Origin of the sequence: Fibrobacter sp. UWB15 (assembly GCF_900177705.1) — a bacterium.
Lineage (GTDB): Bacteria > Fibrobacterota > Fibrobacteria > Fibrobacterales > Fibrobacteraceae > Fibrobacter.
This window is the reverse complement of the sequence record NZ_FXBA01000005.1, coordinates 1-57671: the sequence shown is the minus strand read 5'-3', so window position 1 is coordinate 57671 and position 57671 is coordinate 1. Positions and strand designations below refer to the sequence as shown.

The window sequence follows — 57671 nt, the reverse complement described above, 5'->3', positions numbered from 1 at the left end:
GGTATCCTTAAACTTGTCGACCGCACCAAAGAAGAGCGAACCGGCAAGCTCGTACACGGCAACACCCTTCGGCACCTGGCGGCTAAGCTCGTTATGAGCAGCTTCTTCGTCGTCTTCTTTAAGGGCTTCGGTCACCGTTTCCACTTCGGCAACGTCACTCATGCGCTTAATGAAGAGCACTGCGGCCAAAAGCACACCCACTTCGATTGCGACCGTCAGGTCGATAATCACAGTCAAGAAGAAGGCCACAAGCATCACAGCAACATCGCTCTTCGGGGCCTTGAACATCTTGATAAAGCTGCGGTAACCGCACATGTTGAATGCGACCTGGAAAAGCACGGCGGCAAGCGCTGCCATCGGGATCATTTCGGCGTACTTTCCGAGCACAAGCATAATGAGGAGCAAAACAACCGCGTGTACCAAGCCAGAAATCGGGCTCACGGCACCGTTACGGATGTTGGTTGCCGTACGGGCAATGGCACCCGTAGCCGGGATACCGCCAAACATCGGGGAAAGCACATTGGCAACGCCCTGACCGAAAAGTTCGGTATTGGAGCGGTGTTTGGTCGAGGTCATACCGTCGGCCACCACGGCAGACAAAAGGGATTCAATGGCGCCCAAAATGGCAATGGTCAAAGCCGGCTGGAACACCTTCTGCATCATTTCAAGGCTAATGTTTGGCAAATGCGGAACCGGGAAACCGCTCGGAATGTGGTTTTTCATGCCAATGGTCACCACGCCGTGGCCCGTAATCGGATCATCCCAGCCCAAGACCTTCACCATAACAGTCGCCACGATAATGGCAATCAGGGAACCCGGAACTTTCGTCGTAATCTTCGGCCACAGAATGCAAACGGCCAAAGCCACAAGGCCAACAATCACGGCATAAATATTAACAGTATCAAGCGAAGAGGCGTAAAGCTTGATTTTGCCCACGGCATCGGCCGGATCCTTCGAAAGGAAACGGAGTCCAAAGAAGTTCGGCACCTGGCCAAGAGCAATAATAATAGCGATACCGGCGGTAAAGCCCACAGTAACCGGATACGGGATAAACTTGATAATCGCGCCAAATTTGGCCAAGCCAAAGATAATCAGCAAGATACCGGCCAAAAGGGTGGCCGAAGCAAGGCCGTCATAACCGTACTGGCTCACGATGCCATAAACAATCACAATAAAGGCACCCGTCGGGCCGCCAATCTGGAAACGGGAACCGCCCAACAGCGAAATGGTAAAGCCAGCGATAATGGCCGTATAAAGACCCTGTTCCGGACCCACACCCGAAGCGATAGCAAACGCAATGGCAAGCGGAAGCGCCAGAATGCCCACAATCAGGCCCGACATGAGGTCGCTTACGAAGTTCTTCTTGTCGTAGCCCCTGCGAATCGTGCGGAACAATTCAGGAGTAACGGTCGTCTTGACTCCAGCAAGGAAATTCTTGACGGAATCTTTGGCGTTTATATTGGACATGGGGGTTCTCCAATCTTAGGAACGCGGCCAAATTTAGGAAAATTTACACCCTTTGTTAAGGGTAAAAAAAAGCAACCAAATAATTTTCTATCTTTACGCGCGAAAATTCAACCTAAAACCCGAAGAGACTATGCTTTTCAATTTCGACATGATCCAGGGCGTCTATGCCCGCATTCCCGCCCGCGTTAAAGCAGCACGCAAGCAACTGGGCCGTCCGCTCACCCTCGCCGAAAAGATTATCTACAGCCATCTGATTGATGGCGCCGAGAACAGGACCTACGAACGCGGCAAGGATTTTGCCGAATTCCACCCTGACCGCGTGGCCATGCAGGACGCAACCGCCCAGATGGCACTCCTCCAGTTCACCACCGCCGGTAAGGCCCGCGTGGCAGTGCCCAGTTCCGTGCACTGCGACCACCTGATTATCGCCCGCGAAGGTGTCGAAAAGGACCTCCCCCGCGCAAAGGAAGAAAGCAAGGAAGTGTATGACTTTTTGCAGTCCGTATCTGCCAAGTACGGCATTGACTGCTGGCTCCCGGGTGCAGGCATCATCCACCAGGTGGTGCTCGAAAACTACGCCTTCCCGGGCGGAATGATGATTGGTACCGACTCCCACACCGTGAACGCTGGCGGTCTCGGCATGCTCGCGATTGGCGTGGGCGGTGCAGACGCCGTGGACGCCATGGTCGGCCTCCCGTGGGAACTCAAGTACCCGAAGATGATCGGCGTGAAGCTCACTGGCAAGCTCCAGGGCTTCGCTACCGCCAAGGATATCATCCTCAAGCTCGCAGGTATCCTCACCGTGAAGGGCGGCACCAACGCCATTATCGAATACTTCGGCGAAGGCGCACGCAGCCTCTCCGCTACCGGCAAGGCAACGATTGCGAACATGGGTGCCGAAGTGGGCGCAACCTGCTCCACCTTCAGCTATGACGATTCCATGAGCCGCTACCTCAAGGTGACTGGCCGTGCCGACGTGGCCGCCGCTGCCGACAAGATTGCAGAACACCTCAAGGCCGACCCCGAAGTTGAAGCCGAACCGGAAAAGTATTTTGACCGCGTTGTCGAAATCGACTTGAACACGCTCGTGCCGCACTTCAACGGCCCGTTCAGCCCGGACCGCGCCTACGCCGTGACCGACATGGCAGAATCCCTCAAGGCCACCGAAACCAAGCCGGAATCTACGCCGGTCGTAAGTGCCGCCCTCATCGGTTCTTGCACGAACTCCAGCTACGAAGACCTCTTCATGGCCGCGAACATGATCAAGCAGGCCCTCGCCAAGGGTCTTTCTCCGAAGTGCCCGCTCCTCATTAACCCGGGTTCCGAACAGGTGCGCTACACCGCTGAACGCGACGGCCTCATCGACTTGTTCAAGCAGTTCGGTGCAACGATTATGACGAACGCCTGCGGTCCTTGCATTGGCCGCTGGGACCGTGCAGGAAGCGACAAGAAGGAACTCAACACCATCGTCCACAGCTTCAACCGCAACTTCGCAAAGCGCGCTGACGGCAACCCGAACACGCATGCATTCGTCGCCTCCCCGCTCATGGCCGTGATTGCCGCCCTCTCTGGCGACATCCGCTTCAACCCGATGACCGACACCCTCGTGAACAATGAGGGCAAGGCCGTGAAGCTCGACCCGCCGGAGCAGTGCGAACTCCCGCCGAAAGGCTTCGAAGTCAAGGACGCCGGCTATCAGGCCCCGGCAGAAGACGGTTCCAAGATTACCGTTTCCATCAACCCCGAAAGCAAGCGTCTCCAGGCTCTCGCTCCGTTCGCCGCCTGGGACGGCAAGGATATCGCCGGGGCCCCGCTCCTCATCAAGGCGAAGGGCAAGTGCACCACCGACCATATCTCCATGGCCGGCCCGTGGCTCAACTACCGCGGTCACCTCGAAAACATTTCGAACAATATGCTTATCGGCGCCGTGAACGCCTTCAACGGCGAAACCAACAAGGTTCTCTGCCAGTGCGGTGAATACAAGGAAGTCCCCGAACTTGCGAAGATTTACAAGGCCAAGGGCACGGGCTCCATCGTCATCGGTGACGAAAACTACGGCGAAGGCTCCAGCCGCGAACACGCCGCTATGGAACCGCGCTTCCTCGGCGTGAAGGCCGTAATCGTGAAGAGTTTCGCCCGCATTCACGAAACGAACCTCAAGAAGCAGGGCATGCTCGCCCTCACCTTCAAGAACGCTGCCGACTACGACAAGATCCAAGAACAGGATGTGTTCGATATCGTTGGTCTCACCAAGTTCGCTCCGGGTTCCGAGTTCACGCTCGTCGCCCACCACAAGGATGGCTCCGTCGATAACATCGCCTTAAGCCACACTTACAACGAACAGCAGTGGGCATGGTTCAAGGCGGGTTCGGCCCTCAACCTCATCCGCGCGAACAACAAATAGGAGCTTTATTCCGGCACCTAGCTCAAAAAACAACAAAAAAAGCTCACTTTTTGGATATTTGACAAAAACGTGACACTTTTACAGGATTTGTTTATATATATTGAGACTATGGTGCCGGTGTAGCACCCCAAAGTTTTTAAAAAGGATAATTATGCTTTCTTACGCTGAAGCCTACAAAATTGCAGCCGACGTTCACAAGAACCAGATGGACAAGGCTGGCGGTCCCTACATTGATTTTCTGCAGAATGTCGCAGATTACCTCAAGAACAAGGGTGAATCCGAAGAGGTTCAGACACTCGCCATTTTGCAGGACTTGATTACCGATACTACCAAGAAAACCCCTGAAGAAGTGATCGCCATGGGCGTTCCGGCCGATATGGTCGAAAAGATCCAGAAGATGACTTACCACAAGAACCAGAGCTGGATCGACGAATACAGCTGCAAGCTGATGGCCGAAGGCGTCCCCGCCGAAGAAGCGAACTACGAAGCCCGCGAAAAGGAATTCGTGAAGTTCATGGGCACCCTCAAGGACGATCCGCTGATGGCCAAGGCCAAGAGCGCCATTCTGAACGTGCTTTTGGAAGACAAGTACATCAAGCGTCAGGAACGCCGCGAACTCAAGACCAAGTTCCGCCTCAAGAAGTACCAGGCCGCCATCGAAGCCCTCGGCGTGTAATCTACAGTGTCATCCAGGCCCTTCGACACGCTCAGGGTAAACTCCGTCGAAGGATCTCAATCCATTAAGTCAAGCCCCGTCCAAACGGGGCTTTTTTATGCACACACATCAAAATTTTTTATTGGTACGGATATAGCCGAACAGGGCGTATTTTGCTATTTTTACGCGCGTAATTATAAAGCCCCTAAAAGGGCAAAACAAAAAGGAACACAACCATGGCAAATAAAGTCTATAACTTTAGCGCAGGACCGTCTGTCCTGCCCGAACAGGCACTCAAGGAAGCATCTGCTGCATGCATCGACTTCGAAAACAGCGGCATCAGCATTCTCTCCATGAGTCACCGTTCAAAGCCGATTGAAAACATGTTCGCCCAGACGGAACAGTACCTCCGTGAATTGATGGGCATCCCTGAAGACTATGACATCGTTTTCCTCGGTGGTGGCTGCTCCCTTTTGTTCTGCATGCTCCCGATGAACTTCCTCAACCAGGACGCTACGGCCGACTACGCTCTGACCGGTGTCTGGGCAAACAAGGCTTACAAGGAAGCTAAGCAGTTCGGTAACGCTCTCGCCGCTTGCGACACCAAGTCTGAAACTTACAGCCGCATCGACAAGAACCTGAAGCTTTCCGACAACGCGACTTACCTCCACGTGACTGCCAACAACACCATCTACGGTACCGAATGGCACAATTTCCCGAAGCCGAAGTCTGGCTTCCTCATGGCTGACGTGAGCTCCGACTTCCTCGCCCGCAAGATCAACGTGTCCGACTTCGGCGTTGTGTACGGCGGCGCCCAGAAGAACATCAGCTGCGCAGGCGTGACTGTTACCATCATCAAGAAGGGCCTCCTCGGCAAGGTGAACCGCACCATCCCGACGATGCTCAACTTCCAGACTCACATTGACGCTGCCAACATGTTCAACACACCTCCGGTATTCGCCGTGTACGTGATGAACCGCACCCTCAAGTGGCTCAAGGAATTCGGTGGTGTCGAAGCTATCGAAAAGGTGAACCGTTCCAAGGCCGCTCTCCTTTACAGCGCCCTCGACGCTTCCAAGGTGTTCGTCGGTACCGCTGCCAAGGAAGACCGTTCCATCATGAACGTTCCGTTCGTGTTCAACAAGGATGTGGTTGCCGCTGACAAGGCTGACGATCTCGCTAAGGAATTCCTCGAATTCGCAAAGGCTCGCGGTCTGCAGCAGCTCAAGGGTCACCGCTCTGTGGGAGGCTTCCGTGCTTCCATTTACAACGCTATGCCGGTCGAAGGCGTGCAGGCTCTCGTTGACTGCCTCGGCGACTTTGAAAAGAAGGTTCTCGGCTAATCCGAGTTCTCTCGAAACCATTCAAAAAGCCTCGGTGAAAACCGAGGCTTTTTCGTTTATAAAAAAGAGATGCCCGGTCAAACCGGGCATGACATTTCAAAAATTAGTCTTCGCTCTTCTTGAACTTGTTCACCACGTCGGGCACGATGTCCATGACCTTACTGACAAGCGAACTGTCTTTGCTAATGGGCATCACGCGCACGTCGTCGCCCTTGATCACGAGGAAGGCGACCGGTTCCACCGAGGCGCCACCGCCAGAGGCAGAAGTGTCCCCCTTGGACTGGTGACCGCCAAAACCGAAGCCCACCGACACGCGGCTCACGGGCACAACGGTAGATTCACCGGCCTGAATGGGATTACCGATAACCGTTTCAGCCTTAGTGATGAAACGGAGCTTTTCCAAAAGAGTTTCTGCAAGTTTTTCAATAGCCATGACTTTAATATAATAAAGTAGGAAGTAGGAAGTTGGAAGTAAGAAGTGGTTAGTGGTTAGTAAACAGTTTTTTTACCTGCCTACTGCGCCGAAGGCGCTAGTATCGCGCCTCGAAAATGCGGTCGCTGGCGGTAAAGAACGTGAGTTCCAAGTCCGGCCAAGACATATAGCCCCAGACAACGGCCACCCGCCCGCCAGACAAGCGGCTCGCGATTCCATAAGAACCCTCGCCCGCTTCAAAGTAAACGCAGTCATTTGCGGGAACAATTTCGTTCGGAGTCACCTGCTTAAGGCCCGACACCCACTTTTCAAACGCATCCGATTCTACCTGGTCCCAGCTGCGGGCCACATTCCAGCGCAAGTTACCGTCGCGGTAGCTTTGCACCAGCACCGGGAAGCTCGCCTTGACGCCCAAGAAGAATCGGGTTTCGATCGAGGCGCGCCCCTGTTCGCGGTGTTCAAAAGGCAAGCTCAAGAATGCCTGTGGGAATCCGCCATGGTAGCCCGGGAACTTGCGCACGTAATCTTCGAGGTCGGCGCGCTCATAACGGCGGTAACTGTCATGCCTAAAGATAAAGATGCGCTTGTCGGCGCGGAAACTCTGTTCCAAGAAATTGCCCCTCAGAATCGGGATGCTGCCTTGGAAGTGTCCGCTGTTCATGTAATAATCCAGCGCGTACACATCGCTTTTGAATTCAAGCACCGTCACACCGAGCGTATCGCCGAGCATAATAGCGTAGCGGTATTCGTAGCGGCGTTCCAGCGAAGGAATTTCGGCATTCTTCGAAGAATCAGCCTTGAACGAAGCCGGGCTCAAACGCTTGTAAGTAATCGAGGAATAATCAATCGGTTTTTCCACTTTCTTTTGGCAGCCCGCCACAAATGCAGCCACGCTTGCGACTAGAGCCATCTTAAAGAATCGAGAAGAAAAACGCATAGGCGAAATATAGTTAATAGTCGGCAAAACTTAGTTGGCAGGGCTTAGATGAATCGTCTAAGTTCTACTCCGCGTAGCTGCAATATTCTCGCAGCGGGCATTTGCGGCAATGGTCAGTCACTGTACGGCAAATAAAGCCGTCGGTTCCGTCTTCTAAATAAAACTGCAAACTGTGTGCGGCCACGTAGGCGGTCAAGGCGTCGACCTTCGACTTTTTCACCTCGGCATTTTCGGACTGTTCCATCAAATGCTGCACCAGCGCCACATACATGTCGGTTGCAAGTTTCTGCTTTTGCGCGGGCTCCAAGTCCGCAAAGCCGTCGCTTGCAGGCCCAAGAATCGAGAGGTAACGGCGAGCGCCCATCGTAAGCGGCAGGGGCGGCCATTTCACAGGAGCGCACGCAGTCCCTTCGGCGCAGTCCAGCGAAAGCCCCACTGGCGCGGGCGCGAGCAAGCGATAGATTGCCGCGCAAACTTTCGGGCGAGGGTTTCCCTTGCCCATAAAGTAAATTTCGCCGAGGTCTCGCCAAAGTTCTTCGGGCGTGCGCGACTTGAGCCATTCCGCCAAATTTTCATGACGGCGAACAAAAAGCCCGACACTCCAGAAAATTCCCGCCACATTTTCGAACATGGACCAGGTGCGGCAACCGAATGCAGATTCTACGCAAGCTTCAATATCTTGCGCCTTCGGCACCGGCAACGTCCAGAGTTTTTCACCGGGGAATTTTTCGTTCAGCACCTGCAAAAGCGTCTTAAATTCCGGGTAGCTTACATCTTGAAAAAGCGCCGTGCCTAAAAGTGTCCACGCGATGCGTTCGTTTGCGCCCTTTTCTTGCCTTGCGACCGCAAGCACCGGGTCATCGACTCGGGCAAACAACCGCACGAATTCCGCCGTCACTTTAAAGAGTGCGGGTTCATCATGGATAAATCGCTTGACCGAAACCATCGGCAAAACCTAAAATGTTAGAGGGCCTCGCCCACCTTCACGGCAGTTCCTACGCGGCTTTGGAAAAGTCCCGGATTCCTTTCGCGGATTTTCTTGTCGACCACGAGAATCACGGTACTGCCCATTTCAAAGCGACCCAGTTCGCCGCCCTTTTCCACAGTGATTTTCTGGGCGGGTTTCCAGTCGTAACGCTTGCAGTTGCGCGGGAGTTTGCCCGCATTCACCAAAAGTTCGTCCGTGTAGGCAACACCAATGCGGCCCACGTTCGTGGCACCGACCTTCACCACCAACATTTCAGAACCATCGTCCAAGCGCAAGTGGCTCGTAAGGCGTTCGTTAATGCAGAACAAGCCTTCTACGCGTTCCACGCTACCCACGTTCACCGGCCAGAGCGTGCCGGGGCAGTAGCTTGCATCCACCACTTCGGCCTTTGCCGGACTATGAATGCGATGGTAATTGAACGGAGCCAAGTAAATCGTCGCGAAGGCTCCCCCTTCAAAACGCTTCGCCATTTCTTCGTCGCGGAGCAAATCCTTGAGCGTGTACGTCTTGCCCTTCGCCTGAATCAGTTCCTGCTTGCCGTCGAAAACGGCCGTCTGCGAAAGCACTCCGTCTACCGGCGAGACGATTTCAGAATCAGCAATCGGGCGCATTCCCGGCTTGAGTCTGCGGATAAAAAGTTCGCCGATGTTCGCATAATGTTCAAGCGGATATTCCGACTCTTCCATATTCAGCTTGTAATAAGCGGCAAAAGCGTTGCGTGCCTTCTTGGAAATCACAGGCAACTTGAGGCGGGTCAACGCACCGAAGGCGCGGCTAGCGGCATTCTTCGGCAAAAGCTTCATAAAGACGTAAAAGGCGGTATTCATACGGGCAAAGATAGAAATTTAAATCATACAAGAATAGCCGCGATTTCTCGCGGCCATTCTTTTTTCTAACCACCAAACTTTTTACTTACCGCACTGGTCGTAAGATCCGAACTTGTCGATGATATTTTCGCCATCCGTGAGGAACTGGAGCTGAACCCTAGCCACTTTTCCAAGGACATCTTCGATCTTTTCGTTAGATTCCTCATCGATATTCTTGAACGCATCCCAAGAGACCTTGCCCCACACCTTGTCGTCGGAATAATCGACATCGGCATACCAGTACTTGTTGGCGTCATAGTCGATGACGATAACAATTCTGATATAGTTGTAAGTGCTGTAATGTATGCAGAAGCCACCCCATGCACTGATGTCGGCCGGTTCCATGTTCGTACTGACCGTATTGAATCCAATGGAAGCGATGCTGTCCAAATCAATAGTCCCTTCGTCCGTTTTCACATACATCGTAAATTCATGATATTTGCTCACCAAGGACGGAATAGCGTTCCCGTCAGCGTCATACTTCACATCGTCGGGGAAGTTGTAATTGAAGACATCTTCTAACTCAAAAGTATTCGTCCAAACGCCGCCAGCCGTTGCACCGGAAATACCAAGATCCACTTGGTCTCCATCAGTAGAGCCATCCCACAGGAAACTCTTTCCGGACTTGTAATCGGACGACTCCGTCGCCTTTACATCCTTGTATTCACCGACATCCTTTACCGCAAGATTTTCCGGTACCAGATAGCTAATTCGTTTAATGGTAAATTCCGTACCAGAATTATTTTCCTTTACAAATTTCAGGCGGACGGTCGTCAACTTCTTCAGGACATCATCAGAATTTGACATATCCGCGAATTGATAACATCTGGTTTCCATATGAGAGACTCTCTTCGAATCGTCATCAGCGCTGAGAGTCATGTCGTTTTCATCGTCATTCTTGGCAAAAGTCAGCTTGAGAATGTTATTTTCGTTTGCATTCTCAGGAACAAGCTGCATTTCGATATCCATCATGGATTCATACTCGATACATATACCCTTCCATTTTTCCGACACATCTGCCGAATGAATAACTTCCTTACCATTTTTTGTAGATTTTCCCGCAACAAGGAACTGAAGGCCCACATCCGGATTCGAACTGGATTCATCGAAAAAGACGTTTCCTTCATAGCCACCATCCGTAGGTTCGAATTCACCGTAACTGAATTCAATGTAGGCTTTGGTAGAATCTCCAAAAAGACTCCATTTGCCAGATGTTCCCTCGTCGCCTTCGTCAAAGCCCGTGTTTACGTGGTCACCATCTTTCTTGCTCCACCACATTTCCCAGCGGGCGTAACGCGTCAACCGCTGAATGGTGAATTCGCCCGACGCGCCCGATTCGCCTACAAAGACCAGCTGCACAGAACGCACCTTCTTGACAACGTCAGATCCATCCGTTTTAGTCGTTTTTTTCATCTTGAAATCTTCCCAAGATGCGCAACGGCTTTCGTTTCCGGAATCCTTCATATTCAAGCTCACAAAAGGCACATCCTTGTCTACAGAAGAACTTGCGTAGTCCGCCGTATCGAGGCGGATTTCCACATCAAAATCAGACTTGTACGCAATGCATATGCCGTCACCGTCCTGAGAAAGGTCGGCGGGAGAACCGTCCGGATTGGAAACATCATAGACGATACCGGCACGGGCAAGGCCTTTTGCACTCGCCTTTTTAAGCGATACACGGCCTACCAAAGCCTTCTTATTATTTTCCAGTTTAATTTCAGACCCATCCATGACATTCCAGGCCGTAAGATTATAAGACTCGTTCCAAAAACCGTTTCTTTCTTCCGTGGTGCCATCACTCACCGAAGTTGCCGATTCATTTGAACAAGCGACTAACGCAAGACTACTCAGAAGCCCCCAGCATAGAGCTCTTGCTTTTGTAAATTTATTCATATTAACCCTCATTTTTTTTGTGTGTATTTTTTGACAATGGAAACATCTGCAAGTTCAAACGATAAACTTGATTTGGTTCCTTACAAGTGTTAGCTATCGCTACAATCTTTCTGCGACAGGATTCCAGTTCCCGCACAATTTGTTCATAAGTATCGCGATCTATTCCCATCGTTATGCCCGAAACATCGCGATCATTGACATCAAACTCATCAATAGCCTTCTGTGCAAAGCCAGCCATTTCACGATGCATAGAACGTAGCACCAAAGGCATCACATCGGAATTTCCGACCAAAGCTTTTTCTGTCTGCACATAGACATTCTTGGACTTGCGCTGCAAAATTCCGACACTCACCATAAAGTTCAAAGATTTGCGAACTTCATCAGCCGTAATCGGCTGCCAGCACATTTCGGCAACAGCTTTAGGTGTGGCACCTGGCATCATGGCCACCAATTCACGCAAAACTGGATTTTTCCAAGATTCAAAATACGTGAAGGCGTCTCCATCAACCACTCGAATCTTGTTCGCTTTCGCGATATCCTTCATGCTTGCGAAAGCATTCTTTTTCGTTTCGTCGTCCTTCGCTTGGTTATAATGCACAAGGCTGCGAAAATATGCATATTCAAAGCCACCCAGATTCATGGCCGAGGCAACCCTTTCAATTCCCAATTCACTGAGACTGCTTTTTCCTTCGCACACCAATTTCAAGTATGTCGGTGAAGTGAAGCCCGCCAAGCGGGCAAATTCACGCCATGTAAACGAGCAAGTCCTCTTACGTTCATCGTAAAAGTCCTGCATACAGCTGCGATAATCGCGATATTCCGTTACTGGTTTCACAAAAAAAACTCCTAACCTTTTTCTTTGCATCCTTAATATACCATTTTTTTGTATCATCTGTCAACATTTTTATGATACAAATCAAAAAAAAATTTTTTTTCGCACAACTTTTTTGTATCTTTGGGGCACCGTAAACCTATTACACAAATTAATATCAGTTAGGAGATAAATTAAATGCTCAAAAAAATTATTCTTGCAAGTGCTCTTGCAGCGGTTTCATCCTTTGCCGCGTGGGATTTGTTCCCTGTTCTTGAAAATCATAAGGGACAGACTATGGTCAGCTCTTCTTACAGGACCACCTCTATCGAGGATAAGCAATACCACAGCCTTAATCTCTATTTCGGTTCCCGTTACACGGTATTTCCGAACCTTGAACTTGCGCTCATCGTTCCGTACCATGTATTTTCGTACTATGGCGGAAACAAAATAGGGACGGACGGAACTGGTTCAATCAGTCTTTTTACACGTTACCAATTTATTCCCACCATGAACGTGTTTGCGGATATTTATTTTCCCAATGAAGGCTACTACGAAGATCCATGGTATTTCAATTTCGGTTTGCAATTTTCAAGGAAAGTGAACCAATTGTTCAACTTCGGGTCCCAACTTGCAGTCAGTACCCGCACAAAAGGAGATTATGACGACATTCCTCTAACCACATTCGCTGCGTTGGAACTTGATTTTACCATTACGGAAAACTTTGCCCCATACATAAGAACGAACGGGACACTGGATCTCGGAGCGTTCTCCGATCACGGATACCAATTCTCTCATGGAGGCGGATATCTATATCTTTCCTCAAAAATCGGTGTGAAATACGACTTTAACGAAACCATTTCTATCGATGTCTCAGGTTCAATTGGCAAAGTGGTTAACGAAGATGACAGTTCCCTTGATATTGGTGCAGCATTGGCCTTTTTGCTGAATTTCTAAAAAGATTTATTAGGTTCAGGCTGTTTTTACTGCACACTTGCACACTAGCCATATTTTTTGCTATATTGTGTCAGGAATAATTTTAACACTCGGCAGTCAAAAAAAATTTGACACCTAGCTGTCAAAAAAAATGTTTATCTTTGTACCGACAAAAATTTTAACGAGAGTTTCTAATTACTATGGCAGCAGCAAAGTATACCGAAGACAGCATTAGAACACTGGAATGGAACGAACATATCCGCGAACGTCCGGGTATGTACATCGGCAAACTCGGCGACGGCAACAGCCCCGACGACGGCATTTACGTGCTGGTGAAAGAAATTATCGACAACTCCATCGACGAATTCGTGATGGGTGCCGGCAAGCAGATTATCATTGACATCGAAGACCACAGCGCCCGCGTGCGCGACTACGGCCGCGGCATTCCGCTGGGCAAGGTCATCGACTGCGTATCGAAGATTAACACCGGCGGCAAGTACGACTCCGAAGCCTTCCAGAAGTCGGTAGGTTTGAACGGTGTGGGTACCAAGGCGGTGAACGCGCTTTCGACCAAGTTTATCGTCAGGAGTTTCCGCGACGGCCGCGTCAAAGAAGCCGAATTCAGCAAGGGCAAGCTCGTCCGCGAAGAACGCGAAAAGAATACGACCGAAAAAAACGGTACCGAAATCTACTTTGAACCGGATGCCAGCATTTTCAAGAATTTCCGCTTCTTGCCGGGCTACATGGAAGAAAAGGTCTGGAACTACGCCTACCTGAACAACGGCCTTTCGCTCGTGATGAACGGTAAGACCTACAACAGCCCAAACGGACTCTTGGACCTGTTGCAGAACCATGTGGACGACTCGATCCGCTACCCGGTGGCCCACTTCAAGGCAAGCGATATCGAAGTCGCCTTTACCCACGGCAACCAGTACGGCGAGCACTACTACAGCTTCGTGAACGGCCAGCACACTACGCAGGGCGGTACACACCAGCAGGCCTTCCGCGAAGGCATTGTGAAAGGCGCCCGCGACCACTTCAAGAAGGACCTGGACCCGGCCGACGTGCGCAACTGCATTATCGGCGCCATTTCCGTGCGCATTCAGGAACCGGTTTTCGAATCGCAGACCAAGACCAAGCTCGGCTCGACGACGGTCGCTCCGGGTGGCGCCCAGCTGCGTACCTGGATTGTAGACTACGTCGCCTCGCAGCTCGACAACTACCTCCATAAGAATCCTGAAACCGAAAAGGCGCTTTTAAACCGCATTACGCAGAACGAACGCGAACGCAAGGAAATCGCAGGTATCAAGAAGCTTGCGAACGACCGCGCCAAGAAGGCAAACTTGCACAACCGCAAACTGCGCGACTGCAAAATTCACCTGACCGACACGAAGAACGCGCTAAACCGCGAAACCATGATCTTCATTACCGAAGGTGACTCTGCATCGGGTTCTATTACCAAGGCCCGCAATGTGCAGACGCAGGCCGTGTTCAGCTTGCGCGGTAAGCCGCTGAACAGCTTCGGCATGACCAAGAAAGTGGTGTACGAAAACGAGGAATTCAACCTGTTGCAGCACGCACTCGATATCGAAAACGGTCTTGAAAACCTCCGCTACGACAAGGTGATTATCGCGACCGATGCCGATGTGGACGGTATGCACATTCGTCTTTTGCTGATGACCTTCTTCTTGCAGTTCTTCCCCGAACTCGTGGAACAGAAGCACCTGTTCATTCTGCAGACACCGCTTTTCCGCGTGCGCAACAAGCAAGTGACCAAGTACTGCTACGACGAAGTGGAACGCGACAAGGCCGCCAAGGAAATCGGCAAGACCGGCCTCGAGATTACCCGATTCAAAGGTCTCGGCGAAATTTCTCCGGAAGAATTCGGCCAGTTCATCGGCGAAGACATGCGCCTCGAAACGGTGGTGCTTCCGCCCGATGCCTCGTTCGGCAAGATGCTCGCCTACTACATGGGGAACAACACTCCCCAGCGTCAGGATCACATCGTGCAGAACCTCCGCGCCGAAGCAGTCGAAGAACTGTAATCCGACTTGTCATCCTGAGCTATACAACACTTGGGACGGAGTCCCTTAGTGGCTGTTATCCACTTTGTGGAGAAGACCGTTAGGCGAAGTCGAAGGATCTCTACTTAAGCAAAAAAAAGCAGCATTAAAATGCTGCTTTTTTCTCTAAGGGGCTTTGCCCCGAGCCCATGACTCAGTACTAAACCACCTTGAAAGCCTGCGTACGCGGCACGGCCTTGACATTCTTGGTCTTGCCCTTGCCAGGCTGGATCATGAGCACCTTTTCCATACGGGTGCCGTCCATCTTGAGCACGCGGAAGGTGTAACCCTTGATAGTGACTTCTGCACCCGGTGACGGAATAATGCCGAGCGTTGCCTGAATCAGGCCCGAAAGCGTTTCCACGTGGGAATTTTCGGGAGCTTCGAGTTCAACGCCAAGCTTGTATTCCAAATCGGAAAGCGTAATGACCGGATCGAGGATGAATCGCCCGTCCTTGAGGCGCTGCACATCTTCATCTTCGTCCACGTCGTCTTCGTCCTTGATTTCGCCCACGATTTCTTCGAGAATGTCTTCGAGCGTGACAAGGCCCGCGGTTCCGCCATATTCATCGACCACGATGGCGAGCTGGTTACCCGTCTTGCGCAGTTCGGTGAGCATGTCGTCAATCTTCTTGTGATACGGCACAAAAACCGGCGGCATCACGAGTTTCATGATGTCAAACGGTTCGTCGCGGTGTTCGGTGTACCATTCCAAGAAGTCGCGGTTCGAAAGAATACCGACGATATTGTCGACCGTATCCTTATACACCGGGAGTCTAGAATGACGTTCCGTATTCAAGACCTTCACCAATTCTTCGAGCGGAGTGCCGACTTCGATCGCACACATGTCCACGCGCGGCGTCATGATTTCGCGCACCGGAGTTTCCACGAAGTCGAAAATGTTCAGAATCATCTGGCGTTCTTCCGGTTCCAGGCCTTCGGCATCGGGGTCCGCCTCGTCCGAGAGGTCGGCCTGCGCCTGCACAGCATCGCGGCGTTCTTCGGGCAAGAAGCTGAGTTTGGAATCGTAGCCCAGGCCCTTCAGAATCTTCACGAACAGCAAGTGGCAAATCTTTGCCGGCAGTGCAAACGGCAGACGAATGAACTTGAACAGCGGAATCAGCACGACAGCAAAGGTGTCCGGTTTCAAGTTGCCGAGCAGATTCGCCAAGAATACCGTAATGGTGTAAATGCCGATGCAAGCGACCACCAAATAGGCGGCAAAAGCCAGGAACCAGTAGTCCTGCACCCAGTTCCAGGGGATCATCTGGAACAGGTAAAAGCCCAAAACGCCCGCACCCACGTTACAGAAGATGCGGCCGATTGAAATCGTCTCGTTAAAGCCCGGCAGTTCCACCAACGAGGCTACCACCTCTTCGCGACCTTCGCGGTCGCGGGCATCGCGCTTGGCGTAAATGGCACTAAAAGCAGCCTTGATCAGCGAAAACGAGAACGAAGTCAGGACAAATACGACAAGGAACGCGACGGCATAACTTTCAGAAGATTCCATTAGGCACCTTCCTTGTACGGGTCAAGTCCCAAGAATTCGCATTCGCGCTTGCGCATTACCTTGCGGTCGGCGGCCTTGATGTGGTCGTAGCCCGAAAGGTGCAAAAGCCCGTGTACAATCACGCGCTTCATTTCGGCATAGAACGTGTTGCCGTATTCGGGAGCCTGGCGGCGCACCTGCTCGCGGGCGATGTAGATTTCACCGAGCATGGCCTCGTCTTCAGGGATTTCGACACCGAGTTCGTTCTTCCATTCAAACGAGAGAACGTCTGTTACCTTGTCGAGCCCGCGATAGTCGCGGTTCATGGTGCGCACGAACTCGTCGGTGCAGAGCACGATGTTCACGTCTTTTTCCTTGCCTTCTTCGGCAAGGAGCTTGCGAGCCATCTTTTCGAACTTGTCCTTGTATGGAAAAGCCTCGATGTTCCCCTCGCAAAGGAACTCGATATTATACTTTTTCTTTCGACTAGCAGGGTCTGGCATTAAATGTTATACCACTTCTTGAGGACGTCTATGATAGCTTCGGCCTGGGCCTTGCCCGTAATCTTGAACTTGCCCTGGGGTTTGAAATTGCCCGCCATCTTGCGGTAGCGGCGCAACGACACCTTGGGTTCGGTAAATTCACCGGACTTCGGGTCACGTTCCTGATAAAAGAACATCACGGTCGGCCACGCACCCTTCGAAAGGATTTCCTTGCCGATTTCCTTGATGACTTCTTCACCGGTATCTTCATCGCTATAGGCAACGGTCAGTTCTTCAACTTCCATATTTAGTCCTGTAGTTATAGGTTTTGACCTTCTTCCAAAAAACTTTGAAAAAAGTCACAGTCTTGTTACCCCGAATATACAATTCTGTATCGGGCCTAAAAAAAATACATATATTTGCGATGGGATGTTACACTAAAGCGAGGCTTTATGTCCTTTTCACGTTTTTTTAGGCTTATAGCCCCCCTACTTTCCATCCTAGTTGGGGTTTCTTTTGCTACTAAAACCGCAAAAATCCATTATGCCGTCGGTGATGCATTCCTGTACCGCAATGACGAAAAGCAGGTCATCAAGTCCACAGAACCGATGCCGGGCCTAAAAAAGGCCAAAAACGTCAAGGAAGGAGACAACATCCAAACCCTTTTGGAATCCGAAGTCATTGTCGCACTTCCGGACGGTGGATCTTTCAGCATTCAAGAAAACACTCTTGTCGCCATTACAAAGCTCTCTTTTGAAAATGGAGAAAATAATTTTGAAACGCTCGTGAAAAAAGGCAGCATGAAGTTCGATGTACAAAAACAAGCGAACAACAAGAGCAAATTCAAATTCAAAACAGGTTCCTCCACAGCTGCAATCCGAGGTACAGACGGCTTTGTCGGCGTATCGAATGGTTGTTCCATAGCCTCTCTTGCGACTGGAAATCTTGACTTCACTCCCGACGAAAATCAAAATGCGACCTCTATCGTGGGCGGTCAGACCATTGTTTATTGTCAAAAAGGGCTCCTTATTCTTGAACTGAATACGTCGGGAAATTCAATCCTCTTTAACGCCCTTGAAACAATCTTGAACGACACCACTCTAACCATTGATTCTCTTCGAAAGGCCATTCACGAAAAAGACAAGCAACTTACCAAACGTGTAAACGAACTGAAAAACAGAGTCAAATGTTCCATTGCCGCTCTCCCCGACACTGTATATTCTTCTAGTCAGACCATCAAGGCTACCTGCACCCAAGGAACGCACATCCGCATTTACGATACGCCCATTCGCTCCAACGGATCCGAAATAAGCCTTAATGTCAATTGGGAAGCCTCGGAATTTGGTCAAAAGAAAATACCCCTCACCTGTTCATTCGACAGGAACACCAAAACGACATACCAATGCGGGCTCATCACAACCTACTATGCGCAGGATCCCAACTCATCCACATCAAAATCGCCCCTGACCATCACATCAGGAATTCCATTAGAAGTCTGCGACCCAGCAATGGCTTCCATCGAGGGAACTTTTGACACCACCGACCAGAACGCAAGCCTCACCGTAACCCTAGGTAAGTACACCTCGCCAAACCTTATTCCCCTGAGCGCTAAAGGGCGGTTTTCGCATTCAATTCCCGTATCGGAGAAAAACGGGAACTGGAACGAAAAAAACATTTATGTGAACTATTCATCGTCTATCAACGGCAATCAGAAAAAAGAAATACCACTTAAAGTTACAAAGAGTTGTAAAACCGTAAACCAGCTGCCGCCCAAAATATCCCTTTCTACAAACAAGTGCAAGGCACAGCTTGCGATTAGCCAAATCAAGGGTGACAAAGCCATTTACACCTTATCTGTAGACAACATAGACAAAAAGGAATCTTACCTTGAAGGCGACAGCAAGTTCAGCGAGACACTGACACAGGGCGTTCACCAGTACAAATTTACAGTAGAAGACTTAGCCGGCAACAAAGACGAGATTCGCAAAGAACTTGAATGCTACCCGCCCCTCAAAACAGCCAAAATTGTCATTAACGGAGCCGGAGAATCAGAACCTTCGCGTACACCACCCCCACCCCAGGGCATTAACACCAAGATTTACAGACCGCTTTCATTTTCGGTCAAGAACCTTCCACAAAACGATCCATCGTACATCAAGCAGATTGACATCTCCATACCAGGCAATAATATTCAGCTTCGTGGAACTGACTTGCAGTCAAACCAAATTGATCAACAAATAGAAATTTCGCGCGGCAAACCAACCACAGTCAAGATTACCGTCACTCTGAAAAGTGGTGAAATTCTTACTGCGACAAAGACATTCTAGGTCCGTTAATGAAAAACGCATCTCTATTCTCAATTATTGCCTTAACGAGCATTTTTGCACACGCCCAGGAACAGTCATCCTTAATTCAAGGCACTCCACTAAGCGGTCCTGTTCATGGATTTATCAGAGTTGACCAATCTCCATACACGGTTACCGATGATATCACTGTCGAAGAAAATCAAGTTCTTGTTGTGGAACCTGGCGTAAAGTTTCAGTTTGCTCCAGGAACAGGACTTTATGTCAAGGGCCAATTTGTTGCAGCCGGTTTTGACAATGAAGAAATCAAATTCGTTTCGGCTGCAAGCAATCCACGCCATGGCGACTGGAAGGGAATTTTTATTACAGGCAGCGAGCCCTCCGAAATCAGAAATACAACCATTGATGGTGCAGCAAACGGCCTCATCATCGAAAACAGCACCGCAAGTATTTTGTCGAGCAAGATAAAAAACACCTCAAGTCGCGGCATTTACGCCAAAAATTCAAAAGTGACAATCAGCGGGATGCAATTTACAAGTAACGACGGTGCCGCCATTCACATAGACAGCTACAGCAAAGCCGACATTTCCGACGTCTTTTTCAGAGATAACAACGTCGCTCTTTACAACGCCCCTCTTGCCATTACCGAAGTATCCTTTTCGAATTTCGAAAACAATAAATACGCCTTATTAAACATGGACAACAACCACCTGTCCTTTATCAACTGCCATGTAAAGAACAACAAGGTTGGAGCAAGTTCGGCTGATATTTTAGAAAAAGAAATCATTAAAAGCGTTGGAGGAAATGAAACCGAATTCAGCAAGAATTATAACGATATTGCACAGGCACTCCCCGCAAGCCCCGAAATTCAAGGCGTAGAAAGCCGTTCCATCAATGCAAACGACAAAATTGCAGACTTACTCGCCCAAAGCCAAAAAGAAGAAAGCAAGGCTGATTCCACACAAAAATACTGGAGCCTTATCGGCAGCGCAACCATTGACAACCACTATCACCATATAAGAACACGCGAAACCAGCAATGGGCGATACCCGAATACCTTCCAGGTACCAGGTTTTGGAACCGACATAAGCATTTACCTGCTAATGCAATCAACCGACGGGAAATCCATTGAATTCAGCGGAGACTTTAGCAGCGACTATTGGAACCATTTCAATCCGAATCCTGTTTCGTTGACCTATACCGACAGTCATAATCAACTTGTCTTGGGCGATTTTATCAAAACAGGCGGAGACATTTACATGGCATCTCTCCCCGTTTTTGGCGTGGGCTATTCGCTTTCACTATTCAAGAACAATGCCGGCCGCCCTATGGTTGAGCTCAACGGATTCTTCGGAGAAAACCGCAAGCCCTATTTGATTGGAGACCGTCACCCCGACATCTACAAGAACTATATCGATGACGGCGAAGCTCAGGCACAGCGCCTTACATACGGAGGTTCCATCAAATGGGCGCCCATCCGCCGTTTAGACGCAACCATCGGTGCCATTTACGCAAATGACGAAATCAATGATCCACTGTTTCGTGATGGGGGAAGCAAGACTTCTATTACGAACGAGCCATTACAGCAATCCTTCACCCTTTACGCCGACGGGAACTTTTTATTCAATCCAGGCAACATCGAGTTAAACACCCAAATTGCTGTAGGCCGCGCAGATACAGCCGATGTCTTCAGGGAGCGGGCCATCAACAAAATATTTACCGAAGCCGGAATCAGCACATCATCAATGGCCAAGCTTCGCCAATTAATGATAAACGAAAATAAAATCAATTCGCTTTCTTCCGAAGAACTTGAAGAAATCTTTGGCGGTAACACAACACTCAGCCGAAGCCAAATGCGCGATTCCCTGCGCACCCTAATTAAAGGAGCCAAAGCATTAAAGAAAGAATACGACAGTGACCGCGACGAGGACCGCATCATGGGGCTCAACTGGGGCTCTCAAAATTTCGCTTTCGGGACTTCGCTCTACTGGAAAATTTATAAGACAAGGATCGCAGCCAACTTAAAATACATTGGTGAAGACTTTTATAGCGCTGGCTCACCAAATCAGCTTGCAGACACACGAGAACTTGGCGGCAACATTGAACAGATTGTCACAGGCTTTTGGACTCTCAACTTTAAATACTTGCTCAATATCGAAAACGCTGCCAATGGGAATAAAATCAATTTATTTGGTCTAGGTGAAGGAACCCGTTGGGGACTCTTTAATGAAAGTTCCGAATGGTTCGAAGAACACGAACTGGATTACGAGCGAACCAAATACATTCAAAACTGGTCTTTGGGCAACGATTTCAAAATTAGCTCCAACATTAACTTAAGTGTCGGATACAATTTGGTGTACCGTACACAATACCGTCCCTACCAACTCCACGGCAACTACATTTTAGAAGACGGAATTTACAAGGATCGTTGGTTTAGAGCCCGTACAAATATGCCAACCACCATGATTACGGACGGATCCAATACAACCGAAGTAGACGCCGAACGCTGGGCTGAATACATGGACCTTTCTAGCGAAGAATATCTCGCCTCTAAATTTCAAGAAAGAATCTATAAAAACACCTGGAATCTAGACCTTTCTGTAAAAGCGTTCTACACCACATTCAAGGCAAGCGGGCGCTGGACCATTCGCACCGACAATTCCAAGTTCCATAAAGATGACTTAATTGACGACATGGATCTTTCGAACGCCACTTGGGCAAAATTGGGTTACTACTTTGGCGGTGCAGACTACTTTGAACACACCTACCCGCTTTCGGCAACGACCAACTATACGCTTTTCCAGAACCGATTCAGTTTCACGCCTCGATTCAAGAATTACAAACGAAACGACATGAAGGAACAAGAATTTACAGTAGACGACAACCTTGAAGTGCCCCTCTTTAATAGACTACTTGTTCCTGGAATTTCAGGTTCACTACGCTATTTGACTATCGATTGGGAAGATAACGGCGAAAAAATTGATGAAACCGAAATAGATGCGATAATAAATGCAAATCTACGCATCAATCACACCAAACACCTAAACACTGAATGGTATATGGGTGGAGCCCTTTATAGCCGACCCGATAACAAGAGTGACGAATACAAAGACTTTTTCGGCGGAATCCGCGTGAATTACGTGTTCTAATTTTTAAATTTGGAGGTGATGTTCACCTACCGCTACAGAGAACTAAGCGTCGCGCTTGCCAAGAAAGGCAAGTATCGCGAGGCTTTAGCCAAGGAACTCCGCCTGCACCCCGAAGAGATTTTCAATTTGCAGGTGGAACGTTTTTCGTTGGACAGCCGTCGCAAAGGCGATCCCAAGTGGTCTTACAACGTAATTTTTGACTTGAAGCGCGAAGTGCGCGCCACGGGGAACCACGCCAAAGGGCTTGTAGCGGCCACGCGTGAAAAAGAAAGTTTAGAAAGCGACCCGCAGAAAAACAGCGTCGCGATGCCTGGGCATGTCGATGTGATTGGCGCAGGCCCGAGCGGACTCTGGGCGGCATTGCACTTGCTGCGTAAAGGTTTTGCCGTCGATTTGTACGAGCAAGGCAAATGCGTGGAAGAACGATTCCGCGACATTCGCAGATTCTTTGTTGACCGGAATTTTAACGCCTACAGCAACGTGCTTTTTGGCGAAGGAGGTGCGGGGGCATTCAGTGACGGAAAACTCAACACCCGCACCCGGAACCTGTTCGTGGAACAGGTTCTACACGACATGGTGGACTTCGGAGTCGACGAATCTGTCGTGACCTTCGCCAAGCCGCATATCGGCACGGACCGACTCGTTTTATTGCTGCGGGAACTGCGCGCCGAAATTGCAAGACTTGGCGGCAAGATTCATTTTAGCACGGCGCTAGAAGACATCGAAATTAAGGACGGGCGCATTGCGGAGATTCAGCTTCGCGATGTTTCTGCCCCGTCGACCGCCCACTGGCAACCGTGCGAAGCCTTGGTGCTCGCCGTCGGGCATTCCGCCCGGAGCATTTACGAAATGTTGCACGCCCGTGGCGTCGCACTCGAAAGCAAGGCATTTGCCATGGGCGTGCGCGTCGAGCACCCGCAAGCGCTCATCAACATGCGGCAGCTGGGCCTGAATGTCGATACCAAGCTCACGGGTTCCGCCGAATATTTTCTCGCCACCCCGACACTGAACAAAACAAGCAGCGCCTACAGTTTCTGCATGTGCCCGGGTGGCGTCCTGGTGCCCTGCGCCTCGGAGCCCGGGACCCTCGCCACCAACGGCATGAGTTACAGCCGCCGCAGCGGGCCTTTTGCAAATGGAGCAATCGCCGTGCCCATTGCGGCAAGCGACAATCTCTTTGGCGGGCTCGAATTCCAGCGTAAAATCGAAAGCGACGCCTACGCGGTCGGCGGCAAGAGCTACGCCGCCCCGGCACAAACCATCAAGGCGTTCCTCGCCCACAAAGAAGACAAATCGCTCCCGAAATCCACCTACCCCTGCGGACTCGTACAGAGCAATCTGTGGGACTGGATGGACAAAACCATTTGCAATAGCCTCGCCGAAGGATTCCAGAACTTTGACAAGAAGATTCCCGGATTCATCGAAGAAGGCCTGATTGTCGCCCCCGAAACCCGCACCAGCAGCCCGCTGCGCATGAGCCGCAACAACGAAACGCTCGAAAGCGTGAATACCAAGGGCCTGTTCGTGCTCGGCGAAGGCGCCGGGTATTCCGGCGGAATTGTCACCAGCGCCGCCGACGGCGTTCGCCTCGCCCATTATGCAAAAAAAGAACAATAAGAATCTTAACCTCTAATCACTGTCTACTTTTAACTTCCTACCGACTACTGCCTATGATTACCCGAGTCATTGACCGCAACTTTGCCAACATGCGCCTCGACCGTTTTTTGCGCAAGGCATTCCCCGACGAATCGCTGTCGGTATTTTTCGCCGTCATTCGCAAAAAGAAAGTCCGCGTGAATGGAGTCGTAGGCAAGGCAAATCAGATGTTGCAAGAAGGCGACACCGTCTGCATCTACGAGAATTTCAAGAGCGTCGATGCAGACTCCCAAGGCGCAACTAACGTCATCCAGTTCCCCGCTAATCAAACCGAAAGCGAGAAATCGAATGCCGGTTTCGCGAAAGCCAAGTCTACCTGGGGCAAGTCAGCCTCCCCCGCCGAAAAGCAGTCTGGCTGGGGCGCCAAGGAACTTGACCTCATTATACAAACCGAAGACTACGTTATTGTCAACAAGCCCTCGGGCCTTGCAAGCCAGCCGGGCTCCGGCACTCGCCCCGGCGAGAGCCTCGTAGAATATCTTTGGGAATGGGGCCGCCGCGAAGGGCTCGACTTCAAGCCGACAATAGCCCACCGACTCGACCAGGAAACCTCGGGCATGATCATCGCCGCCCTCCACGGCGACACGCTCCGCGACTTTACGCGCATGATTCGCGAACACGAAGTCGACAAGTTCTACTTCGCCCTTGTAAAAGGGAACCTCAAAAAAGACAAGGGGACCATCAGCGAATCGCTCACCCGCACTGACGCCGCCAAGGGTAGCAAAATGAAGGTCGGCGAAACCGGCAAGGACGCCCAGAAGGCAATCACCCACTACCGCGTCAAGCAGCATTACGAAGGCTACGACCTAGTAAAAATCAAGCTTGAAACAGGCCGCATGCACCAAATTCGCGCGCATTTTGCAAGCATCGGGCATCCGCTCCTCGGCGACACCCGCTACGGCGACTTCGCCCTCAACCGCGAAGTCAAAAAGACGCTCGGGCTCAACCGATTGTTCCTGCACAGCTGCCGACTGGAATTCACATGGCAAGGCGACAAGAAGGTCTTTGATTGTCCGCTGCCCAAGGAACTGCAATCGGTCATCAACCAGCTAAAGCCTTTGCGCTTCGAGCGAAACCATTAAACACAAAAAAAGGAGAACATATGATTAGCAGCGCCACAGCATTCGACATGGGCAGCAAAGCCCTTAAGGGATTTCGCCTTAACACGGCGGGAATAACCCTTCTCGGTTACATCGCCTTAATTGTATTTACCGTTGTCATATACTTTTTCTATGCTTTTCTATTCCCTTCCGACGAACCTTCTACACCTCAAGCCATTGCCAATTTTATTTTGAGCATTGTCCAAAACATCATCATATACCTCTTTTCTGTAGGTTGCTATGCCTATCTCTACGACATCTTAAAGCATAGGCAAACTTCTTTCGCAAAACTTTTTGTCGGTTTCAAAAACTTCTCTCGAAATGCAACGATTATTTTTATCGGCACTTTTATAATGTCAGCAATTTCATCTATTATAGTTGAAATTTACGAATTCCTTTTTAAGTACAAGCCCATTGAGAACAATATCGGATCCTACATCATTTTGTCATGCGTCATCTGCATAGTTCTCTGCTGCCTCGCATACAAGCTATTACCCACCTGGATGGGCCTTATTTACAAAATGTCCACCGACAATACAACCGGTGCCATGGAACTCATTAAACAAACCTATCGTCAAGTTTCTGTATACAACTACAATTACCTTTGCTTTTCGTGCCGAGCAATACTCTGGTGCTTGGTTGGCGTATTGACTATGGGAATCGGTTTATTGTGGATTATTCCTCTCATTGGCATGAGTACCATCATTTTCTTTGAAGCCATCTTCAACCCAGAAGATTATGCCGCACCAGAATTTTCCGACGCGCCCGCACAAGAAACTCCGTCGGCAGAACCCGTAGAAAAGACACCCGAATTGCCAGAAGAATAATCGGGAAACTAGATTTTTTCTAAATTTAGCAGCGAAATTTAAGCAGGCACGTGTTTTGCACGCGGGTCGTTTTGAAGCACCCGGCAAGATCCGTGCAAAAAAGGAATAAAGATGAAAGTTTCTTTGAATTGGCTCAGACGTCATGTGGATCTTCCGGAAAATGCGGAAGAAGTTGCAAAGGCATTGACCTCCATCGGCTTGGAAGTCGAAGGTACCGAAGAACCGGGCAAGGTTTATGAAAAGCTGATTGTGGCTAAGGTTCTTACCTGCGAACCCCATCCGGATAGCGACCACTTGCACATTACGACCGTCAATAACGGCAAAGAAACCATCCAGGTTGTTTGCGGTGCCCCGAACGTGGCCGCCGGCCAGACCGTGGTGCTCGCCCCGATCGGAGCGGAACTTCCGCTCCCCGACGGCACCATGCTCAAGATGAAGAAGTCCAAGATTCGTGGTGTCGAAAGCTTCGGTATGATTTGCGCCGAAGACGAAATCGGTCTCAGCGACGACCACGCAGGCATCATGGTTCTCGACGATTCTATTCCGGCCGGCACCCCGTTTGTAAGCCTCGGCCTCTATGACGTTTGCTTTGAACTGAACGTGACCCCGAACCGCCCGGATGCATTAAGCCACCGCGGTGTCGCCCGCGAACTGGCCGCCAAGTTCAACCGCCCGCTCAAGCCCCTCGCCTACGAACTCAAGGAAGACTCCGAAGCAGCAAGCTCTGCCATCAGCCTCGAAGTGGTTCCCGGTTGCGGTTGTTCACGCTACGTGGGACGCGTCATCAAAGACGTAAAAGTTGAAAAGTCTCCGGCTTGGCTCGCCAAGCTTTTGCACGCTGTAGGCATGAACAGCATCAACAACGTCGTCGACATAACGAACTTCATTCTGATGGACGTGGGCCAGCCGCTCCACAGCTTCGACATGGACCAGTTGCACGGCAACAAGATCAAGGTCCGCCGCGCCGTGAAGGGCGAAAAAATCGAAACCATCGACCACACCGCTCACGAACTCGTTGAAAACGACCTCGTGATTTGCGACGGCGACCGTCCGGCTTGCGTAGCCGGCGTGATGGGCGGCGTTGAATCCGAAATTGTCGATACCACCAAGAACGTGTTCCTCGAAAGCGCCTGGTTCAACCCGACCATCGTCCGCAAGCAGGCCAAGCGCCTCTGCATCTCGACCGATTCCAGCTACCGCTTCGAACGCGAAATCGACTTTACCACGCAGGACGAATACAGCCGCTACGCCTGCGCCATGATTCAGGAAGTCGCCGGTGGCCGCATTCTCAAGGGCACCGTCGAATACACGGGCGACGACCACAAGAAGGCCCTCAACGAAGTCACGCTCCGCACTGCCCGCGCCGAAAAGGTCATCGGCATGAAGATTGCCGCAGCTGACATCGAAAAGTACCTCACGGGTATCGCCCTCGAAGTCGTGAAGAAGGATGCCGAATCCATCACCTTCAAGATTCCGGGCTACCGCCCCGACCTCGAACGCGAAGTGGACCTCATCGAAGAAGTCGCCCGACTCATCGGTTTCGACAACATCCCGTACACGCTGCCCTCCTTCAAGATGCAGCCGAACGAACTTCCGCCGATCGAAGTCCTGAACCGTAAGATCCGCAAGACGCTTTCTGCAATGGGCCTGCATGAATGCTTGAGCCTTCGCTTTACCAGCAAGGCCCGCACCGAAGCTCTGTTCGGCGCCGAAAATGACGATCGCCGCAGCAAGCCCGCAGCACTTTTGAACCCGCTTTCCGATGAACTCGGCGTGGTTCCGACCAGCCTCCTCCCCAACCTTCTCAAGAGCGTTGCCGAAAACGAAAAGAACCGCCCCGGTTCCGTTCGCCTGTTCGAAGTGGCCAAGGGTCAGTTCAAGCGCGACCGCAAGGACGTGCGCGATCCGGGCTTCGACGAATCGAACCTCGTCGCCCTCGCCGTTGCAGGCGCCTTCGACGTGAACCCGCTCAACGACAAGCCCGCCCAGATTGACTTTGCAGCCTTCAAGGGCCTGGTGCAGAGCTTCCTCAAGCGCGTCGGCCTCGTGGTGGAATTCCGCGTACCTGCCAAGCCCGAAATCTTCTTGCACCCGGGCAAGCAAGTCGAAGTCCTCGCCGATGGCGTGGTGCTCGGTACCATGGGCGAACTCCACCCGACAGCCATGGCCGCCTTCGAAATCGGCTACACCACCTACGTGATGGAGCTGGACATGGACAAGATGGAACACGCCACCCACAAGAAGATCGTGTTCGAACCGTTCAGCCGCCAGGTGCCCTCTAGCCGCGACATCTCCATCGAAGTCGACAAGACCATGACTCACGAGCAGATTCTCGCCCGCATCAAGGGCCTGAACCCGAAGAACCTCGCGAAGATTACCCTCAAGAGCATCTACGAAGGCGACAAGATCGAAGCCGGCAAGAAGAACATGGTCTACAGCCTCACCTACCAGGCCATGGACCGCACCCTTACCGACGACGAAGTCAACAAGGCCCACAACAAGTTGCGTGACAAGCTCGTCGCAAACGGCGACATCGTACTCCGCTAAACTGCGCCTATATAAAGATTAAAACCGCTGAGGCATCCTCGGCGGTTTCTTTTTTTTACAGGTGTTTTTTTATTCCAGCGCTTCCCTAATCTGCTGGATAAAGTCCATTTCTTCGGGGCTGACGTTGCTTTCGTTTTCGTCTTCTTTAGAAGCATTCGCTACACGGAGCATCGATTCAAGAACCTTACTTTTGAATTCGCCAGACTCATTCTTGATTGCTTCTACGCAGGCAGTGGCACGGTCCTTGGCGGACTTGAACTTGGCGTAAGTGCTATTGAAATCGTCCCAAGAAACATCCGGGGTCAGTTCATCGTGAATCGCATCGAGCATATCGCTTTCGGCTTCGGTCGCCGAAGTGGAGCCTTCCAAGAGTTTGTCGGTTTCGTTTTCATGGAAAAGGCAAGCCACCTGCCAAGAAAGAATCAAAAGAGCCAAATTCGGATTCATAAATTACCTCGTCGTTATGAAACAAATTTACTATATTCAAGCGCATGGCATACGTAGCAATGGCCCGAAAGTGGCGTCCGCAATCTTTTTCCGACATGGTCGGTCAGGAACATATCGCAAAGACTCTTCAAAACGCAATTGAAGGAGGTCGCTTGCACCATGCATTCCTGTTTACCGGAACCCGCGGTGTCGGTAAGACCACCAGTGCCCGTATCCTCGCCCGCACGCTGAACTGCAAAGGCGGAGACCCGCTGCACCCTTGTGGAAAATGCGAAAGCTGCAAGGACATTGCCGGCGGAAACCCGATGGACGTGTTCGAAATAGATGCCGCTTCCAATACCGGCGTCGACAACATCCGCGACGTGATTGAACGCGTGCAATACCCGCCTGTCATCGGCAAATACAAGATTTTCATTATCGACGAAGTCCACATGCTTTCGACAGGTGCCTTCAACGCGCTCCTCAAGACGCTCGAAGAACCGCCGGAACATGTGATTTTCATCTTCGCGACCACCGAAGTCAACAAGGTCCCGCAGACGATTCTTAGCCGCGTACAACGTTTCGACTTCAAGCGACTCACGATTGAACAAATCCGTAGCCGCCTGCGCTACATTTGCGAACAGGAAGGCATCAACGCCACAGACGAAGCCCTCGACATTTTCGCCGAAAAAGCCGACGGTTCCATGCGCGACGGCCTCACCTACTTCGACCAGGCATACGCCTTTACCGGCAACGAAATGAGCGCCGACGCTGTCCGTAGCGTCCTCGGCATTCCACCGGTAGAGTTGTTCTTTACGCTGATTTCGGCTATCGAAGGCCACGACCTCAAGGGTTGCTTCAAAATGGTGGACGAAGCCTGCAAACGCGGCATCGAATTCACCCCGCTCCTGGACGGATTCGGCAAGTTCCTGCGTAACCTGCTTTACGCCCGCCTCGACGCCTTTACTCCCGATGCCCTGAACATTTCGGAAGAGCTTTACACCAAGTACAAGAGCGTGGTTCCAGAGCTCAAGAACGGCGACATTCTGCGCATCAGCAAACTTTTGATTGACCTGCAGGGTACACTCCGCTACAGCACGAACCCGCGCCTGCTGGTAGAAACCACATTCGCCCGCATGGCTTGGCTCGACAGGCTTACCGACTTGAGGCGAGCGCTTGCCGCCATCAACGACCCGAAAAGCGCCTCCGAAGAGGCGTTAAAAAAAAAAGTAACTGAAGTCCAGAAATACATTGACGCCGAGGAAGAAGCCAAGGCGTTACAGCAGCGCGAAGAAAATCCCTTCGCGGCTTTGCAGAGTTCCATTGCCGCCCCAAGCAACGGCGAGGCTTACAGTCGCTACGAGATTTCTTCCGCCTGGGGCTCCATCAAGTCTAAAATCGCAGATTCCGGCGATTTTGCGTTCTCGGTAGCCCTCAACGACACCGTGCTCGAAACCGGCGACCTGAAGGCCACCCCATTCCCCATCGCACTTACGTACCTGGGCGACAACGCCAGCGACGCCTGGGGTGTAAAGCAAATGGAAGATCACCCCGAGTACATGGAACGCATCAAGCAGATGCTCGAAGACATGCTACAGACTCCGGTGTTTTTGACCCTGAAAACCCGCGCCTTCAACGAATCGGAACTTAAAATCCGCAAGCAGGCCCAAATGTCGCCTTACCAGCTGGATCTTGAAAAAGAACCCGGGCTCCAAAAGCTCAAGGAACTTTTCCAAGCCGAACTGATCTACAGCCACAAGAGCAACCGCTCCATGGCCCCACAGCAGGCCGAAGGCTGCGACGTGGACAGCGACGAAAACTAAGCCCTTTTTACTATATTACCGCTAAAACAACGAGGAAAATACTATGGATATGAGCAAAATGCTTCGCGATCTCCAGAAGATGCAAAGCAAGATGATGAAAGCACAGAGCGATCTTAAGGCACAGAGTTTCGAAGCCGAAGCCGGTGGCGGAATGGTGAAAGTCGCCATGAACGGTAAGGGCGTCCTGACCATGATCAAGATTAACCCCGATGCCGTCGACAAGGACGACGTGGAAGCCCTCGAAGACTTGCTCATGGCCGCTATCAACGCCGCGGTCAAGAAAAAGGACGACGCTACCCAGGAAAGCATCAGCGGCATTACCGGCGGCATGAAAATCCCCGGCCTGATGTAATTTCGGAATTGACACATTATTTTCAAAAAGATGCCTGCACAAACGGGCATCTTTTTAATTTGTAATTTCGTCCTGCAATAAATGCAATTCATCACCTAAAAGCCCCTGTCGCCCTTTTATATAGCGCAACATTTTTTTACATTTGCAGCGCAAAAAAGTGTATATAGGAGTAAAAATGCCCAGGCATTTAGCAGCATTATCGGCTATGGCATTGAGCCTCGCAGCCCCGCAATGGGCGGGTGCTGCAACCTACACGCGCGAAGAAGCCGTCAAAATAGCCCTCGAAAAGTCCTCGGACGTCAAAACTGCCGAAGAAGAAGTCATTTCGGCAAATTCCCAGGTCGATGCCGGCTACGGCAACGCCTTACCGTCAATTGACCTTGACGCCACCGTCACCCGTATTTTTGGCCTGGACGATGTCAAAGATAGAAAGCCCGTATTCAAGGCAATGAACAATACGGTTTCTGAGGATGGTAGCGACCCTTCTGTTTACGACTACGTGAACGCAGGCGCCATCGACGGCCTGATTTACGGCATGTCCCAGCAAGGTTACCGCTGGCAGTCCAGCGTGGGCCTTACCGCTACCCAGATCCTTTACGCCCAAGGCAAGGTCGGTACCGGCATCGAAATTGCGAAGGTTTACAAGCACTTGAAAGAAGTAAACCTGGACAACGCCAAGGCAAACGTCCGCTACGACGTGGAAAACGCCTTTGACCAGCTCATTTTCCTGGATTCATCAATCGTTATCCTGTACCAGTCCAAGGACATGCTTCAGGAGAACCTGAATTTCGTGGAACAGGGTCTCAAGAGCGGCATGATGACCGAACTCGACTTGATTCGCATACAGCTCAAGATGGACCAGCTGACCTCCCAAATCAACAGCACCGAAAAGAAGCGCGTTCTCGCTCGCAACGCCCTTCTCAACACCATGGGCCTTGAATGGGATTCCGACGTCAAGTTCCAGGGAGACCTCCGCGATCCGTTGCAGGGTTACACCTATCCCGACACCTCCATGGCGAATGTGAAAAAGCGCCGCAAGGAACTGGTGATGCTCGAAGCAAGCGAAGAAATGCTCCAAAAGAACGTTTCGATCGAAGAAGGTGGCTACAAACCGACACTCGTTTTGGTAGGTGGCCTCAAGTATACCAACAACAAGAACCACTTCTACCAGTGGGATGCTCCGGATTGGGACGACAACATCAACAAGTACATCGCCTTGAACCTCAAGCTGAACCTCTTCAATGGCATGAAAACCAAGGAAGCGGTCGTTCAGGCAAAGTCCGACTTGCGTAGCACCCAAATCAAGAAAGAAACCGCCGAACGCGGCTTCCGCGTGCAGATTGAATCTTGCGCCAACACGCTCGAAGACGCAAATTCCCAGATTGAAATTGCCAAGCGCCAAATCGACCTGGCTCAAAAGAATTACGACCTGACCAACGACAGTTACAAACTCGGAAGAGAAACCCAGCTGAACCTTCTCACTGCAGAAAACGACCTTCGCACAGCGAAGATTGGCTACATGCAAGCTATCGTGAATTGGAACCAGGCTTACAACGCCCTCCTTCAGGCCACCGGTGAATATTAATAAGAGAGACGAGGAAAGAAATGAACAAGACAGTTAAAACCCTCCTGACAATCGCTGTCGCATCGCTGATGCTTGTCGCCTGCGACAAGAAAGAAGAAAATGCCGAAAAGAAGGCATCGACTATCGAAGAAATTCAGAAAGAAAAGGGTAAGCCCGCCCGCGTGGTAAAGGCCGGCTCCGCAAAGCTCACCGACGTCCGCAAGTTCAGCGGCACCATCCAGGGTATCAACCAGAACAGCGCCATCTGCAAAATGGGCGACCCGATTGCAAAGATCAACGTACAGGTCGGCTCCACCGTCCAGAAGGATCAGGTAATCGCCGAATACCTCTTTACGGGCGACAACACCCAGTACCAGGAAGCACAAGAAAAGATTGCCGTTCTTGAAAAAGCAACTGAACGCATGCGTGAACTCCATGCCAAGGGCGGCATTAGCCAACAGGACATGGACAGCCAGGAAATGCAACTCAAGGTCGCAAAGATGGGACTTGAAACCGCCCGCCGTGCCACTTTGATTCTTGCTCCTGAAGCAGGCGTGGTGACCGAAATCAAGTTCAAGGTAGGCCAGACTCCGGGACAGGGCGCTCAGTTTGCAACCATTGCAAAGCTCAACAAGGTTATCTTGAAGCTGAACATCACCAGCAAGGACATCGGATTCTTCAAGAAGGGGGCATCTGCCAAAGTCACTGTCGCCGACGAAACGTTCACGGGTAAGGTGACTCTGATTCCGCTCGCAGCAGACCCGACAACCCACTTCTTCCCGGTTGAAATTACGTTCGACAACAAGGCCAAGAAGCTCCTGCCCGGCATGTACGTGACCGCAGAACTCGACGCCCGCCAGGTGGAAGGCATCGTGATTCCTGCCGAAGCAATCGTTTACCGCAATGGCATTAACGCCATTTGGACCGTTACCCCCGAAGGAAAGGCTCTCCGCAAGATCGTGAAGCTTGGCGTGCAGACCAAGAACGAAGTACAGATTACCGAAGGCCTTGAAGGTGGCGAAACCGTGATTGTCGAAGGCCAGTCCAAGATGAACGACGGCGACAAAGTGCTGATCGTTGAATAGGAGATGATTCTGAATGATTAAGGCCAGTATCTATAAACCGATAACCATGCTCATGGTCATTTTGACCGTGGTGGTTTTCGGTCTCTACACCTACAGCATGATGGTGGTGGACCTGATGCCGAAATTCGACGTCCCCGTGGTCACCGGTACCATCATCTATCCGGGTGCAAACCCCGAAGAAATCGAAACGACCATCATCAAGCCTATCGAAGAACAGGTGGAACTGGTGGACGGTATCGACTACGTGCAGTCGATATGCCTTGAAAACTACGGTATCGTGGTCGCCATGTTCAACATGGGTATCAACGTGGACGTGGCAGCAAACGACGTGCGTTCCAAGATTGAACTTGCCGCAGCCGACTTCCCGGATGCCGTGCAGGCCCCGATTATTTCGAAGGTGGACATTAACGGTGCCGCCATCATGTCCATTTCGTTTACCGGACCGCTCAACTCCACGGAACTCCGCCAGAAGGTGGAAGACGAAATCGAACCGCTGTTCACTTCTGTTCCGGGTGTGGCAAGCGTTGACCTTTTCGGTGGTACCACACGCCAGATTTCCATTGAACTTGACAAGGACAAAATGATTGACCGCAATGTAGACATTGCGACCATCATGGGAATTTTCGGACAAGCTAACGTCAATAACCCGATCGGTGAAGTCATCGGCAAGCACAAGAATACGACGGTGCGTACCGCAGGTAAGTTCACCAGCCTCGACGAAATGCGCGACCTGGATATTCCGACCCAAACAGGCGTAATCAAGCTTTCTGAAATCGCTGAAGTCAAGGATACGGTTGAATCGATTACTTCTGCTTCTCGCTTCAACGGAACGAACTCTGTTTCACTCGATATCAAGAAGCGTTCCGACGCTAACGTGGTTGAAGTTTCAAGAGGCGTGCTCAAGCGCATGGCCCAGATTCAGCAAACACTCCCCGAAGGATTCGAACTTCACCTGGTTTACGACAAGTCCGAAGCAGTGAACGAAGCTATCGATAACGTGATTCAGAATATCATTATCGCAATCGGCCTTACGGCTGGACTTTTGCTCTTGTTCCTCGGCAAGTTCTCGACCATGTTCATTGCGGCCCTTACGATGCCGATTTCCGTGATTGGTGCATTTACCCTTATGTATTTTGCGGGCTTTGGCATCAACATGATGTCGCTCATGGCTCTGTCGAGTTCCGTGGGTCTGTTGGTGACGAACTCTATCGTGGTGCTTGAAAACATTAACGAAAAATTAAAACTTGGACTTGACCCGAAAGAAGCTGCTTACCGAGGCACCAGTGAAATCATGGTCGCCATCATGGCTTCGACACTCACCAACGTTTGCGTGTTCGTGCCGATTGCCTTCATGAAGTCCATTGCCGGTATCTTCTTTAGAACGTTCGGTCTGACCATGGTGTTTGCAACCTTCGTGTCGCTCTTGGTGACTTTCACCTTGACACCGCTCATGGCAGCCTACTTGTTCAAGGGCAAGAAGAAAGACGAAAACGGAAACATTATCGAAGAAAAGCCCTCGATTCTCGACCGGATCCTCTCCCTCTTCCCCAAGGCCTTGAATGGAATTCGCTTTGTATACCTCAAGACCCTTTCGTTCTGCCTTTCTGTTCCGGGTGTTATATTCCAAGTCGTTGCACTTGGCGCAGGAATTTTCTTTGTGGGTGTTCTTGCGAAGAACTTCTTGACCGTCGAAGTGATGCCGAAACAAGACCAGGGCATGATTTCGGTGAAGCTCGAAATGCCTGTGGGTACTAACATTGAAACCACCGACAGCGTAGCACGAATTATTGAAGAGCGGGTCAAGGGCGTTCCCGAAATCGTGCATTACAGCATGAACGTGGGTGGTTCTAACGGTTTTACGACCGTAAACCAGGCTACCATGCGCGTAAAGCTCCTGAAGGACTGGGAAGGACGTACCCGTAGCACCGACGACATCGTCGACTCACTGCGTCCCTACCTTGCAAATATTCCTGATGCATTTATTTCGATCAAGTCTACTTCCGCTTCTGAAATGCAGAACAACTCCGCTGGCGACGTGGTGCTCGAAGTGAGCGGTCTGCATGCAGACTCCGTGGTGAAGGCTTCCGAAATCGTGATGGATAAAATCAAGGAAACCATCGAAGGTGTCGTCGACGTGAAGATGAGTTACGAAGCAGGTAAGCCAGAAATCCGACTTATCCCGAACCGCCAGGCTCTCGCTGATTACGGCATTACGCTCAAGACCGCCGCCAACTACAACTACATTGCCGTGAGCGGTTATGAAGCCGGCCAGTATACCGACGACGGTGAAGAATATGACGTGTATGTGCGCATGATGGAAAAAGACCGTCAAAGCCACGTAGACATCGAAAACCTCCCGATTTTGACCCCCAAGGGTTATGTGAACGCTAACGAACTCTTCTTTATCGAAGACGGTGCAGGCCCGACCCGTATTGACCGTAAGCGCAAGATGAGACGTGTTGACGTTTCGATGAACTTGTTGCCTGGACACACGACTGGTGAAATCATGGGCAAGGTCGGAGCGCTCGCCGCAGAAATGAAGGATCAAGTTCCCGAAGGAATTTCGTTCGGCTTTGGCGGTAACGCAGACATGCAGAATGACATGGTGGACGAATTCAAGACCGCTATCCTGATGGCTATCATCCTCACCTACATTCTGTTGATTGCTCTCCTCGAAAGTTTTGCGCAGCCGTTCATTATCATGACAACCATCCCGATGGGTGCTATAGGCGTGATTCTTTCCCTTATCTTTACCGGCAAGGCACTTTCGATGATTGCTCTCATGGCTATCGTGATGCTTATCGGTGTGGTGGTGAACAACGCCATTCTATTGCTTGACGAAGCAAACCGACTGCTACGAAGTGGCGCTATGGGCAGACGATCTGCCATTATGACCGCAGGCGAAACCAAGTTCCAGCCGATTGTACTTGCAACGTTTGCCTCTGTGGTGGCCCAGCTTCCGCTGGCATTCGCCCTCGGTGGTAACGTGGCCGCCATGACGCAGCCGATGGGTATTGCCTCTGTGGGTGGTTTGATTGTGTCTGCAATCCTTACCATGTACCTGGTGCCGACCTTCTTCTGGCTCCCGAACGCCATCTTCCACAAGGCGAAAAAGAAAGCCGGAAACATCAAGAAGAATTTACAGCGCCACAAGGCATAAGATTTAGACAATAGAGAGAGAAGTAAGTCTCGGTCGCACGACCGGGACTTTTTGTTTTTTTTGCAATCACGTGTTTGCACGCTTGAGCGGGAATGTTTTTTATTTTCGCGGTATGGAACCTTTACTTTCTACGAAATGGTGTCGCGAGCACAATGTCGCCTTACTCGGCTACTTGAGCGACTCGCATCAGCCCTTCCCTATTGCAGTCACGGATGACAGCGACGATTTCTTGTTGCAGAAGGTGCGAACGGAGCTTGGCGAGCCTATACAAGCCTGCATCAGGAGCAAGGCCGAAATTCACCAGATTCTTAGCCAGAATACGGACGGCCTAGAAGAGGTTCTTTTGAAGCCCGAGAATGCGCAAAACGCCTCTTGGGAATCCGAACCGATCGTGAATTTGGTCGACAACCTGATTGAGCAGGCGATTGATTTAAAGGCGACCGATATTCACCTGGAGCCTGCGTCACAAGCGTTTCGTGTAAGGCTGCGGCAAGACGGATTGCTGAACGATTATAAGAGTTTGCCTTTATGGATTGGGGAACCGGTTTTAGTCCGGCTGAAGATTCTTTCGGAGATCGACATTACAGACAAAAGAATTCCTCATGACGGATCTTTTCATTTCGAGGGTTTTAAGCATTCGGCAAACATTCGTGTGAGCACGCTCCCTGTACAGGGGGGCGAAAAAGCGGTGCTCCGGATTTTACCGACAGCGGGTAGCCCGATTGCGTTTTCACGCCTTGAAAGCGAACCATACTCAAGGCTGGAATCACTGCGTTTGAGTTCAAGGAATCTTGAGTTTTTGCGGAAAGTATTCCATAGCCCGCAGGGATTGTTCCTGGTAACTGGGCCGACTGGGTCCGGGAAGACGACTACGCTCCACGCCGGTTTGCAAGAAATCGTGCATAGGCAAATCAACGTGACAACGATTGAAGACCCAGTAGAGTATCCGCTAGAAAGTGTGTCTCAGGTGCAGGTAAACGAAAAATGCGGATTCACTTTTGCCGTAGCGCTCCGGGCCATATTGCGCCAGGACCCCGACGTGATCATGGTAGGGGAAATCCGCGACAAGGAAACGGCGCAAATCGCCCTCCGCGCTGCGCAAACCGGTCACTTGGTCGTCTCAACGCTTCACACGAATTCAGCCAAGGCCGGTTTCACCCGCCTCGAAGACTTGGGCGTTTCACGAACGGCCCTGCAGGAATCGCTCCTTGGCATTATGGCGCAACGCCTGGTACGCTGCCGCCCGGCCCAAGGACTTCCTTATTCGGGTCGGAGGGCGGTTGTAGAAATCCTCAAGCCCGACGGCAATTACGTAGACGGAACCTTGTACGAGAACGCCAAGCGCCTTGTACAAGCAAACATAACCGACATGGACGAAATAGAACGCGTGCTAGGAAACCTACATCACTAACCACCATCCGCCAACAGCCTACCACCTACTGTCTACTTCCTACTGTCTACTTCCTACCGTCTACTTCCTACCGTCTACTTCCTACCGTCTACTTCCTACCGTCTACTATTTTACTATATTCTCGACCATGAAGATTTCCGACCGGACATTAGGCTACATATCGCTCCTGGCCTTGTTCAGCATTTTTGCGATTATCGCCTATTCGATGTGGGACGCCCACCATGAGGCCACCACCATTATCCAGGTCGATTTCGATGAACTGGGATCCCTGCAGCCCGAAGACGAGGTGGTGATTCGCGGATACACAGTCGGAACCATCGGCAAAGTACAGTGGCTTGGCGACCGTGCCCGCGTCGAAATCAAGTTCAACCAGCCCATCGTGATTCGCGAAGGCACCCAGTTCAACAACACCAATTACGCCATCATGGGCCAGCGCAGGCTAGAAATCATTCCTTCCAAGACAGGAAAGGTTCTCCCTGACAGTTACATCCATCAAGGGCATTTTGAACCGGGCATTGCCGAAGTTTTGCGTTACATCGAAAACGTTAACGACCAAGTGGAAACCATCCGCCAAATTATCTACTTGGTGACCAACGGAGACTCCACCCACCGTTCTGCAAGCGACTTGGTGGAATACGTCATCAAGAACATCGAAGTTACCCTCAGCAATACCGAACGGGCTCTCCAGACTTTGCAACCGGCTCTAAACAACCTCTTTGCCCAGGCCGATGTGGCAAGCAAGAACTTGCTCGTGATTACCAAGCAGGCTGATTCCGCCATTGTCACAGTTACCAATACGGTCAACGAAAAATTGGAACTGGCTGAAAACGCCATGAAACGGATTTCTGAAGGAGCCGAAAAAACCAACGATATTATCAATAGCATCGAAGCCGATCCCTTCTACAGCAAGATCCTCTATTCTTCTGAAACGGTGGACAAGGTGAACGAACTGGTCTCCAAGCTGAACGAAATCGTGCGCGCCATCGACACCAAGGGTATCAAGATGCTTGACGAAAACGGCAACCCGGTCAAGCCCTTCGCTTGGAAAAACCTGAACCTTGTCGGAAAGACCGCCCGAGAAAAAGCCCGCGAACGCGCCGAAAAAGCCCAGAACGGAACCGCCCAGAGCGAGTAAGCCATGGACTTAAGCAACCTTCCCAAAATGGGACCGAAAAGCCTTGAGGCACTCAAGTCTGCAGGCATCGTTTCACTTTCGGATTTTCTGTACAATATTCCGCGCACCTACCTGGACCAGACCAAGGTCAGTTCTATCGGAAACTTGCATGTGGGCGAACGGGCCGTCGTTATCGGCAAAATCATTCGCGGAGGCATCATTCGTGGGCGTGGCAGCCGATTTGTGGCGACCCTTGCCGACGGCACTGGCGAAATCACGCTGACATTCTTTAAGGGAGCCTCGTACCAAAGTAGGCGTTTGCAACCGGGCACTCGATGGCTAGCCACGGGCGTTGTCGGCGAATACCGCGGACTCCAGATGACACATCCCGACATGCAGCCCATGGACGAAGACGAACAATTCAGCGGGCAGATTCAGCCAGTGTATTCCATGACCGAGGCCATGGTCAAGGCGCGCATTACGCAGAAGGCTCTCCGTAACTGGTACAGCGTCGTCTTTCATTTTCCGGCGCTGACCATTTCTGGAATTTGCCCTAAGGAACTAACGGACTATTTGCATTTTAACGCGGTACTGAACAATCTACGCGTTCTGCACAAGCCTGCCGACTTTGATTCAATTCGCAAGGCGAAGCGTGAACTCAAGGTTTTGGAACTGCTCCCCTTCTGCTTGCGCATGGTGAAGCGACGCGAGAACCAGAAGGTTCGCGGGCACGAAAGGCAAATTGACTTGGGCCAGGTCATGCTCGCCAAGTCGAGACTCCCCTTTAATTTAACAGGCGGGCAGGACGCGGCGCTGAACCGCATTATCGACGGCCTGAACGGCAAAAAGCAGTTCCACGCCTTATTGCAAGGCGATGTGGGCTGCGGCAAGACGGTGGTTGCCCTGCTCGCCATGCTGGCCGTGTGCGGCGCTGGCGAGCAATGCGCATTGATGGTGCCGACCGACATTTTGGCCAGGCAACACTTTAAGCAGATGAAGCCGTTCTTTGAGGCAGCAGGAATGCGCATCCAACTGTTAGTTGGGGCAACCCCCGCCGCCGAGAAACGTCAGATTCTGGGCGAGCTGCAAATGGGACTTTGCCAGGCGGTGATTGGCACGCACGCGCTGTTTTCGAAGGACGTAACCTTTGCAAAACTCGGATTCGTGATTATCGACGAACAGCACCGCTTTGGCGTAAACCAGCGCGAAGCCTTACTTTCGAAGGGCGAATACCCCGACATGCTCGTGATGAGCGCGACCCCGATTCCCCGAAGCCTCGCCATGACCTTGTACGGCGACTTGCAAGTGATTTCAATTAAAGAAAAACCCGCAGGCCGAAAGCCCGTGAAGACGCGCCTTGTAAGCCCCGACAAGCGCGGCGACATGAAGAAATTCATTTGCAGCGAGGCGAAGGGCGGAAACTTGTGCTACTGGATTGTAAGCCGCGTTGGAAGCGACGACGAAGGCAACGCCCGCAGTGTCGAAGATGTGGTCAACGAACTCCGCGCCTTTGATTCCAGCGTCGTGGTAGAAGGCATTCACGGTCAAATGGACGAAGAGCAGCGCGACGGCATTTTAAAGCGGTTCGCCGCCGGAGAAGTCCATATTCTTGTGGCCACAACCGTCATCGAAGTCGGCGTGAATGTGCCCGAAGCAAACATCATGGCAATCGACCAGCCTGACCGTTTCGGGCTTGCGCAGCTGCACCAGCTGCGCGGACGTGTTGGCCGCGGGGACATGCAGGCCTGGTGTTTCTTGATGTTACCCGATGGCGAAGCGGCCGCCAATTCGCTGGAACGCCTCACCCAATTCAGCCACACCGACGACGGCTTTGAAATTGCAGAGCTCGACTTGCAGACTCGCGGCGCCGGCAATCTAGAAGGCAACGAACAGAGCGGCAGCTGGGTATTCCGCTGGTTCGACTGGATTGCCGACCAGGAACTCATCGCACAGACTTTGCAGATGGCAGAAAACATTCTAAAAGACAAAGACGCCTTCGATGAAGACGCCCGTGAAAAAATCCAGCTGTGGTATAGCGAAAAGAAATCCGCCAACGAAGACGGCGTTCACTAATTTATTCTAGCATCGGGGCGACCGTCAAAATGACAAGCCCGATCAAGACCACGTTCAAGAAAAAGAACGAACGGCGCACAATCTTATAGAACAGCGGCAACCAGTGGAACACATGGTCGCTCGGTTGCACCAGTTCCTTGAACCCGAGAAATACGCTGATTGCACCCGTGACAATCATCATCATAGCGCCCACAAAGTAACCCTCGTTCCAAACGGCAACCGTAAGGATTGTTCCCATGAGCATGGCGATTACGCCAATGGTTGCCTCAATGCGCAGAATCAATTTACTCAGTTTTTCTTTATTCAAAATATTTCCCGTACGTTATAAAGTAAATATAAGATAAAATACAACGAGCGCTTTCGCGATTGTTGTATTTTTGTAATGGGAAAGGAGGGTTTTAGGGAGGGCGGAGCCTTCCCTAATCGGAGAATGCCTCCGCTGTTAGCGGAGGCATTCAAATAAGGGGCAGTTGTAAGCCGGGTTTTGTTCCTTCTTGCGAAGGCGATGACCATCTCTCTGGACGAATCGTTACCGACCGCCTCAAGCAACCTACCCGAATTCCAGCTGGTGCGGGCCGCCCCAGGTTCACTTGCGTGAACGGAATTCTGCTTGGTCTTGCACCGGATGAGGTTTACCGTGCCACTCCTGTCACCAGGAGCGCGGTGAGCTCTTACCTCGCCATTTCACCCTTACCTGCCTTGCGGCCGGCGGTTTACTTTCTGTTGCACTTTCTGTCGTGTTTCCACGCCTGGACGTTATCCAGCATCCTGCCCTGCGGTGCCCGGACTTTCCTCCAGCATTGCTGCCGGCGGCCATCCGCCACCCCACCCCAAATATAGAAAAACGCCCCCCGAAATGAAAGGGCGCTTTAAAAAGTTTGAAATTTGACGTTTTTTAGCGAGAAATACCGAATCGGATGGCACGTTCACCCTTTACGCGGAGCACATACACACCGCGTTCAAGGTCGGCAAGATCCACCGTTTCTCCTGCAGAAACCACGCCGTTTTTCACCATACGGCCACGCAAATCTGTCACGGCGTAAGCGAGGTCGCTACCCTTCGACACCGTAAAGCTCATGTTGTTTTCGCCCATACGGAGTGCAGACGGCTTAACCAAAGCCAACACAATACGGTCGGCGCTTGCAGGTTTCTGGGTCAAGTCATAAAGGAAATCAAAGACTTTCTTTTGTACCTTCACATCATAATCTTCGTAGTCATAAAATTCATGGGGTTGGCCATCGACAAAGTAGGTGTCATGTTCCACGTTGTTTGCCGTAAGCACCGAGTCAATCACATAGCTACCGTAAAGAGTCGGAGTCGCCACATGGAATGCAAGCGCGCCAACCGATGCCGCAGCCGCAGGCATCAAGTTTTCAAGAACACCCGCAATATTGCTCAGCGGACGCCCTGTCTTAAAGACCACCGTACTGTCGGCTTTACCATGAACCAAGAGAACCGGCTTTTTCACGTCTTCGATAATTTTCGGATCATGCACAGCGCCCCACAAGGCCGCCACGGCATTCGCCTGAGAACCATAGCCCTGCACACCATAAGCATCGAGTCCGCCCAAATCCGGAGCATTCTTTGCTGCCGGCGGAATTTCGGATTCCTTGTCCATGTAAATGTTTTCGAGCGAAAGGATTGCGCCTGCGCTATTGCCAATCAGATAAATGCGATTCGGGTCAACGCCCAATTCGTCGGCGTTCGACCTAACGTAACGGACTGCGGCACGGATATCCTGGATTCCACGATACACCGTTCTCGAGAAATCGAGGCTATCGATAGTGAGCGCCTTGTCCTTGATGACAGCCGTAATCCCCAGGCGATACTCCACCGCCGCAGTCACAAAACCACGGGCTGCCAGAGAGTCGCAATAAGTCACCGTGTGCTGGTCATAATCGTTCTTGGAGCCTGCCGCAAAGGCACCGCCATGCATCACCAAAACAGCCGGGCGTTTCTTTTCAGTATCGTTTTTCGGCTGATAAATATCCATCTTCAAACTGACTTCCTTAAGGTCAGTCTCGTTATCAAACAGATAGACAGGCATGCCATCGTTCAAAACGGCATACGTAATAATCGCAGTCGAGATGGAATTGAGTGTCTTGAGGTGTTTAACGTTAGAGGCATAAATGACATCTTTCTTGACAGAGACATCAAACATGCGGTCTTTGTAACGTTCTGCAGCGCTAGAGCAGGCTACCGCGCAGGCTAGGAAAAGGGCAATTTTCTTCATATAATCTCCTTACGCACAAAATATAGCTAAAGGAGATCATTTTGTCTGCAATGAACCGATTAAGAATTCGGATTATTTTCGGAGGCCTTTTTAGCCTCCAGTTCCTTTTGCTTGCGTAAGATTTGCTCGCGGGCAAGTTCAGCCTTTGTCTTCTTTTCTGCGAACAAGTTATCCAAAGCGGATACGGCCTTGCCGTCGGCATCTTTCGCGCGGGAATTGAAAAACAGCGCCAGCAAGAAGAAAACAACCAGGTAGCAAGCTACCGCCGACAAGAGCGCCACGATTTCGGAACCCGAGGCCGACTCTACCTTGAGGTAGAGGACAATCGACAGCGGGATTGCAAGCATGAACAGGAAAGCCGGGAGTTTTTCTTTCATGACCGCTAAAGTAGAAAATTACTGGGCTCCACTTTGCTTCTTGACTCTTAAAGCAAGCTCTGCATCGGCGGAATCAGCCGTATACTTGTAGTCGGGCTTGTAGCCGCGAGCATCGGTAATGAAATCTTCGCCGCCGGCGGTATGCCAGTTGGATTCCATGTCGGCAAAGCCCACCGTAGAATCCACCGGAGCACCGTCTTCGTAATACCAGCGGTATAACGTCACAGGCATTTCGTTATTGAAGATGTTCTTTTCTATCAGGCAGGTAGCGGAATCTGAACATACCACGCCCGACAAATCTAAAGAGTAGAAGAAGTTGTTGTAGGCATGAAGTTTGCCTCCATGAGCAAGAATTCCGTCGCGAGAGAGCCCCTCGAAGTAATTGTGATGCATTGTCAGGCTTTGGGCAGTATCCATAATGATATCGCCGGCAAGTCCGAACAGCACTCCCGTCTGAGCATTTTCAAAACGAGACCAAGAAATCGTGACATTATGCGAGCAGCGCTTCACATCGAATTCCACCAGCGGGTATTCCTCGAAGGTGCAATGGTCCACCCACACATGATGCGTACGGTTATGGATCGAAAGGGCGCGGCGAGAGGTCGTATCTTGCGCTGTAATAGACGGCGCCGTAAAGGTCAGATTTTCAAAGATCAAGTTGCTCGAAGCATCGGTAAGCACACCCATGCCCGAAATGCGGATATCGCGACCGCGGCCATCGAATGTCTTGTCGGACTTCAAACGGAGCGGAGCCTGCAGGTTATAAGTGCCATCTTTTTCGAAAAGCACCCATACCGGGCCTTCTTTATAGGCACATTCACGGAGCGACCCCGGTGCAATCACCGCCGTCGTTGACGCCGAATCCGTACTGGTCGTGTCTTCGACAATAATGTAGTCTTCGGTTGTGGTCACAATACAGACTTCGCCCTTCTGCTTGCTGATATTACCCGCAGAATCGGTAACGCCCGCAGCACCGAGTACACCTACAGCATAGCCGTCGGCCAACTTAATCAAGGCATCGTGTTCGTTCCAGTCGGCATCGGGATATTCACTTGCTGCCGTTTCCTTAGGCTTGACCACATTAATGCTTGAAGTGGAATCAGAGCAGTCTACATACAAGGTATCGCCCGTCGTCGACTGCACCTTGGCCGAATAAACCTCTTGCGGGTCGCCGATTTGCACGTCAAAATCGCCCACCGGGAGCGAATCAATCACAAAGTGACCCGTGCTGTCCGGAATCACGTAGCGGTCAAGGCCCGCAATACGGACCACCGGCATCGAATCACCGAGCATCACGTAGCCTTCGATCGAAGAAAGTTCGCCGAGCTTGACCGTATCGATTCTAGCGGCCGACTTTTTCTCCAAGTCTACGCTGCGGATAGCGCCTGTTGCCACTGTTCCATCGACATGGCGAGCCTCCACCGTGTAAGAACCCGGTTCCATCGGAATCTTGACAAAGCCCGAATCATTCGTTTCGAGCCAAGGCACCACGCGGTTGCCTTTGGGTAAAAAACCTTCCGGGAGCGCACGCACACGGCTATAAGCGGCTGGCTTACCGCTTGCCAACTGAATCTGCAACGCGATCGTCGATTCGGCTTCGGTACCGCCCGCGATATCGCGACGTTCAGAGCAGCCCACAAAGCTACTGCAAAGCATTCCCGCCACCATGGGAGCTAGAACAGCATATAAAGATTTTCTCTTAAGCATTGTCCGCACCCCCTTCGGCATTTTCACCGGCGATATCATCACCGGCAACTTCTAATTCGTCGCCGTTCGTCATTTCCATACCGCGAATACGGCGCTTGCGCCCGCGGCGCTGCGGAGGCGGATACGGGTCCGAAAGCGGAAACAGCTGCATACCGAGTTGGAACACTCGATTAGGCTTTGCGCACTGCCCCACCTTTGCGAGAATTTCACGGCGAAAACGGCGCACCATTTCTACCAATTCCTTATAAGTGTCCTCGTCACAGGCAAAAGCAAGCGTCGACAGGTTTCGTTCATTTCTGTCGAAGCGGTCCATGGCGTCTTGCGCCACATTCAAGTTCTGCTGGATGTAAGAGTTAACCGCCGTACTGAACGACTCCGAACCGCTCGAAATCAGTCCCTGTGTCTGTTCGTAAAATCCTGTTGCCTCGTTCTTCTTGATCATCGAGAGGCGTTCCAAGAGCGCAATTGAAGACTTAACCTGCGAGGCCGTAATCGGCGGGCGCACCATCAGGCCAAGCGCCGCGTCATCGCCCACATACGGGTAAAAAGTTACCAGTTCGCGAATCACCGCATGGTACCAGTGGTCAAAGTATTCGAATTGGTCCTTGGCCACATTTTCGACCTTGCATTCCTTGGTCGCGACCAGCTTTTCCAGATACTGACGGCTTTCGGAATGGTTCTTCGCCTGGTTGAACGCCACCATGTCGGCAAAGTAGGCCTTTTCGCGGTCATCATTACAAAAGATATCAGCAAACACCGAAACCAGGCGACTGGTCAAGTTGCGCTTGCCCTGCAGAATCTTGTTGAACATCGACGCATCGAACCCGGCACGGTCGGCAATATAGCGGTGGCTAAAACGCCAATCGCCCTTATGGCGCTCTTCATAGGCGTCACGCAAAAATTCGCGGTAGTTCAAGTATTCAAAAAGATTCACCATATTAAAAATCCATAAAAAAACCGAGCGCAAAAGGCTCCCGGTTACTAATATAATAAATATTTCGCCTAAAAGTCTACATTTAGACAAAAATTTATGTCCACACTTTTGAAAGTGTGATAAAAACTACTTGTTCGGTTTCGAAACCACCGGGCGAATGCGCTTGCCGCACAGAGTCACGATAATTCCCGCCTGCGCAAACATGTAGTAGGCCGTGTCGCGGCTGTTGTTCAGCGTGGACTTCGGGTCGTAATCGTCCTTGGTCACGAACACTTCGGCAACACCCGAAAGGCTCACATCCAGGGCGCAGCGTTCGCACGGAAAACCAATCACATAGAGCTTGGAGCCGGGAGGAACTTTGCCGCGGGCATAGTGCAACGCGTTGATTTCGGCGTGAACCATGAACGGGTACTTGTTCGCCTCGAACTCGTGGTGGCTCAAGAGCTCGCCCGAATCGGCATCCAGCAAATCATACGCCAGCAGTTGCTTTTCGCGCGTGTACGGCACCGTTTCGTCGTCGAAACCAGCCGGAGCGCCATTGTAGCCCGTGCTGATTACGCGACCATCGGCACTCACCAGCACCGCCCCCATCTGGGTATTCTGGTCTTTAGAAAGGCGCGCCTGCGCGCACATCATCTGGGTATAGACTTCGTCACGAAGCTTGCTGCGAGATTGAGAATTGTTCATGTGGGATAATATAGTAAGAGTAGACTGTAGGAAGTAGACAGTAGACAGTGGTTTGCTGGCTATTGAAAGTTCGAATACAGAAAAAGCCCGCCGGGCGCATACCCGACGGACTTCTTCAATTTTCATCCCGCTAAGTATAAGCGAGCAGAACGAGGCGTGGATGCGCGTAGCGTACTAAGCGTACGTGAGCGCAGCCACAACGCAGTATCGCGAAGCTTAGACGACGCGGGTCATGCCGGACATGCGTTCACGCAGCCAAGCACCAACTTCCTCGACAGGATGCTGACGGATGTTCTTGTTCACCTTGATCAGTTCTTCGTTATCCACAGCGGTGGTCTTGCCTTCGCCGTAGATAGCGCCGATGTCGTCCTTCTTCACTTCGTTCTTCATGAAGTCGGCGAGCAGAGGCACGCACTTGTTGGCGAACAGGTAGCAACCGTATTCGGCGGTGTCGCTGATCACGCGGTTCATTTCGTACAACTTCTTACGAGCGATGAGGTTCGCGATAAGCGGAGTCTCGTGGAGAGATTCGTAGTAGGCGCTCATCGGCTTGATGCCCACGGAGCACATGGTTTCGAAAGCGAGTTCCACACCGGCCTTGATCATGGCGGTCATGAGAACGCCGCGGTCGAAGTATTCCTGTTCGGTGATGACCTTGTCGGTAGCTTCGACCTTTTCGAATTCGAGCTCGCCCGTTTCGCCACGCCACTTGAGCAAATCCTTGTCGCCGGCTTCCCAGTCGACCATCATGGTGCTGGAGAACTTGCCAGAGATGATGTTGTCCTGGTGTTCGCAGTAGAGCGGCTTCATGATCTTCTTCATCTTTTCGGCGAGTTCCGTGGCGCGGATCTTGGCCGGGTTGGAGAGACGGTCCATCATGTTGGTGATGCCGCCGTGCTTCAGGGCTTCGGAAATGGTTTCCCAGCCGTACTGGAGCAGCTTGACCGCGTAAGCCGGTTCAACGCCGAAATCCTTCACCATCTTGTCGTAGCAAAGGATCGTGCCGGTCTGGAGCATACCGCAAAGGATGGTCTGTTCGCCCATGAGGTCGGACTTCACTTCGGCAACGAAAGAGCTTTCGAGAACGCCCGGACGGTCGGCATGGAGGCCAGCGGCGTAAGCCTTGGCGTAGTCCCAGCCCTTACCTTCGGGGTCGTTTTCCGGGTGCACAGCGATAAGGCAGGGCATACCGAAACCGCGGACGTATTCGCTACGGACTTCGGAACCCGGGCCCTTCGGGGCGACCATGATCACCGTGATGTCCTTGCGGATTTCCTGGCCTTCTTCAACGATGTTGAAGCCGTGGCTGTAAGAGAGGGCGGCGCCCTTCTTCATGAGCTTCATGATGGCCGGGATCACGTTGTGGTGCTGCTTGTCCGGTGTGAGGTTGCAAACGAGGTCTGCATCCGGAATCATTTCTTCGTAGGTACCGACCTTGAAGCCGTTTTCAGTAGCGTTCTTCCAGGACTGGCGCTTCTGTTCGATGGCTTCCTTGCGGAGCGTGTAAGAGACGTCGAGGCCGCTATCGCGCAGGTCAAGACCCTGATGGAGACCCTGGGCACCGCAACCGACGAACACGATCTTCTTGCCCTTGAGGGCTTCAACACCACGGCTGAATTCAGAATGTTCCATGAAACGGCAGTGGCCAATTTCTTCGAGTTGGCGACGCATAGGGATAGAATTGAAATAATTCATTTTTTGAACCTCTGTTAATTAGAATGTTTCCGGGGGGAAATATAGTTAAAAATACACCAAAGGGGGACGAATCCCCCTGTTTTCGGCCTCGACTCTCGCCTATGGCCTCCACGATGTTTTTACCCGCTCACTATCACGGAAAAATCCGTGGCTCGTTCGCTTACTAAAAACATTCGCTCCAGCCAGGCTATCGCCGAGTCCTACACCACCCCCTCGCCTAGTGGGTTCCACCCCCTAAGACCCCCGAAGTGTCATGCCCGCGCAGGCGGGCATCTCCATTTCTACTCAAACAAATTAAACAAAATTCATGCAAAAAAGGGGCTCCCTTGGAGTCCCTGCGTTTTTGCGATGCATCCGCCTTGCAATCAGTCCTTTACGCAACGGACGGAGAAGCCGTTTCTCTTGCAGTAGTTGCTCTGGGACACGTCGTAATCGCCGTAACCCAGTTGCACATGGTAGGCGCCCTGGCTACTGCCCTGCGTAGCACTCCAGAAGTAAGCATAGCTACCAACGCCGTCGAAAACGCCTTTGATGCTGTAACTATCGCCAGCAGGGAGTGCCGAGAAGCCGTAAGCATCCTTATTGGTCATGCCAATATAGCTGTTCCAACCAGTTATCGCCTTGAGATTCTGGCCTGCAACATACTTTCCGCCCACAGTATCAATCAGAACATTCCATTCATCCTGCGTGGGAACGTGCCAACCATCAGGGCATACTCCCTGCACGTTGCCGGAGCCAAGGTCACAATCGACTTCATAGCCGCAAGTTTCCTCAGTCCTGCCAATGGCAGTGGCCCATGTGTAGAGCCGCCCATAGATGGCGCAGTCACCTTCCGTAAAGCTATATCCGCCACCACACCAACTATTTCCCGTTTGGTAGTTCAGATTCTCTGCCATCCACCACTGACTGCCAATTTTAACCGTTTTATAAGTTTGACCATCACGATCGTCAATCAACTCTCCATATTCGCAATTATCTTCACTTCTCGTTTTACACCCCATTTCAGAACTTGACGAAGAAAATACCTTGACCACAGAACTGCTACTTGTCGCGGACAATTTCTCCGAGCTACTCGACTCCGCATTTTGTTCAGGAGAACTAGACGACTCAATTTCTTCACTACTAGATGACAACGATTCATCGAAAGAACTGCTCGAAGACTCGCTTACACCAGAAGTCGGCTTAGAAGAAGACGAGTTCCCCTGCCCTTCAGCGCTACTCAGGGTCGTAGGATCATTGTTTTCTGCCGATGCCGACGACGAATCATCACACGCCGCCAAAAACGCCACCATGCAAAGCGCCACAAAAATCTTTTTCATAAAAATCCTTCGCCCATCGGCTACATTTATCCAGTGGAAATATAATTATTCCCTAATCCACTACGCCACGGTTTTCAGCAGTTCCCTGCCGATACGGCGCAGTTCTTCGTCAATGAGTTTCTTCCTTGCCAAAGAGGGTTTCTTCGTTCCGTTTACGTATGCGGCGAACAGGGGCTGAGGGATCCCCAATCGGCGGGCAAACGCCGAAGCATTAAGTTCGGGGAACAGCCAAAATACGCGGCCAATGGGATTCGTTTTTTTCGGCGAAAAGAATCCCGAAAGTTCCAGGCCCTCGTCCAGATCGTCAAACCACACGCCATCGCAATCTACGCGGCAGTTCTCCAACTGCTTTCGCGTAGCCTTCCGCAGCGGTTCATAATCTCGGATGAGTTCACGCCCGATTCGGCCGTCTTTCAGTTCGACACAAACAGCGTCTTTCTCAACCCAAAGCCTTTTTACGTCTTTTTCCGAAATCTCGTTCATAAAGAGATTCCACCCCTTTCAAATATCTTCGGCATAATTTAATATAGGTTATTATTTAATAACCGTCAATAGGTTAAATATTTTTATTGCCATACTCCTTCACTATTACTAGACAAAAACCAAGGTTAAGGGGGTATATTTTGCAAAAATAACAGAATTTACACCCTTAAATGGTTTTATTAATATAGCGGTGTGGAACCAGTGTTCGCCGCCGGCCATCATGGTCAACGGAAAATCTTTCCGCATAGGTAAAGCGGTAAATGCAATGTTTCCGTTTGTCCGTCATTCGTCACGGCGATATTCTTTTGCGAAAGTACGAATCCTTTCTTAGGCGAAAACCTCTTGCAAAAGACGCCATAGCTTTTCGCTTTCGTGCGCTCTTCCGCCTTGACTTCGATTGGCATCAACTCGTTTTTAATCTCAATCAGAAAATCGAGTTCAGCCTTGTTCTCAGACCGCCAGAAATAAGGGTGCAGCCCCTGCTTCACAAGTTCATTCATTACATAGTTTTCCGTAAACGCACCCTTGAAAGTTGCGTACAGCGGTGTTTCTTCAAGAATCGTGCTGGCGTCAATTCCAGACTTCACGCGCAGTAACCCGACATCGCTCATATAGACCTTGAAAACCGTGCCGTTAGCATTGTTCGATAGCGGCAGTTCCGCGTTCGTCACACATTCCAGTTTGTGCAAAAGTCCCGCATTAAAAAGCCATTGCAGCGCATCTTCCAAATCAGCAGCACGCTTGCCCGCCTTCACATGCGAGAACATGAACTTGTTGTTGTCCTTTGCCAGTTGCTTGGGAACGGAATCCCAGATAAGCCCTAGTTTCGGAATATCCGATGGAGGAGCATGCTTTGAAAAATCGTCCCCATAATCCAAAAGAATGTTTTTCAGGATTCGGTCCACTTTTTCAAAGTCATTTTCCTGTACAAAAGACGCTACCGCAGCGGGCATACCCCCGACAACGTAATAAAGTTTCAGATAATTCTGTAACGGAATCGTGTACATTTCCGGTAGCGCACGACGCAGGTCATAGTTCGAAAGACCTTCGAGCAGAGAGCGGCCGTCATCAATCGCCATCAAGAATTCCTCAAAACTCATGGGGAACATCTGCAGGCGTTCCACCTTCCCCACGGGGAAAGAAATTTCCGACTTGCGGATAACCACTCCCAAGAGAGATCCTGCAGCAATCACATGAAGCCCGGAACGATCTTCGCAGAAATACTTCAGGCTCGTTATGGCCTTGGGGCACGCCTGGATTTCGTCAAAAAAGACAAGCGTCTTGCCATCTGTAATTTTCTGCTTAGAATAGCGCTCCAGTTCCATCACAATGCGAGTGACATCGAAATCGTACTCGAAGATGGACTGCAGGGCAGTATTTCCCTCGAAATTGAAATACGCCAGGTTTTCAAAAAAACGGTTCCCAAAATCCTTGATTGCGTAGGTTTTTCCGCACTGACGCACCCCGGTCACCACCAACGGCTTACGCCCAGGCTCAGACTTCCATTCTATGAAATTTTTCAGTATTTCGCGTTCCACGCTTCAAAATCTACATTATTCATATCAATTTTGCAACAATTTCTGCGTTTTTCATACGAATAACGCAAGTTCTTCCGCATTTTACCCTTCGAATTTCCAGCCGCAGTCGTTGTGGTAAACCATCTGGCGGGTCATGCCGCCGTCGATGCAGACGTTTTCGCCGGTAATAAAACCAGCCTTGTCGCTCGCGAGGTAAAGCACCATGTTCGCGATGTCCAGCGGGTTGCCGACGCGGCCTGCGGGCTGCTGCGTGGCATCGGGGCCTTCGTAGGTCTTGAAATCCGTATCGATCCAGCCCGGCGAAATCGAGTTTACGCGCACGCGGCCCGCAAAGCTCACGGCCAGTGCATGCGTGAGGGCAGCAATTCCGCCCTTCGCCGCCGTATAGCTTTCCGTTTGCGGTTGGCTCATGCGGTCGCGACTCGAGGAAATGTTTATAATACTTGCACCCGACCCAAAATGCGGCGCGAAAAGTTTCGCGAGGTAGAACGGGGCCGTCACGCCGACAGCCAGCGCGTAGCTGAATTCTTCGTAACTGCATTCGTCAATGCCCTTCATCAGCGGGAGCGCGTTGTTTACCAGCACATCCACGTGCCCGTACTTTTCAATCACGAACTGCGCAAACTTTTCGAGGACTTCCTTCTTGGAGAGGTCCCCCACAAAGCAGGGATTTTCACGAATGTCGATGTAGGCGACATTCGCGCCTTCTTTTTCGAATTCACTCACGACAGTTGCACCAATCCCGTGCGCCCCGCCCGTCACCACCACCACTTTATTTTCAAACGATTTCATGAGAGAAAATATACCATTCCTGTTCATTTTATGTGAATAGCTGACAACCATAGGCGACATATTCACATGTAAAAAAATTTTCTGTTGATAGTTGCAATCACCTGTTTGCAAAATCAAGGGGTTTCTCAATTTTGGCGGATTTTGTTTTTAGCTTTTTTCTTTTCGCACGATGTAAAGAAAAAATCTTGACACAAGGAAAGAATTTTCATATATTATGAAAGTAATAACAAAACCAAAAATTCTAAAAGCCGTAAGGCTCATGCCCCAAAAGGAGCAAATACTATTCGTCAAACTAGTCAAAGATCTTGAGGAGAAAGGTCCTATTCTACCTAACTGGCCTAACTACAAGAAACTCGTTAAGACGAATACATACCATTGCCACCTATCATACCACTGGGCAGCATGTTGGATCGAAACTGTAAAAGGAATTGAACTGGAGGTCACCTATGTTGGAAGCCGTGAAAATGCGCCTTACTAGCAAAGCCAAAAATGGGACAATTTTCACCTTTGAAGGTAAAAACATTCCCGACTATCTTGTCATATTCCTGAAGTCAGCATTTCCCAATGTGGAAGAAGTTAAAGAAACTGACGAAGACTATGTCGAAATTTCAAAAACCGATTGGTTCAAAGAAATGGAGTCCAAAACCACTCCAGCAGAAAGTTTGAAACTTTTGCGAACCACCTTCGGTTACACGCAGCAACAATTGGCCGATAAGGCTGGCATCACCAAGCAACAAGTGTCCGCCATGGAACGAGGCAAAGAACCCATCGGACGCAAGATGGCCCATCGCCTCGCAGACGCTCTCGGAACTAGCTACAGGAACTTATTTTGGTAGACAGCCATGCTCCAGTTTTTCGATGTCACAAGAGATGCCTCCTGGTTTCCGCAGGTCAAGGCGCTGTATGAATCGGCGTTTCCGGCCAACGAGCGGATTCCAATAAAGCATTTGCTCGACGACAAAATCAAGCGGGAATTCTGGGCATTTTTCGATGGAGATATGTTCTGTGGGTTTTCGAACGCCATCACGCACGGGAGCATCACGAACATCGTCTATTTCGCGGTTGTGCCAGAACTGCGCAGCCGCGGATACGGCTCGAAAATTCTGCAGGCCATCCGCAGGCAACACCCCGACACGCGCATCGTCGTTGATATCGAAGTCGAAGAAGATTCCAAGGACGCCGTAGAACTCGAACGCCGGAACCGCCGTCGCGAATTTTACACCCGCAACGGCTTTGACGCTTCCCCCGTCGATTACGTCTGGCAAGGCGAACACTACCGCCTACTTTCCGCCGGCGGCCCCGTCACCGAAAAGGAATTCCGCGACTTCTGGAAAGAAATCCTCAAGGACATTCCCGGAGCAAAGTACCCGTAAAATTTTACAGCGGCTCTTCGCACAATCTTTTCTCAATTTCCTCAATAGAGGGCATTGTGCCTTCAACCTTTTCAGGGTAGAATTTCTCCAGTTCGTATTCAGAGATACAGATAGGTTGCGTACTTGATTCCAGAGCGTACTGTGCCTGTACCTTGTCCTTTTCCTTGCAAATCAGCAGACCGATTGTCGGGTTGTCGCGCCCTTCCTTTTTAAGGATGTGATTGCATGCCACCATGTATCCGCCCAGTTGCCCGATATCGGCAAATTCAAAGCGCCCGATTTTCACCTCGACAACGACATAGCAAGAGAGATTCAGGTTGTAAAAAAGCAAATCCATGAACTTCTCCCTTTCGCCCACCATAATACCATATTCCCTGCCGACATAGGCAAATCCCGTGCCCAATTCCACAAGAAAACGGGTAATGTTGTTCAGCAGGCTATCTTTCAGCAGTTTTTCGTTGTAGCGACCCGTAATACCCGTAAACGCGAAATTGTAAGGATCCTTCGTCAGTTCCTGGGCCAAATCGCTTGTTTCGGCGGGGAGAGTCCGCTCAAAATTCGTCAACGCCTTTCCCTGGCGCTCGTAAAGGTCACTTGAAAGCGCATTCAAAAGGGACGAACGGCTCCAGCCATTTTCTACCGTCTGGCGGGCAAAAAACAGGGCCTTTTGTGGGGCCTCTGAGCACTTATCGATGAGCAGCATGTGGTGCCCCCACGGAACAGAGAATAATGTAGATTCAAGTCGTTCTAAAGGACTTTGAGATTTTTCAGCAACCTGCTGAAGATTTTCCAAGACTGGACTATATAGTTGGAAAAACCTTTTAGAATAGCGAATATTCGATGGAGACAGCCCTTCGGCGTTAGGGATTGCTTTCTTTAAATCAGTACTAAGCGTACCATAAAAGTTGCTCCCATATTTATTTTCAGCCTGCTTGGTTACAATATCGCGCCCCAATTCCCAGTAATAGCGCAACATTTCACTATTTACCTTTACCGCCGCCTTGATCTGGCTCTTGCGATAACGGGAAGAAAGTTCCTTGACCCAGTGAATGTAATCCTTGTCCAAGATGTTGATAGATTTTTTCGACATAGATATCCTCTTTAAAATGGTTGCACAACGGTGCGAATACACCGTAAAAACGACGCACTATACGCCCTTGCTTTTTTGCTTTGTAATGGAGTTTCCACGCCTTGCGTGGAATGGGATAATCTTGCGATTCTGTTGGCGGGGGCTTTCCCCGGCGTTACCTGTCACTCTTTCGAATGAACCCGAGTAGGGTATTTTCCTACCAGCTATCCAACAGGACCGTCAAGAAGGTTGATGGGCCCCGCCGCGAATGCACGTACGGACCAAATGGTCTATGTCGACTGTCGCGAGGATTATCGAATTACAATTGTAATATAAGTAATTGCGTACTCTCAGTCAAGGGGGCTCTTTATGAGCCGCGGGAAAACAACCTTTTTACTAATTTTTCAATGCCGTAATCGGCACGACGATTACTCCATCGGGGCGTTTGCAGGCTGCGCCATTCATTACATAATCGGTCTGATTTCGTCAATACAATCGGTCTGATTTTACATTTTCAATCGGTACGATTTTAGTATTTCATTCGGTCTAATTTAAAAAAAGTCAAAAAAGCAAGCAAAAAACTCCTTCTTTTCAATAGTGCGCAAGGTATTTTTTGTAAAAATCGCCAAGAATACGCGTAATTTCAACATTTTTTAGAAATTTCTCGTTCGAGACTTAAATTTTAGCATATTTCAAATACACTCAGCAACAAAAGGATAAACATGCCCAAACAGACTCTCGTATTCGAAAGCCCCGTCCAGCTTTCGGTCCAAAATTCCATGCTCAAAATCACATACAAGGACGATCCCGACAATGTCACGCTCAGGGCAATCGAGGATATCGCCATCATCCTCATCGACAACCATTCGGCATCTCTCACCACGCCGCTCATCGGCAAACTGGCAGAGCAGAATGTCGCCGTCATATTCTGCAACGAAAGGCACATGCCGTCATCCATGCTCATGAACCTGGACGCAAACACCCTGCAAGAAAAATACTTCCGCCTGCAACTGGACGCACCCCTACCGCTAAAAAAGCAGATGTGGAAAAATGTCGTGGAGGCAAAAATCAAGAACCAGGCCCTTCATCTCAAGTCCCTCGGCAAAAAACACGACCGCCTCCTGAAATACGCCACCGGAGTCCTTAGCGGGGATTCCAGCAACCGCGAAGGACTTGCCGCACAATACTACTGGAGAGAACTTTTCGGCAAGGAGTTCATCCGCGACAGGTTCGGCGAACACCCCAACGACTTTTTGAATTACGGCTACACGCTCCTGCGAGCCGCAACGGCACGCGCTCTGATGGCGAGCGGGTTACTGCCCTCCCTCGGAATTTTCCACCGGAACTATTACGACGCATTCCCGCTGGCAGACGACATCATGGAACCCTACCGTCCCTTCATCGATCAGATTGCATACAAATTACACGCGGCCAAAAAGAAAAAGTTGGACAAAGAAGTCAAGGCATCCTTTCTGGAACTATTCTACACCAACATTCCCTTCGGGGAACAGATGGTGCAGTTGGGAACATGTCTCACCTACACCACCGCTTCCGTCGCAAAATTTTTCATGGGCGAAACTAAAAACATCGCCTACCCGAGGGTAGCATGTGGGTCGTAGCGATTTTCGATTTTCCAAGACACTGCAAGAGCGGCCGCCAAAACATGGACAGGTTCGTCAAGGAACTAGAAAAAGAGGGATTCAGCAAGGTGCAACGGGGAATGTACGTCCGCTACTGCACCACTGCGGACAACGGCAGGACACACCGACGACGAATCGCCAATATAATCGAACCCCGCTCCACGGTCTGCCTGCTGAGCGTCACCGACAGGGAATTCCTGGAAATCTACAGCCACTTCGGCAGCACCAGGGCTCCAAAAAAATGGCCCAAATCGCAGGATTTTATCCAATTTTTCTGATTTTTTCAGCGTCTAACCGCTTGCGAACCCGCATAAAATAAGGTATATTCAGAAAGTAGGTCTTATAGGGGCTCTTTTTGAGCGGAGATAAAACTTCTCGCCTGCGCAGGCCACATTACCTTCAACAGCTTCAGCCAGTGGCAGCGTTTTAAAGACAAGACTTTAGCCGCAGGTGTGAGCGCAGGGATT

46 protein-coding genes and 1 other RNA gene (1 of these 47 running past the window's edge) are annotated in these 57671 nt (G+C 50.9%); 23 read left to right on the top strand and 24 right to left on the bottom strand.

Annotated elements, in window-relative coordinates; all coding sequences use genetic code 11:
• Positions 1-1467 carry the 5' portion of a SulP family inorganic anion transporter gene (locus B9Y58_RS08845; RefSeq protein WP_073055718.1) on the bottom strand. The gene continues 441 nt to the left of window position 1, outside the view, so only the first 1467 of its 1908 coding nucleotides appear in the window; it begins with the start codon at positions 1465-1467; its stop codon lies beyond the left edge, outside the window.
• A 130-nt stretch (positions 1468-1597) separates the two neighbouring features.
• Here B9Y58_RS08845 and B9Y58_RS08840 point away from each other — a divergent pair, with 130 nt between their 5' ends.
• The 3 genes from B9Y58_RS08840 to serC all read left to right on the top strand — a co-directional run bounded on the left by B9Y58_RS08840 (position 1598) and on the right by serC (position 5869).
• Complete coding sequence (locus B9Y58_RS08840) at positions 1598-3871, top strand: aconitate hydratase (protein ID WP_073055720.1); 2274 nt, start codon at positions 1598-1600, stop codon at positions 3869-3871.
• A 151-nt stretch (positions 3872-4022) separates the two neighbouring features.
• On the top strand, positions 4023-4547 hold the full coding sequence (locus tag B9Y58_RS08835) for an HD domain-containing protein (RefSeq protein ID WP_073055722.1): 525 nt from the start codon (positions 4023-4025) through the stop codon (positions 4545-4547).
• A 215-nt stretch (positions 4548-4762) separates the two neighbouring features.
• Positions 4763-5869 carry a 3-phosphoserine/phosphohydroxythreonine transaminase gene (serC, locus tag B9Y58_RS08830; protein ID WP_073055724.1) on the top strand — a complete coding sequence of 369 codons (1107 nt, stop codon included), beginning with the start codon at positions 4763-4765 and terminating at the stop codon, positions 5867-5869.
• Positions 5870-5972: 103 nt separating this feature from the next.
• Here the strand turns inward: serC and B9Y58_RS08825 are convergent, their stop codons facing one another.
• The 6 genes from B9Y58_RS08825 to B9Y58_RS08800 all read right to left on the bottom strand — a co-directional run bounded on the left by B9Y58_RS08825 (position 5973) and on the right by B9Y58_RS08800 (position 11821).
• A complete protein-coding gene (locus B9Y58_RS08825) occupies positions 5973-6302 on the bottom strand; it encodes a GerW family sporulation protein (protein WP_073055726.1) in 330 nt (109 codons plus the stop codon).
• 97 nt (positions 6303-6399) lie between these two features.
• Positions 6400-7239 (bottom strand): hypothetical protein, encoded by an 840-nt coding sequence (locus B9Y58_RS08820; protein WP_073055728.1) that lies wholly within the window; start codon positions 7237-7239, stop codon positions 6400-6402.
• Between the two features lie 64 nt (positions 7240-7303).
• The gene (locus B9Y58_RS08815; protein ID WP_073055730.1) at positions 7304-8185 is read right to left on the bottom strand and encodes a hypothetical protein; all 882 of its coding nucleotides are present in this window, start codon (positions 8183-8185) and stop codon (positions 7304-7306) included.
• A gap of 17 nt (positions 8186-8202) precedes the next feature.
• Positions 8203-9054: an archaetidylserine decarboxylase gene (gene asd, locus B9Y58_RS08810; protein ID WP_073055732.1), complete on the bottom strand. Its 852-nt coding sequence runs from the start codon at positions 9052-9054 to the stop codon at positions 8203-8205.
• 81 nt (positions 9055-9135) lie between these two features.
• Positions 9136-10986, bottom strand: a complete 1851-nt coding sequence (locus B9Y58_RS08805; RefSeq protein WP_233247888.1) for a hypothetical protein — start codon at positions 10984-10986, stop codon at positions 9136-9138.
• Position 10987: 1 nt separating this feature from the next.
• Positions 10988-11821: a TIGR02147 family protein gene (locus B9Y58_RS08800; protein WP_073055821.1), complete on the bottom strand. Its 834-nt coding sequence runs from the start codon at positions 11819-11821 to the stop codon at positions 10988-10990.
• A gap of 174 nt (positions 11822-11995) precedes the next feature.
• On the opposite strand from B9Y58_RS08800, the gene B9Y58_RS08795 reads away from it, so the two are divergent.
• Both B9Y58_RS08795 and B9Y58_RS08790 read left to right on the top strand, forming a co-directional pair.
• Complete coding sequence (locus B9Y58_RS08795) at positions 11996-12754, top strand: hypothetical protein (RefSeq protein ID WP_073055736.1); 759 nt, start codon at positions 11996-11998, stop codon at positions 12752-12754.
• Between the two features lie 179 nt (positions 12755-12933).
• Positions 12934-14778 (top strand): DNA topoisomerase IV subunit B, encoded by a 1845-nt coding sequence (locus tag B9Y58_RS08790; RefSeq protein WP_073055738.1) that lies wholly within the window; start codon positions 12934-12936, stop codon positions 14776-14778.
• Positions 14779-14956: 178 nt separating this feature from the next.
• Here the strand turns inward: B9Y58_RS08790 and B9Y58_RS08785 are convergent, their stop codons facing one another.
• Genes B9Y58_RS08785 through B9Y58_RS08775 form a run of 3 tightly spaced genes read right to left on the bottom strand, consistent with a single transcriptional unit; the run spans position 14957 to position 17072 of the window.
• Positions 14957-16306: a hemolysin family protein gene (locus tag B9Y58_RS08785; protein ID WP_073055740.1), complete on the bottom strand. Its 1350-nt coding sequence runs from the start codon at positions 16304-16306 to the stop codon at positions 14957-14959.
• A complete protein-coding gene (gene ybeY / locus B9Y58_RS08780) occupies positions 16306-16788 on the bottom strand; it encodes an rRNA maturation RNase YbeY (protein ID WP_083532269.1) in 483 nt (160 codons plus the stop codon). Before ybeY ends, B9Y58_RS08785 begins: the two co-directional genes overlap by 1 nt.
• Positions 16788-17072 carry a hypothetical protein gene (locus B9Y58_RS08775; protein ID WP_072797039.1) on the bottom strand — a complete coding sequence of 95 codons (285 nt, stop codon included), beginning with the start codon at positions 17070-17072 and terminating at the stop codon, positions 16788-16790. Before B9Y58_RS08775 ends, ybeY begins: the two co-directional genes overlap by 1 nt.
• Positions 17073-17219: 147 nt before the next feature.
• On the opposite strand from B9Y58_RS08775, the gene B9Y58_RS08770 reads away from it, so the two are divergent.
• The 6 genes from B9Y58_RS08770 (at position 17220) to pheT (ending at position 28349) form a co-directional block, all read left to right on the top strand.
• A complete protein-coding gene (locus tag B9Y58_RS08770) occupies positions 17220-19094 on the top strand; it encodes a FecR family protein (RefSeq protein WP_073055742.1) in 1875 nt (624 codons plus the stop codon).
• A gap of 8 nt (positions 19095-19102) precedes the next feature.
• Complete coding sequence (locus tag B9Y58_RS08765) at positions 19103-22219, top strand: right-handed parallel beta-helix repeat-containing protein (RefSeq protein WP_083532270.1); 3117 nt, start codon at positions 19103-19105, stop codon at positions 22217-22219.
• A gap of 18 nt (positions 22220-22237) precedes the next feature.
• The gene (locus B9Y58_RS08760; protein WP_073055745.1) at positions 22238-23836 is read left to right on the top strand and encodes an NAD(P)/FAD-dependent oxidoreductase; all 1599 of its coding nucleotides are present in this window, start codon (positions 22238-22240) and stop codon (positions 23834-23836) included.
• A 53-nt stretch (positions 23837-23889) separates the two neighbouring features.
• Positions 23890-24957: an RluA family pseudouridine synthase gene (locus B9Y58_RS08755; protein WP_073055747.1), complete on the top strand. Its 1068-nt coding sequence runs from the start codon at positions 23890-23892 to the stop codon at positions 24955-24957.
• The gene (locus B9Y58_RS08750) at positions 24885-25802 is read left to right on the top strand and encodes a DUF975 family protein (RefSeq protein ID WP_143154670.1); all 918 of its coding nucleotides are present in this window, start codon (positions 24885-24887) and stop codon (positions 25800-25802) included. Before B9Y58_RS08755 ends, B9Y58_RS08750 begins: the two co-directional genes overlap by 73 nt.
• Before the next feature lie 111 nt (positions 25803-25913).
• Entirely contained in the window at positions 25914-28349 is a 2436-nt protein-coding gene (gene pheT, locus B9Y58_RS08745) for a phenylalanine--tRNA ligase subunit beta (RefSeq protein WP_073055750.1), read from the top strand.
• A 69-nt stretch (positions 28350-28418) separates the two neighbouring features.
• Here pheT and B9Y58_RS08740 read toward each other — a convergent pair whose 3' ends face one another.
• Positions 28419-28796: a hypothetical protein gene (locus tag B9Y58_RS08740; protein WP_073055752.1), complete on the bottom strand. Its 378-nt coding sequence runs from the start codon at positions 28794-28796 to the stop codon at positions 28419-28421.
• Between the two features lie 44 nt (positions 28797-28840).
• On the opposite strand from B9Y58_RS08740, the gene dnaX reads away from it, so the two are divergent.
• From dnaX to B9Y58_RS08700, 8 genes are all read left to right on the top strand, one after another.
• Positions 28841-30598, top strand: coding sequence for a DNA polymerase III subunit gamma/tau (gene dnaX / locus B9Y58_RS08735; protein ID WP_073055753.1), 1758 nt, complete (start codon positions 28841-28843; stop codon positions 30596-30598).
• Between the two features lie 43 nt (positions 30599-30641).
• Complete coding sequence (locus B9Y58_RS08730) at positions 30642-30950, top strand: YbaB/EbfC family nucleoid-associated protein (protein WP_073055755.1); 309 nt, start codon at positions 30642-30644, stop codon at positions 30948-30950.
• 175 nt (positions 30951-31125) lie between these two features.
• Positions 31126-32535 (top strand): TolC family protein, encoded by a 1410-nt coding sequence (locus B9Y58_RS08725; protein WP_073055757.1) that lies wholly within the window; start codon positions 31126-31128, stop codon positions 32533-32535.
• 20 nt (positions 32536-32555) lie between these two features.
• The gene (locus B9Y58_RS08720) at positions 32556-33599 is read left to right on the top strand and encodes an efflux RND transporter periplasmic adaptor subunit (RefSeq protein ID WP_073055759.1); all 1044 of its coding nucleotides are present in this window, start codon (positions 32556-32558) and stop codon (positions 33597-33599) included.
• 13 nt (positions 33600-33612) lie between these two features.
• Complete coding sequence (locus tag B9Y58_RS08715) at positions 33613-36759, top strand: efflux RND transporter permease subunit (RefSeq protein ID WP_073055760.1); 3147 nt, start codon at positions 33613-33615, stop codon at positions 36757-36759.
• Positions 36760-36871: 112 nt separating this feature from the next.
• Positions 36872-38170, top strand: a complete 1299-nt coding sequence (locus tag B9Y58_RS08710; RefSeq protein ID WP_073055762.1) for a GspE/PulE family protein — start codon at positions 36872-36874, stop codon at positions 38168-38170.
• A gap of 127 nt (positions 38171-38297) precedes the next feature.
• Positions 38298-39305, top strand: a complete 1008-nt coding sequence (locus B9Y58_RS08705) for an MlaD family protein (RefSeq protein WP_073055764.1) — start codon at positions 38298-38300, stop codon at positions 39303-39305.
• 27 nt (positions 39306-39332) lie between these two features.
• A complete protein-coding gene (locus B9Y58_RS08700; protein WP_233247887.1) occupies positions 39333-41357 on the top strand; it encodes an ATP-dependent DNA helicase RecG in 2025 nt (674 codons plus the stop codon).
• 1 nt (position 41358) lies between these two features.
• Here B9Y58_RS08700 and B9Y58_RS08695 read toward each other — a convergent pair whose 3' ends face one another.
• The 12 genes from B9Y58_RS08695 to B9Y58_RS08640 all read right to left on the bottom strand — a co-directional run bounded on the left by B9Y58_RS08695 (position 41359) and on the right by B9Y58_RS08640 (position 53122).
• A complete protein-coding gene (locus tag B9Y58_RS08695) occupies positions 41359-41664 on the bottom strand; it encodes a hypothetical protein (protein ID WP_073055767.1) in 306 nt (101 codons plus the stop codon).
• Between the two features lie 150 nt (positions 41665-41814).
• Positions 41815-42186, bottom strand: an RNA gene (gene rnpB, locus B9Y58_RS08690) — RNase P RNA component class A.
• A 66-nt stretch (positions 42187-42252) separates the two neighbouring features.
• On the bottom strand, positions 42253-43590 hold the full coding sequence (locus B9Y58_RS08685; protein ID WP_073055769.1) for a carboxylesterase family protein: 1338 nt from the start codon (positions 43588-43590) through the stop codon (positions 42253-42255).
• A gap of 59 nt (positions 43591-43649) precedes the next feature.
• Complete coding sequence (locus B9Y58_RS08680; RefSeq protein WP_073055771.1) at positions 43650-43967, bottom strand: hypothetical protein; 318 nt, start codon at positions 43965-43967, stop codon at positions 43650-43652.
• An 18-nt stretch (positions 43968-43985) separates the two neighbouring features.
• Positions 43986-45674, bottom strand: coding sequence for a pectate lyase family protein (locus B9Y58_RS08675; protein ID WP_158278343.1), 1689 nt, complete (start codon positions 45672-45674; stop codon positions 43986-43988).
• The gene (locus B9Y58_RS08670) at positions 45667-46611 is read right to left on the bottom strand and encodes a TIGR02147 family protein (RefSeq protein ID WP_083532272.1); all 945 of its coding nucleotides are present in this window, start codon (positions 46609-46611) and stop codon (positions 45667-45669) included. The genes B9Y58_RS08675 and B9Y58_RS08670 overlap by 8 nt, the downstream gene beginning before the upstream one ends.
• Positions 46612-46734: 123 nt before the next feature.
• On the bottom strand, positions 46735-47295 hold the full coding sequence (locus B9Y58_RS08665) for a deoxycytidylate deaminase (RefSeq protein WP_073055775.1): 561 nt from the start codon (positions 47293-47295) through the stop codon (positions 46735-46737).
• A 216-nt stretch (positions 47296-47511) separates the two neighbouring features.
• The gene (ilvC, locus tag B9Y58_RS08660; protein WP_073055777.1) at positions 47512-48990 is read right to left on the bottom strand and encodes a ketol-acid reductoisomerase; all 1479 of its coding nucleotides are present in this window, start codon (positions 48988-48990) and stop codon (positions 47512-47514) included.
• Positions 48991-49355: 365 nt separating this feature from the next.
• Positions 49356-50309, bottom strand: coding sequence for a fibrobacter succinogenes major paralogous domain-containing protein (locus B9Y58_RS08655; protein ID WP_073055779.1), 954 nt, complete (start codon positions 50307-50309; stop codon positions 49356-49358).
• Between the two features lie 60 nt (positions 50310-50369).
• Positions 50370-50792 (bottom strand): DUF2442 domain-containing protein, encoded by a 423-nt coding sequence (locus B9Y58_RS08650; RefSeq protein ID WP_073055781.1) that lies wholly within the window; start codon positions 50790-50792, stop codon positions 50370-50372.
• A 224-nt stretch (positions 50793-51016) separates the two neighbouring features.
• Positions 51017-52330, bottom strand: coding sequence for an ATP-binding protein (locus B9Y58_RS08645; protein ID WP_073055783.1), 1314 nt, complete (start codon positions 52328-52330; stop codon positions 51017-51019).
• Between the two features lie 81 nt (positions 52331-52411).
• Positions 52412-53122, bottom strand: a complete 711-nt coding sequence (locus tag B9Y58_RS08640; RefSeq protein WP_073055785.1) for an SDR family NAD(P)-dependent oxidoreductase — start codon at positions 53120-53122, stop codon at positions 52412-52414.
• 446 nt (positions 53123-53568) lie between these two features.
• On the opposite strand from B9Y58_RS08640, the gene B9Y58_RS14915 reads away from it, so the two are divergent.
• The gene (locus B9Y58_RS14915; protein WP_073055788.1) at positions 53569-53958 is read left to right on the top strand and encodes a helix-turn-helix transcriptional regulator; all 390 of its coding nucleotides are present in this window, start codon (positions 53569-53571) and stop codon (positions 53956-53958) included.
• Positions 53959-53964: 6 nt separating this feature from the next.
• Positions 53965-54495: a GNAT family N-acetyltransferase gene (locus tag B9Y58_RS08625; RefSeq protein WP_073055790.1), complete on the top strand. Its 531-nt coding sequence runs from the start codon at positions 53965-53967 to the stop codon at positions 54493-54495.
• A 4-nt stretch (positions 54496-54499) separates the two neighbouring features.
• On the opposite strand, the gene B9Y58_RS08620 is transcribed toward B9Y58_RS08625, so the two are convergent.
• Positions 54500-55585, bottom strand: a complete 1086-nt coding sequence (locus B9Y58_RS08620) for a PDDEXK nuclease domain-containing protein (RefSeq protein WP_073055792.1) — start codon at positions 55583-55585, stop codon at positions 54500-54502.
• A 701-nt stretch (positions 55586-56286) separates the two neighbouring features.
• Here B9Y58_RS08620 and cas1 point away from each other — a divergent pair.
• Together cas1 and cas2 are read left to right on the top strand one after the other, a co-directional pair.
• Positions 56287-57183, top strand: coding sequence for a type II CRISPR-associated endonuclease Cas1 (gene cas1, locus B9Y58_RS08615; protein ID WP_073055794.1), 897 nt, complete (start codon positions 56287-56289; stop codon positions 57181-57183).
• On the top strand, positions 57171-57482 hold the full coding sequence (gene cas2, locus B9Y58_RS15155) for a CRISPR-associated endonuclease Cas2 (protein WP_073055796.1): 312 nt from the start codon (positions 57171-57173) through the stop codon (positions 57480-57482). The genes cas1 and cas2 overlap by 13 nt, the downstream gene beginning before the upstream one ends.
• Positions 57483-57671: the final 189 nt, after the last annotated feature.

What these genes read in the sequence shown, in the direction of transcription:
- B9Y58_RS08625 (WP_073055790.1), top strand. Translation starts at nt 53,965, where the DNA reads ATGCTCCAGTTTTTCGATGTCACAAGAGATGCCTCCTGGTTTCCGCAG.
- B9Y58_RS08715 (WP_073055760.1), top strand. Translation starts at nt 33,613, where the DNA reads ATGATTAAGGCCAGTATCTATAAACCGATAACCATGCTCATGGTCATT.
- B9Y58_RS08670 (WP_083532272.1), bottom strand. Translation starts at nt 46,611, where the DNA reads ATGGTGAATCTTTTTGAATACTTGAACTACCGCGAATTTTTGCGTGAC.
- B9Y58_RS08760 (WP_073055745.1), top strand. Translation starts at nt 22,238, where the DNA reads ATGTTCACCTACCGCTACAGAGAACTAAGCGTCGCGCTTGCCAAGAAA.
- B9Y58_RS08685 (WP_073055769.1), bottom strand. Translation starts at nt 43,590, where the DNA reads ATGAAGAAAATTGCCCTTTTCCTAGCCTGCGCGGTAGCCTGCTCTAGC.
- B9Y58_RS08795 (WP_073055736.1), top strand. Translation starts at nt 11,996, where the DNA reads ATGCTCAAAAAAATTATTCTTGCAAGTGCTCTTGCAGCGGTTTCATCC.
- B9Y58_RS14915 (WP_073055788.1), top strand. Translation starts at nt 53,569, where the DNA reads ATGTTGGAAGCCGTGAAAATGCGCCTTACTAGCAAAGCCAAAAATGGG.
- serC (WP_073055724.1), top strand. Translation starts at nt 4,763, where the DNA reads ATGGCAAATAAAGTCTATAACTTTAGCGCAGGACCGTCTGTCCTGCCC.
- B9Y58_RS08740 (WP_073055752.1), bottom strand. Translation starts at nt 28,796, where the DNA reads ATGAATCCGAATTTGGCTCTTTTGATTCTTTCTTGGCAGGTGGCTTGC.
- B9Y58_RS08640 (WP_073055785.1), bottom strand. Translation starts at nt 53,122, where the DNA reads ATGAAATCGTTTGAAAATAAAGTGGTGGTGGTGACGGGCGGGGCGCAC.
- B9Y58_RS08765 (WP_083532270.1), top strand. Translation starts at nt 19,103, where the DNA reads ATGAAAAACGCATCTCTATTCTCAATTATTGCCTTAACGAGCATTTTT.
- B9Y58_RS08725 (WP_073055757.1), top strand. Translation starts at nt 31,126, where the DNA reads ATGCCCAGGCATTTAGCAGCATTATCGGCTATGGCATTGAGCCTCGCA.
- B9Y58_RS08620 (WP_073055792.1), bottom strand. Translation starts at nt 55,585, where the DNA reads ATGTCGAAAAAATCTATCAACATCTTGGACAAGGATTACATTCACTGG.
- B9Y58_RS08720 (WP_073055759.1), top strand. Translation starts at nt 32,556, where the DNA reads ATGAACAAGACAGTTAAAACCCTCCTGACAATCGCTGTCGCATCGCTG.
- cas1 (WP_073055794.1), top strand. Translation starts at nt 56,287, where the DNA reads ATGCCCAAACAGACTCTCGTATTCGAAAGCCCCGTCCAGCTTTCGGTC.
- B9Y58_RS08770 (WP_073055742.1), top strand. Translation starts at nt 17,220, where the DNA reads ATGTCCTTTTCACGTTTTTTTAGGCTTATAGCCCCCCTACTTTCCATC.
- B9Y58_RS08675 (WP_158278343.1), bottom strand. Translation starts at nt 45,674, where the DNA reads ATGCTTAAGAGAAAATCTTTATATGCTGTTCTAGCTCCCATGGTGGCG.
- B9Y58_RS08705 (WP_073055764.1), top strand. Translation starts at nt 38,298, where the DNA reads ATGAAGATTTCCGACCGGACATTAGGCTACATATCGCTCCTGGCCTTG.
- B9Y58_RS08825 (WP_073055726.1), bottom strand. Translation starts at nt 6,302, where the DNA reads ATGGCTATTGAAAAACTTGCAGAAACTCTTTTGGAAAAGCTCCGTTTC.
- dnaX (WP_073055753.1), top strand. Translation starts at nt 28,841, where the DNA reads ATGGCATACGTAGCAATGGCCCGAAAGTGGCGTCCGCAATCTTTTTCC.
- B9Y58_RS08820 (WP_073055728.1), bottom strand. Translation starts at nt 7,239, where the DNA reads ATGCGTTTTTCTTCTCGATTCTTTAAGATGGCTCTAGTCGCAAGCGTG.
- B9Y58_RS08785 (WP_073055740.1), bottom strand. Translation starts at nt 16,306, where the DNA reads ATGGAATCTTCTGAAAGTTATGCCGTCGCGTTCCTTGTCGTATTTGTC.
- ybeY (WP_083532269.1), bottom strand. Translation starts at nt 16,788, where the DNA reads ATGCCAGACCCTGCTAGTCGAAAGAAAAAGTATAATATCGAGTTCCTT.
- B9Y58_RS08790 (WP_073055738.1), top strand. Translation starts at nt 12,934, where the DNA reads ATGGCAGCAGCAAAGTATACCGAAGACAGCATTAGAACACTGGAATGG.
- B9Y58_RS08650 (WP_073055781.1), bottom strand. Translation starts at nt 50,792, where the DNA reads ATGAACGAGATTTCGGAAAAAGACGTAAAAAGGCTTTGGGTTGAGAAA.
- asd (WP_073055732.1), bottom strand. Translation starts at nt 9,054, where the DNA reads ATGAATACCGCCTTTTACGTCTTTATGAAGCTTTTGCCGAAGAATGCC.
- B9Y58_RS08680 (WP_073055771.1), bottom strand. Translation starts at nt 43,967, where the DNA reads ATGAAAGAAAAACTCCCGGCTTTCCTGTTCATGCTTGCAATCCCGCTG.
- B9Y58_RS08730 (WP_073055755.1), top strand. Translation starts at nt 30,642, where the DNA reads ATGGATATGAGCAAAATGCTTCGCGATCTCCAGAAGATGCAAAGCAAG.
- cas2 (WP_073055796.1), top strand. Translation starts at nt 57,171, where the DNA reads ATGTGGGTCGTAGCGATTTTCGATTTTCCAAGACACTGCAAGAGCGGC.
- B9Y58_RS08710 (WP_073055762.1), top strand. Translation starts at nt 36,872, where the DNA reads ATGGAACCTTTACTTTCTACGAAATGGTGTCGCGAGCACAATGTCGCC.
- B9Y58_RS08835 (WP_073055722.1), top strand. Translation starts at nt 4,023, where the DNA reads ATGCTTTCTTACGCTGAAGCCTACAAAATTGCAGCCGACGTTCACAAG.
- B9Y58_RS08755 (WP_073055747.1), top strand. Translation starts at nt 23,890, where the DNA reads ATGATTACCCGAGTCATTGACCGCAACTTTGCCAACATGCGCCTCGAC.
- B9Y58_RS08840 (WP_073055720.1), top strand. Translation starts at nt 1,598, where the DNA reads ATGCTTTTCAATTTCGACATGATCCAGGGCGTCTATGCCCGCATTCCC.
- B9Y58_RS08700 (WP_233247887.1), top strand. Translation starts at nt 39,333, where the DNA reads ATGGGACCGAAAAGCCTTGAGGCACTCAAGTCTGCAGGCATCGTTTCA.
- B9Y58_RS08815 (WP_073055730.1), bottom strand. Translation starts at nt 8,185, where the DNA reads ATGGTTTCGGTCAAGCGATTTATCCATGATGAACCCGCACTCTTTAAA.
- B9Y58_RS08805 (WP_233247888.1), bottom strand. Translation starts at nt 10,986, where the DNA reads ATGAATAAATTTACAAAAGCAAGAGCTCTATGCTGGGGGCTTCTGAGT.
- B9Y58_RS08655 (WP_073055779.1), bottom strand. Translation starts at nt 50,309, where the DNA reads ATGAAAAAGATTTTTGTGGCGCTTTGCATGGTGGCGTTTTTGGCGGCG.
- pheT (WP_073055750.1), top strand. Translation starts at nt 25,914, where the DNA reads ATGAAAGTTTCTTTGAATTGGCTCAGACGTCATGTGGATCTTCCGGAA.
- B9Y58_RS08775 (WP_072797039.1), bottom strand. Translation starts at nt 17,072, where the DNA reads ATGGAAGTTGAAGAACTGACCGTTGCCTATAGCGATGAAGATACCGGT.
- B9Y58_RS08665 (WP_073055775.1), bottom strand. Translation starts at nt 47,295, where the DNA reads ATGAACAATTCTCAATCTCGCAGCAAGCTTCGTGACGAAGTCTATACC.
- ilvC (WP_073055777.1), bottom strand. Translation starts at nt 48,990, where the DNA reads ATGAATTATTTCAATTCTATCCCTATGCGTCGCCAACTCGAAGAAATT.